We start from the raw sequence: 46414 nt of genomic DNA on the forward strand, positions 1-46414 counted from the left end.
TTAATTTACACCTCCGTAATTATTAAAATATTATAGACTTGGTAAAATTTTCTCCACATCACCGTGTGGTCTTGGGATTACGTGTACTGAAACAACTTGTCCAACTTTGTCAGCTGCTGCAGCACCTGCATCAACTGCAGCCTTAACTGCTCCAACATCACCACGAACCATTACAGTTACTAAACCAGAACCGATTTTTTCGTAGCCCATTAATGATACATTTGCTGATTTTACCATCGCATCTGCTGCTTCAATAGCGGCAACCAGACCTTTAGTTTCAATCATACCTAAAGCTTCGTTTGTCATAAGCTCTATCCTCCTTAATTTCAAGATTTTGTTTCTGAACTACCTATATTTTAATTCAAAGGCTATGATAATTACTTGTGCTGTTCTTATAAAATTATTGTAAGTTTCTTTGAATCAGTTTGAAAACCTTTTACTACCGCGGTTTTTTGTCTCTGTACACAAAAACATAGTGGAATATTTTGTCTAATCCCTGCACTTTAAAGTCGTATTTATTTATTGCTACAATTAAAAAGAACAGGTCCACCATCAGGTTTTCCTGTTCCATTTTTTTACCTTTTTATTTAATTTTTGTATCAGGATACTTCCCGATGTTTTTCAGAATATTTTTCATCTTTTGAATGGGCATTTCCTAATTGTTCATCTTCCTCTAGAGCAATACCGCGCCGCTCTTTCCGATACTCGGTCGGGGTCATTCCAGTACTCTTCTTAAATACCTTGCTGAAATAATTCGGTTCATGGTAAGAAAGATCCAGGGCAATATTGATAATCGGAACATCGGTATTGGCCAACATATCCTTGGCAATCTCAATTTTTCGTTCCGTCAGGTAGGTCACAAAATTGACGCCGGTTTCCTTTTTAAAGATCTTACTTAAATAGTAAGAACTCATATTGGCATACTCCCCAACCTGATCAAGGGAAATATCCTTATAACAGTTCCGGTCAATATAATTCAAAATATCTTCGATATTGTTTTTTCGGGTTTCTTTATTATCAAGCATCCGATCAAAGACCTTGTCAATGGTTTTCATGATTTCAATTTTTAAGTCATAACGATTTTTATAGCCGTTTACAAATTGCATGTTATTGCTTGAACAAAGCGGACTATTCAGTTCGTAACCGCACATGTCCTGAGTCACAATATTGAGTTCTTCCATAAAATGTTTGATTTCCGCCTGTACCGACATGATATCATAGGTATGGTAATCATAAATCATATCCAGATAACTGATCAGGGCGGTTCTGGCATCACTGTATTTTTTCTGAATAATGGCAAAAATGACTTCATTCATTTTTTCATCAAATCGTTCTTTAGCATTGTTTTTTAATGAAGCAATGCTCTGATTGATTGAATCCATCAATTGTTGGGGGCGTATCGGTTTTAACAGAAAATCATCGACCCGAGCTTTAATGGCCTGGTGAGCAAAATCAAACTCATTAAAAGCAGTAATTAAAATAACCTTCTTTTCATGATCTTCTTTTTTAATCATCTTTAAAACATCAATACCATTAATTTCCGGGATATTGATATCCAATAGAATAATATCCGGATTCAAACGCCGGATTTCTTCAATTGCCACCAATCCCGAAGATGCTTCACCAACAACTTCAATATTCTCACCATGTTGACTAAGAATGAGTTTAATCGCTTCAATCTCTAAATGCTCGTCTTCAACAATAAACAGTTTATACATGATTATAATCCCCTCCCAGCGAGAGACTTACGAGGTATCTTAATAGTGATCTCAGTGCCTTTTTCTAGCTCACTTTTTATTTCAACCCCATAATCAACGCCGTAATAATACATAAGCCGCTTGTTTGCATTATTAATTCCAATCCCGGTATTCTTTTCCCGGCCATCTGCTTCATAGGTCCCATCCAAAATTTTATGGATACGATCATCCGGAATTCCCTTACCATCATCAACAATTTTCAAGATAGCAATTTCTTTAAGAATGTCCGCTGTTATTCGAACTGCTCCGCCTTTGGCATTGGGTTCAATGGCATGGATAATGGCATTTTCCACAAAAGGCTGAATGGTCATAAAAGGACATAAGATGTCTTCAGCCATCTCATCCACTTCCACCGTATAATTGAGTCGATTTCCCAGTCGCATTTTTTGAATCGATAAATAGTTTTGTACATGTTCCATTTCTTCTTTCAGCGTCACCACATTGTTCTTTTCTTTTTTCAGGGTGTAGCGCATCATATCCGAAAATGCATAAATCATATCCTGGGTTTTATCAGCCCCTTCAAGAAGTGCCAGACGGCCAATGGTGTTTAACACATTAAACAGGAAATGCGGATTAATCTGAGCCTGCAAGGCTTTTAAATCTGCTTCTTTCAATGAAGCCTCAACCTCACTGCGCAGTTTAACCTCTTCCATCAATTCCAGGTTCTTATTATGTAATTCCTCCTGGATAATGTGAATCATTTGTTTTTCCACAAGATAATTGGCAATGGTATAGAGCAGATCCGCTGCTGCTCTGACCTGGGTTAATGTTGTTTTTAACGTTTTGTCATACAAATCCGTGATTTCAGGGTTTTTCGAAAAATCCGTCAGTTCATGGCTAGTACCATAAGGCAGGCGTTTCATTTCTTCTTCATCAATTTTCACCTGTCCAGCCATAATGGCGCCCAGATAATTTCCCTTTACCATAATGGGAACCGCAAGATCAACTAATCCCCCATGGCAAATGTAAATCGATGGTTTCCCAGATCGTGCCGACTCGATACCGCCATGAGCATCCGATTGATAGCAACAATCACGATTGTTGCTGTCTTTTCTGACACAATTACAGAATTCTGAAAAATTACTGTATTCAGTAATCGGATTGCCTTTGTAGTCAACCGTAACTGCGGCAAGTCCGGTGGCATCTGAAAAAGAATCCTGTATCCTTTGCAGTACCTCTACGTCAATAATGTCAGTAATCTTTAATAAGACTCTCATAAAACAACCCCTTTAGACAATAATCCCATAATTTTCATTTTACATCGATTTCCATTGAGTAATATTATAACACATACAGGAAATTTTTGGCATTTTTTTTACTGTTTTAGAATATTTTGCTTTGCATCAGTATTATATTGCTTCGCATTTTTGCATTTATTGGTAATTTGAACAAATCAGATATTTTCTTGACCTAAGGTATTTGAACAACTCTGTATTTTATCGGTTACAGGCAATAAATCCGTATTTTCGCATTCTCATCCAGTCAATCAGTACTTTTCAAACATTTTACCCTCTTATTAAGAAAGTTGAATGTTTTTTCTCAACTTTTTTTAAAAAAACACTTGCAAAATAAAGGTACCTCAATTATACTATAAAAGTGTCCTAAAAGCAGTATCATCTGGGGGTGTGGCGAAGTTGGGATCGCGTCTGACTGGCAGTCAGAAGGCCAGGGGTTCGAGTCCCCTCATCTCCACCAATAAGAATTGCACAAGAGAGCCGTTGAGGTTCTCTTTTTTTTATGTCCGGAGGCTGGAAGAGGTCGAAAAACCCCTAGTCTGGCGACTATTTGGCGACTATTTTAAAAATAATTAAAGCCCAATAACAAAAGTTACTGAGCTTTACGGGCTTTTGTGACTAGAATATGATCCACATTATCAGGCAGTTCAACAACGCCGTTTATTCCAATGTATCGGCTCATCGGTTTACATTCGGTTGGTAACGTGCAGCTTTTCCATAAGGGCATCCTGCAATACCCTGGAAACATTGACGTTTGCTTTATCCGCTTCAAGATTCAACCAATTGGGCAAGGTTACATTCCGTCTAACTGTTTTATTATCAAGTCGGCGGCGGTATTCTGTAAAGTCCACATCAACCAATGACACGATCCCTCTTCCATCAGTAGCAAAGGTACCCTGTAAAGGATCTATTTCATTGAATTTTGAAGGTGCTGGAACCTCTTCGCCATCGTCTTGAATCGTGATCCCCTTTAATCCAATGGCATCACGGGCCATATCAATGGCATCGGCCATATCGGATCCCTCAGTCAGAATTCCCAAATCTGGCACCTCTACCAGAACAATATCATCTGTTTGTGTGAAAATCACGGGATAGATGGCTTTCATTTGTTTATCCTCCTGGTTCTTTATTTTACAAGTGGAAGCAGGGCTTTTATAAGCCCCATTTCCTCAAGATTGCTTTTGCCAGACGTTCATTGATTTCATTGTGCCGTGGAATTTCCTCTAAATCTTTACCTCTCCGGTAAACATCATGCTTTCCTCCATGACGATCAAACTCAAAACCAATTTTTTCCAGCTTTTTTATCAAGTCTCTACGTTTCATAGTATCCTCCTGACACTTATATTGTACACACTAGATACACACTTGTCAATGGTATCAACTAGGTTGGCTTAATTTTTTCCATTAATTCCATTATTCCACAAAGATTTTCACTTGCCTTACTGTCAGTCAGAAGGCCAGTGGTTCGAGTCCCCTCATCTCCACCAATAAGAATTGCATAATAGAGCCGTTGATCTTCTCTTTTTTTATGGTTTGAACCTATTTTTACGTGAAATAATCTCTTTTCCCCAGCACGCCACCAGTTTTTCCAGCGAATAGCTGGCATTGGCAGGACTGGTGGATGGCAGTTTTGTGATCTCCTTGTTGGTTTTCTGATAACAATAGCGGTTATACAGTTCATCAGCTTTGCCGCCATTGGCATAAATGGTTACGATATCACTCTTATTTAATAGTGATCGAATATCGTTGGGCACCACATTTTTAATGGAGCTGTCGCTTGAACCATTGATATCACAGGAATAAATCACATCCCAGACCGCGAAATGATTTTCTAACAGCAGGAGCTTTTGTTCTTCAATGGTACCAGGGGTTGGTTTGCCCACTAGGGCACTGATGACTTTCCAGAATCTGTTTTGAGGATGCTGGTAGTAAAAACTGAGTTCTCTGGATTTTACCGACGGAAATGTCCCCAGGATCAGAATTTTTGATTTCTCATCGTATACTGGTTCAAATGTATGGATCATCGACGTTTTTTCTCCCTTCGTATCTCTTCTAACATCATAAAGATTTAATCTTAAAACACCCGTGAATTTGCCTCAGCAGATTCACGGGTGTTTTGATTTTTCAGCTTTTTAAATCCGGATTGCCTGGGCCTCTGTCCATTGGATAATGGTCTGATCAGGTGAATATTGATACAGATTGACCGTCTCAATAGCCGAACCAGCTTTAGGCGGTGTGATTACCACAAAGGTTCGGGTGGGATAGCCCTGGGCGTTGTCAATCCAGGTTCCGCTGTTGGCGTAAATGGTTTTTTGATTATCGCGATTGGTCATGGCGATGATATCCGCCACATGGGTATGACCAAAAACAACAATCCGTTTGGAAGCATCCACATCAAAAAACTGCGTTTGCGCCTGATAATCAGTAAAGGCCGGAACTGCCGCCCGGGTGATCGCTTCACTGACGGGGATTTTAACCGTTAAACCATTGATAGTCTGGCGTTCCTCCCAGCTATCCTGAATATTATGATAAAGCACACCGCTAATCGCTCCGGTTTCTTTATCTTGTTGCGGAATACAGTCATTAATGGAATAATTTTCGGTAAATCCATCAATATTGGTTTTTAAAACCTTGTCATCAAAGCTTTCCTTGACCGGTAATACCGATAAAATCGCTTTCCAGGTCTGATAATATAAATAGGCGTTAAATTGACTGGGGTCTTCTTTGTTGGGAATCATTTCCGGGAAGACATTATCCGACTGGGGATGACCCTCAATCACGCAGGTGGTGGCGATACGGGTAAAGAAATAACCCGGTGGTAAAATAGTGGTATCATCGTTTGTGATCGCCCGGTTCGAAATCGGATCGGGGGTGCAGAAAAAATTATACTTGTGGCCATGCTCGATGACAATTTCTGAACTGGGACCGGTGATATAGGTGCCCAGACCCTGCAGTTCTGCTCTGGCCTGACTGATGCCCGGAAAAATCCGGGCCACATCGGCCGCGGTTAACAATAAATCATGGTTCCCGGGAACATAGGTCACCTTGATTTCCCCAGCTTTGATGATCGCATTAAAGCCATCTATGATCGCCTGGTTGTTAGCCGCCACCTGATCAAAGAATTCGGCTTTGGAATCCGGCATCTGATAATCCATGGGTAAAAACCATTCGTCCAGTAAGTCGCCGCCGATGACCAGTTCTTTCACATTAGGTGAGTTTTTGACCTGGGCCAGGAAATCCACCAGCGCCTGTTTGTTTTTTTCCAGCTCGGCAAAGGATGAATCCACGCCCAGATGAAAATCGCTGGCAACAATAATTTGGCATCGTTCTTCGTTTAACTCCGGGTTGCCGGATAAATCAAAATCAATATTAGTGGCAAAATAGCCGATATAGTCACAACCCAGTGATGCTTTTGTCTTTGCACCCAAGGTGCTTTTTATGACCAGTTGATAGGCTTCCCCCTGGGCAAACCGGGTGATATCCTGATTATTGATGCGGATCGATTTTGGATCGTTAAGATCGATTTTTACCGCACATGCTTCTTCGACCGGATTCCCGGCGCCATCGATGCGATACAGCTTCACCGCATCCGCGATAGTAGCCGGATCCAGCTCATCACTGAATTTAAGCAAAATGGTTTGAATCTGATCATTTACCGGTGGGTTATCCATTTCATCAGACATTAACACATTGGACTCAATGGTCATCTCTTTTGAGCCATCCGAAATTGCCGTATAGGCCCCCAGAATCGAACTGGCAATCTTTAAACAGGCCAGACTAAAATATTTTGTGGTTTTCATTAATCATAACTCCTCTATCATTTATTTTGGCTTTGATTTTTGACGATCAGGTCAATCATATGATTCTTTTGAAAAATTGTCAGAACTAACCCAAGGGCTCCCCCGACTGCAACTTGTTATTTCGCCATTATTTTTGCTTTCGCTTCTGGGCCTCGGTCATAATATTCTTCAGCGTCAGCAGTAGCGGATTGCTCTCGGTATTACTGAGGGCATCCTTGGAATAGGTCAGCCCGGTCATCGAATTGGCTTCACAGATGTAATAAGTGTCATTTTCGCCAAACAGAAAATCGATACTGCCAAAGTAGATATCCAGCACCGCGGCAGCTTGTTCGGCAATTTCGATTACTTGAGCTGGTGGCGTAATAAACTGCAGATCACCACCCTGGGAAAGGTTGGATTTAAAGTTGTCGCCATTGTCCCGGATATAAGCGGTTGAGAATTTTCCGCCGCTTAGCATAATCCGCATATCCCGGCCTTTCGAGGCAGCGATACACTCCTGAATCAGGATATGGTCATCAAAATTCATGGCGGCGTAAATATCCAGAATGTTTTCCAGTTCTTTTTCGGTTTTGATCTGCACCACGCCTTTGCCCTTGCTGCCGTGCATCACCTTGACTACGCAGGGTAATCCCAGCTCGTCGGCAATGAAGGACGGCTTTGTTTTCGGGGTCATCAGCACCGTTTTAGGGAATAAAAAGCCCTGCTCAGCGGCTCCCAGCTTTTGAAAAGTCAACAGCTTATCGGCGGTGTTGTTCAGGCTTTCGGAACTATTGACACAAAGCACATCCAGGGACTCCAGCATTTTGACAACGGCCTTGCTATGATAGTTATTGCCGCCGAAAAAAGCTGACAGCGAAAAGTCCGGCACATCCACCGCTTCGCCACCGATAAAACAATGCTGACTGTCACCCGGTTCACATATCACCTGAACCTCACTGACGTCCACGGTTCTGATGTTGACGCCCATCTTTTCAATCAGCGCAATAATCGTCTGGATCGACGGCTCGGCCAATGTTTCGTGATTAACTAATAACCAGCCTAGCATGTTTTGTCACCTTCTCGCAATCTTTTTTTCCAGAGCGGTTCCGGTCGATCCTTGATCTGTTTCATTAAATCGGCAAACATTACTTTGATGTCAAAGGCCACTCCCGGCATCGCATTGGCTTCACATAAATAGAAGGTATCATTTTCGCCAAAGAGAAAATCGACACTGCCCATATTGATTTTAAGCAGCTGCGCCACCTTTTCGGCGGCCTCAATAACCGCTGCCGGTGGGGTATACTCGACGATATGGCCACCCTTGGCAAGATTTGATCGAAAGCTCTTTTCATTCTGACGAATAAATGATTTGACAAACTTACCGTTGGCCAGAATCATCCGCAGATCCCGACCGGAGGATGCTTTGATGCATTCCTGAATAATAATTTCATCGCCGATTTGGCTGGCGGTACTCATGCTGATCAGGTTGTCCAGTTCTTTTTCGTTGTTAACCAGCACCACGCCCTTGCCTTTGCTACCATGCATGACTTTCATCACCACGGGATAGTCAAACAGTTTGCTGACGAAGGATGCTTCCGTGTACTCGGTGACGAGCAGAGTTCTGGGAAAACAAACCGCTTCAATGGACTCGGCCACCAACTGAAAAGTCAGCAGCTTGTCATCGACATTTTTGATGGCATCGTATGAATTGATGCACAGCACCCCCAATGATTCCAGCATTCGCAACGCCGCCGAAGTATGGTAGTTTTTTTCCGTGAAGAAGGCTGCCACCACATAATCCGGCACCTCCATAATTTCGTCACCAACATAGAGTTTTCCGTCAAAGTCATGGTCGCAGACCACATGGATCTGTAGCGGATCAACCACTATCAGATCGACATGTAACTCTTCAACTACCTTCATAATTTTCACAATCGAAGGATCTTCCATTTTTCCGGGATTTCTTAATAACCAACCTTTCATTTTAACCTCCTGAATTTTATTTATCTGAGCTTTTAATTATCTGATGCACTTAAATATAAATTGGCGTATAAACCACCCAGCTTCATCAGTTCGGCATGACTGCCGACCTCTTTAATGTCGCCCTCGATCATAAAAATAATCTTATCGGCATTTTTGATGGTAAAGAGCCGATGGGCGATAATAAAGGTGGTTCGTCCCTTCATCATCGCTTCCATGGCCTGGGTGATCAAAATTTCGGTTCGGGTATCCACCGATGAGGTCGCCTCATCCAGTATTAATACCTTGGGGTCCGCAATAATCGTTCGGGCAATAGCCAGCAGCTGGCATTCCCCTTCGGATAGGGTGGTGAAATCGCCACCGATCCGGGTCTCATAGCCCAGGGGCAGTTTTTTGATAAATTCGTCGCACTGGGCTTTTTTGGCCGCCGCGATAACATCTTCGCGGGTTGCCCCGCTTTTGCCATAAGCAATATTTTCTTCGATGGTGCCATCAAAAAGCCAGGTATCCTGAAGTACCATGCCAAAAGCAGATCTCAAATTATGACGGGTCAGGTCTTTGACATTCAAGCCTTCTAAAAGAATGCTGCCGTGATTGATTTCATAAAAACGCATCAGCAGATTAACCAGGGTTGTCTTACCCGCGCCACTCGGTCCTACCACCGCGAGGATTTCTCCCGGTTCGGCTTTTAGCGACACATCATGGAATAAGGTCCGTTCCGGAATATAGCCGAACTCAACGTTATTAAATTCAATGCTGCCTTTGGCATTGGCAACATCCAGCACTTCGGTACCGACATCTGCCTGTTCCTCTTCCCGATCCAAAAATTCAAAGATTCGTTCGGCTGCTGCCGCACCGGACTGGATAAAGTTCAGGTTATTGGAAATCAGGGCCGTGGGGCTGGCAATATTATTGGCATAGATCAAAAAGGCCTGAATTCCCCCGATGGTCAGGGTCCCAGTAATGACAAAAATCCCCCCCACCACACAAATGCCAATATAGGCCAGGTTATTGATCAACTTCATCAGCGGTGCACTGAGTCCCGAATAAAACCGCGAACTTAAATATGATTTGAAGAACCGCTGATTGATACCATCAAATTTTTCGGCCGATTTTGCTTCGTGATTAAAAGACTTGATAATTAAATGGCCGTCATAGACTTCTTCAATCAGTCCATTTAAGGCCCCCAGTTCCTGTTGCTGTCTTCTGAACAGCACCTGGGTTTTTTTGGTAATCAGTTTCATTACAAAATAAGACAGCGGAATGGCGACAAAGAAGATCAGGCTCAATGAAACATTTAATACCAGCATCATCACAATGATTCCGATAATACTGGTGGCCTGAACCAGGATCTGGGTCAGATTGCTTTCCAGCGCTCCAGAAAGGGTAGTAGCATCATTGGTGACCCGGGAAAGCAGATCCCCCCGTTCACTCTGATCCAACACATTCAGCGTCAGTTTATTCAGTTTTTCCTGAATATCAGCCCGCAGTCGTTTAATCGCCAACTGTGACAGATAGGTGGTGCGCATGGTCGCATAATAGGCAAACCCGGCGCTTAAGATATAAAGCGCGGCCAGGATAATCAGTTGCTGCCCAATATAGGAAAAATCAATATCCGTATTTTTTGAAATACTGTCGGCAATGCTATCGGTCACATCCTTGGTAACCACCGGTGCAAAAATCGCAAAGATGGTACTGGCAATCAAAGCCACCGCCACAAAAAAGATAACATGTTTTTTGTCCTTTAAATAATGACTCAGTCGCTTACCGATGGCACCAAAGCTGTATTTTCTTTTTTTTGTTTTCACAGTGATTCCTCCTTCCCATCGCTATAGGATTGGGATTTCAGAATTTCCTGATAAACCAGACAATCTCGGATCAGGTCCTCATGTTTACCCTGACCGACAATGGCGCCATTGTCGAGCACCAGAATGCGGTCGGCATGTTTAATGGTGCTGATCCGCTGGGCAACGATCAACACCGTTTTATCCCCAAATTTTTCGCGAATGGCTTTTCGAACCAGGGAGTCGGTCTTAAAATCCAACGCCGAAAAGCAATCGTCAAAGATCGTGATTGGGGCTTTTTTGACTGCCGCCCGGGCGATCGAAAGACGCTGCCGCTGGCCCCCAGAAAGATCCTTACCGCCCTGAGAAATCGTGCTACTAAGTTGTCCTTCCCGTTCATTGACAAAGTCAAGTGCCTGGGCAATCGATAGGGCTTCGGTAACCTCCGCCTCAGTGGCCTGATCTTTGCCGACCCGGATATTTTCCAGCACGGTGCCACTGAATAACACTGATTCCTGAGGAACATAGGCGATGACACTTCTTAAATCATGCTGGGTACAATCCCGGATATCGATGCCGTCAATCACAATATTCCCATCGCTGACCTCATAAAGCCGCAAAATCAGATTGACCAGAGTTGTTTTTCCGGAGCCGGTGGCCCCGACAATGGCGGTGATTTTTCCTGGCTCGGCGACAAAATTCAAGCGCTCCAGAACATTAATTTCGGCGCCGGTATAACCAAAGCTGACATCTTTAAATTCAATTCGTCCGGTAATATTTTCCAGGACAGCGGGATTTTCCTTATCCTGTATTGAGAATTCGCAATCCAGCACCTCTTTAACCCTGGCGGCTGAAACCGCCGCCTGGGGATAAGCCATTAATAGGGCCGAAACCAGACCCAGAGCTGACATAAACATTAATACATATTGGATAAATACCATCAAACCGCCCAGACTGACGATTTGCTGTTGAACTTCATCAGCACCTAACCACAGAATAATCACCATCGTCAGGTTCATCATCAACTGCATCAACGGCGCAAAAAAAGCCACTGCATAGTTTGCTTTGACGGCGGCTTGCATGCCTTCCTGGTTGGCCTGACCAAATTTCTCAGTTTCATAATCCTGCCGGTTAAACGCCCGGATCGCTCGCACCCCGGTCAGTTTTTCTTTCATCAGCAGGTTTAGCCGATCCACTTTCTGCTGCATGATCTTAAATAAGGGCATGCTTCGGGCAGTGGTCAAGCCGATGATAATCGTCGTAATCAGAAAAGATCCCAACAACAACAACGTCAGGGTGACGTTTTCCCGAAATGCCATCACCAGTGCGCCAACTCCGGTGATCGGAACCAGCAGCAGCGACCGTAAGCCATTGATGACAACAATCTGCATCTGGGTGGCATCGGTGGTGGAGCGGGTCAGCAGGGTGGCTGCCCCAAAGCGATTGAAATCGGTCTGGGAAAATTCTTTCACCTTATCAAAGACATCCGCCCGAATCCGGCTGGTAAAGGAGGCGGTAACATAGGCTGAATAGTAGCTGGAAGCCACCATACAGACCGCCGCCACCAGTGAAACCGCCAGCATCATCGCACCGCTTTTCAAAATATAAGGGGTATCCCCCTGGGCCACCCCGTTTTCAATAATATCCCCCATCATTGTGGGCAGATAAAGCTGGGCCGCCGCCTGGCTGAGCACAAAGACAAATACCAGAATCATCTGGAGCCGGTAATCTTTTAGATACCGGATAAGTAAGCTAACCATCGGCTACTCCTTATCCACTAAGGCAAAGAAAAAGTTCTCTTTGACCAGTGTGTCAATTACCCGGACCGGTTTTAACTGATTTGCGGATATCCCCCGCATGATCATCAGATCACGGTAGAGGGCATAGGTTTCTTCCTGAACAAAGGAAATCTCCGAGGGGCTCAAGACGCCGCTTTTCACCTTGGATCCAATCGAAGGATTGGCCGTCCCCAACTTCTCTTCCATGATTTGGCGATACTCATCGTACCGTTCCTTCGCTAACGGTTTTTCTAACTCAATGAAAATAACATAGCGGCCCGGCGATACCGCCACATCGGCATAGACTGAGTAATCCACCAGTTCGCAGGCGGTGGCCCGGGCAAATTCCTTAACTGCCCAGGAAATGCACTCTTCGGTGGTCTTTTCGCCAGCAATGCTGACCATCTGATTAAGCCGATAGACAAATTTGATCTTGGGACAGTTTTTATACCAGCCCACCACCCGCACCACATCTTTGATCCGATAGCGGTAAAAGCCAGAGGTGTTGGTCAGGACTATTTCATAATCCTTGCCGGTTTCGAGCTGTTCCATGGTCAGGGTTTCCTCCCCTTCTTCCTGATCAGCCGGAATAAACTCATAAAAGGCCGAGTCCGGAATCAGCACAAATTCCTGGGCTTCCATTTCGTTACAGATCGCCATGATCGACTCAGATGCGGCGTAAACACTAAAATAAATGGGTATATCCCCCAAATAATGGCGCATTTTATCAGTATAGACAGAAAATCCCCCGCTTCCGATGGCGTGGACAAAAGCCAGCTCCGGCCAGATTCTGGGAATGATCGGGGTCTCAAATCCTTTTTCAAATTCCTTTCTTAATTCCGCTGCCCGTTTGGGGTTTGGTTTAATCTGGGTCAGCAACTGGGCTTTCACATCATCGGAAATTTTTATATCCGGATCGATGCTGCCTTTTTCGATATCATTGACGATCATTTCCCAGTTTGTTTCCATGTATTTCATCAAGTCGGAAATTCCGGTCATAAAGGCCGAAACAATATAGGACAGATTTCGCTCCATCAGCGCAAAGCGAAGGTGAGCATACTTGGTATCCATTATTTCGGTGGGAAAAACGATTTCCTTAGGTGAGGTGAACATCAGAAACAAAATGTCTTTGATGCTATAGACACCCCGTCCTGAAATAGACCCGGCAAATAAACCATTGGGTAACGTTTCAAATTTGACTTCCATCAAGTTCAGGCCGCGACCGCGTCGCCACTTTTTCCCCAGAGCCCGGGCAATAATGGCAAAACTGAACTGGGTGGCATATTCCCGATAAAGATCTACGGTTTGTTCCGAAACCGGGATCTTCTTGGGATTATCCACACTTCCGGAAGTCAGGGCATAATGAACAATGGGGTCTTTGGTAAGCAGATCCGACTCGCCAGCTACCATCCGTTCAATATAAGGAGCATAATCATCATAAATTGAAAATGGCACCATTTTTTTATAATCTTCAACGGTGTTAATCTTGTCAAAATGATAGCGTTTTCCATATTCGGTATCGGCATTTTTTGCTAGCATATCCAGCAACAGCTGCTTGTTTATTTCCGGAGCATTTTCTGTTAATCGATCAAAATTCTCTATTTTTTTGTAGCCTTTTTTAATATTTAGGGTATAGATCAACTTTGGTATAATTTTTATCATTTTTCGCCTTCCTTTGCCCAGTAAATGATGCTACTTTTTTCTGGGTATTCTTTGACTATAGTTTTTAATTTGGTTTGATTCACATTTTTCCCTGGCATGATCGATCGGGTGAACAGCGAGTCCCGGTAGCCATCCTGCATCAGCAGCAGCTCAGGTGCTGCCAATATATTGTCGTTGCGTAATTTTTGATAATCCCGGTTATCGGCCATCAGGCTTTTATCCAACGCTGCTCTGAATAATTCACCGTCAAGTGTTTCTGAGCAGGGTTCCAGCATAAATACCAATTTTCGCTGATTAGCATCTAATAAAATCTGAAAAAAGCGAATTTCCTGGTTTTGTTGGACGGACACCCTTTGAATGGATCCTTCAATCTCATAGATCATCAACTTCAAATTCTCGATGTCAAGGCGTTCGGATTCTTTACAGACAAAAACAACCCTGGGGATCTGCTTAATCATATCCGTGACATAAACAATATCCTTCATATTATAGCGATACAGCCCGGAATAAGAGGTGATAATCAGCTCGTAATAGCCACCTTTTTTCAATTCATGAGCCAGAACGGTTTCATTGTTTTCTGATCCGACCGGCAAAAATTCAAAAAAATAACCAAAGAGGGCGAGTAATCCAGCCGGATCCTGGGCTTTATCTGGTATATTGAACTTGCCTTCGCTGGCGCCGTAGCCCCATTCCAAAAACTTCACAGTCTCTGGCAAAACCTTTTTCACATCGGCGACTATTTTTGCCGCACTGGAAGACATCCAACAGGACACAACCGAAAACTCCGGCCAGATTTTCGCCACATCCAGGCATTTATTTTTCGCTAGAATTGTTTTTAATTCGTCAGCCCGATCCGGGTTTGGCTGTAATTTTGACTCCAGTTTTTCCCGCAGCGATGCTTCCAAACATATTTTTGAAGATATCTGACCCTTGCTGATATCTTCCAGCAAATCAGTTGCAGCTGCATTCATTTTTTTCAGCAAGATATTAAAGTGAGCAATATTACTGCAGACCACCCCAACCAGATTCTTTTCTTCCAAAGCATAACGGATCGTCAGATAATCGGTGGCCTCGTTACTCACTTCTTTAGCCATCATCATTTCTGGCGGCAGCACCATTTTTTTCAGCATCTCGATCGGCATATCTTTGGCCGCCTGACCGGAAGCTGAGCCAATCGGAATGCCCGCTTCAGTCTTTCCATATTCAGAGGGATTGGCAATGGCCAGCACCTTTTTCCCTGGGGCCATGACTTCTGGAGCCAGCATTAACAGCAGGATCGCCCGAATCTGAGAAACCAGTCCCTTGACCAGTTCGCCGTTTTTACTTTCCGGCAGTAGTTTGGGAACACCGGTGGAACCACTGGTAGCAATAAAACTGGCCGCCGAACCGTCAAAAAAGATGTCTACAGCCCCGTCTTTTAATCTGTCAATTTCCGCCGCCACCTGAGAATAGTCCGAAATTGGCACTCTTTTTCTGAACGCATCAACGGTTTTAATCTCAACGAATCCCATTTTTCTTCCAAATTCAGTATTTTCTGCAGATTTTAAAATATCCTGAAGCACACGCAATTGTGTGACCTCAGGACTATTTTCTATTAAATAGAAGCTTTTGACTAATTTTTCATTGGGCATTTCCTTTAATAACTCAGGAATGCTTTTGCCTTCACTCGCCTCAAAGATGTCACTGGAAATTTCTTCCGGGATTCTATCTATTGTCATTTTATCACCTTATTCGATGGTTAAAATATCTGAAAATCCCGTCATATCAAACACTTCCTGGATTTCCGGTTTGACATTTTTGATCACCAGACTGCCGCTGAGTGCTTTGGATTTCTTTTGAATCAGGAGTAAAACCCGCAATCCGGCACTGCTCACAAAATCCAGTTTATCAAAATCCAAAATCATATTAAATCCTTGTTTACTGTAATATGCTTCCATTTCTTTTTGAAATTCAGGAGAGGTATTGGTATCCATCCGACCCTCCAGTTCAACCACAAATATTTCGCCATCTTGTTTTACTTCAATTTTCATTTTTGTACCCTTTCTTTCTTTTGAAATTATAGACATGATAATTAATTTTTTGGATCGCCAATAATCCAGGGATGTACTGATTCCAGCACTGATGACAAAAATGGGCAATTATATCATCGCCATAACCATGCATAGCAACTTTTTGTCATTTTTTCAATGGATAAAAGATTTCTTACTTTGAATTTTAAATGATCATACCACAATAATTTACCATGTGCAATTGCAAAAGCATTCAAAATGTAAACTTGTATTTAGCCAACGTTAATACTTCGTTAAAAGCTATGCTGTATGTATTTTTAATAGGAAGAATAGTTATGACTCTGTCAGCCGCTTACAATTGCATCAATATTTTTGATGCTTATTTTTATTTTTATTTACAAGTCATTTTTTTCTTTTACATCTTCGTTACAATCTATTTACATTAAGAATATTTTATGTTAGAATTACTACACTTAGAACAAATCTGAGCACTAATGATCACAATAAAAACTATATAAACAAAAAGGGAAGGAATGTCATGAAAAAGAACTCTATTATTTCTATTATTATTATCCTACTTATCCTCCTTACCGCCATTTTGTTTGTTCGCGGCTGTAGCCAAGAAGGAAGCGAAATGAAAAATTATGCTGTGGCGGGCACCTACACCGAAACCGCAACCTATCAGAATGGGGAAATCCAGGTTTCCGGGGTCAATATTGAGAATGCTACCTTTACCGGTAACCTGACCATCGTTGACGCGGTTGTCGATGGGGATATTCGGCTGACCAACTCCGCTGTCCAAGGCGAATTACTGGTCAAAGGAGGAGGCACCATTTATCTTGATGGTGGCTCCTACCAGAACATTATCCTTGAGAAACAGGGTGTAAAAATTGTTTTACTGGGCGAAGCAACGGTTGAAACCCTCACTGCCAGAGCTGCGGCTAATATCGTGGTTGACAATCAAAGTAAGATTAAAACCCTGAATGTTGACAAAGCTGCTAGTCGAACCACCATCACGACCCAGGAAAATGGCACCATTGAAAACATTCAGTCCCGGGGCATCAGCGACATTGTCCTGAACACACCGGCAAAACTGATTGGCTTTGGTACCAATGCTGGCGGCTCAACCCTTGTTAGCAATGCCGCGGTTGATAAAATCGTTGCTGAATCAAAGGTTGTTCTCACCCTTAACGCCAATGTTGGCACCGTCTTGTTAACCGCTTCCGGCGAAGGAACCAGCATCATCCTTGGTAACAATGCCGTGATTGCGGCCCTGGCCACCGAAACTCGGGTCGAAATTACCGGTGAAGGCAGTGTCACCAGTGCCACCACCAATGATGTCTTGAATATTACCGGTACCATAACTCCAGATGTAGTCTATATTACCACTAAACCCGTTGTCAGTGATCCGAATGGCGGGTTAATGGTCTCAACCAATACCAGCCGTCCGGCTGATACTACCTCAGGGGGCAGCACCTCCTGGTATTCAGAATCCAGCAATTCTAGCACGATCATTAATTCAAAATACGATGTGCCACCACTTAACCCAGTGGATCCCGTCAATCCCCCATCACCGCCAACACCACCAAGCCCACCGATTAATATAGCGGTGGAAGCGATTCAAGTGACCCCAGTTGAAGCAGACGTGATTATGGGTAACACCTTAAAACTTAACACGGTTATTTTCCCGGCCAATGCCACCAATCAAACGATCATCTGGGAATCTTCCAATAATAATGTTGCCACCGTCACCAATGGAGTGGTGACACCAGTCGCCAATGGCGAAACCACCATCACAGCCCGAACTCAGGACGGCAATAAAACTGATACCTGCAAGATTACAGTTAAAACAAATATTGCCGCTGTAACGATGATCAATACCATTAACGCTGTCAACAACAGCATTGCCGAAACCATTGCTTATGACAGCAGCTATAACCTGCCGGTTGTGGTAATTGTCCAGGGTCACGGCAGCGAAATCTTACCCTGTTCCGTTACATGGATCCCCAATACGGTAGATACAAAGAAGGTGGGCGAAACTACCTATACCGGAACCCTGGTGATGCCGGCTGGTTATGTCAACCTGAATAATGTCCAGGCTACCATTGCCCTGACCGTTCTGGCCCAGCCGGTGATTACCGCCAGTTCCGAGCTGTCATCCCAGCGACTTTATTTAAATGAAGATCCTGCTCCCGTCTTTGTGGAGGCCAGTGTGACTGCGGATAAGACCTTATCCTATCAATGGTCTTCCCGGACCGGTGATGTAGAAACCCCGATGCCAGAGGTAACCGGACCAATTTATGACCCACCAATATCAACAACCCCGGGTACCGTCTATTATAACTGCGTGATTACATCAGCAAATGCTGAACCCGTTACCGTATTAGCCGGAATTGTTGTAACCAGCGCCGACCCGGCAGTTTTACCGGAATCCTCTGATCCTGTCGATGCTGCTGATGTGATTAGTCCAACCGAGCCCGACTCTGGGATCGCAATATCAGAAATGCCAACCATTAATGAACAACCTACCAGCATATCACAACTGAGTGGTGTGGCTTTGGCAACCAGTTTAGCTCAGGCCACCCGGACTGCCCAGGCTGCTCTTGGCACTCCTAAAACGGATACAACCACTGCTTCTTTCTCAGTGGATGCCAGTGTCAATGACGGTGGCGAACTCACCTACCAGTGGTTCGAAAACTCCGATGCTGTCAATGCCGATGGCAAACCAATTGACGGTGCCACCAGTAAAACCTTTGAGGCCGATGCTTCCGGTCCGGCCGGCACCACCTACTACTATGTCGAAATCACCAATACCAAAACAGGCTGCCTGCCAGTAACCGCCGTCAGTCTCCCAGTTTCACTCACCGTCGTCTAACCAATTAAGAAAAATAAAAAAAGAAGTGCTCATCCAAATAATGGTGATCACTTCTTTTTTTCAATTTTTTTGTAGGTTAAAGCTTATTCCATTTCGACGATCAGTTCGCCGGATTGGACGCTTTGTCCGTCTGATACGTAAATCCGTTTGACCTTGCCATCTTCGCTGGCGACCATTTCGGTTTCCATTTTCATCGCTTCAACAATAACCAGGGCCTGATTTTTTTTCACTTCTTCCCCTTCATTAACCAGTACTTTCAGAACCGTTCCGGGAATGCCTGATCCGATCTGTTTGGGATTTTTCGGGTCGGCCTTCAGCATCGTAACCTTTTGCTTGGCCGAGAGACTGCGTTTATCTTCAACATAGATTTCCCGTCGGAAACCATCAACTTCAAACCTTACCGGACACATACCCTCATCGTTAGGCAGGCCGATGCTGACCAGTTTGATGACAAAGCGTTTACCCTTGGACACCTCCACGTCAACGACTTCTCCAACCTTTAAGCCATAGAAGAAGGCATGACTTTCCATCCGCATGAAATCGCCGTATTCCTGGATAAATTCCATATACTCTTTCATAACCTTTGGATACAGGGCCACACTTAATACTTCCCGATCATCCAGTTCACAGCCAAATTCTTCCTGGAAGTCATTTTTGATTCTATCAAAATCTTCGTCCGGTAACAGAATCCCCGGACGCACAGTGATCGGTTCGATTCCCTTTAAAACAATTTTTTGAAGTTCGGGATCAAATCCGCCTTCCGGTTGTCCGATCATGCCCTTGTAAAAATCTACAACCGAATCCGGATAAGATAATTCTTTTCCTTTTGTTTTGATATTATCCACAGATAAATCATTTTGCACCATGAAGATAGCCAGATCACCAACCGTTTTTGATGATGGCGTTACCTTAACAATATCACCCAGCATCAGGTTTGCTTCCATGTATTTTTCTTTGACTTCTCTGAACTTATGACCTAAACCAAAGCTTTCCACCTGGGCCCGGAGGTTCGAATATTGCCCTCCTGGTATTTCCAGCTTGTAAATCTCAGTGGAACCGGATTTCATTTCAGATTCAAACTTACTGTAAACCTGTCGGGTGGTGCCCCAATAGTCTGATAAAATCTGTAGTTCATCTTCATTTAAACCGGTATCTCTAGGGGTATTCTTTAACGCGGCCACAATCGAATTAAGAGCCGGCTGAGAGGTTAGTCCACTGATGCCGTTCAGAGCGGCATCAGCAATGTCTGCTCCGGCCATTTGTCCAAACAATACCGTAGCCACCCCATTTCCGGTGGTGTCATGGGTATGGAGATGAATCGGCAGACTGACTTCCTGTTTTAAAGCTTCGATCAGTTTATAGGCGGCTCCCGGTTTTAATAAACCGGACATATCTTTGATCGCCAAAATGTGAGCCCCGGTTTTTTCAATCTCCCGGGCCATCCTCAGGTAGTAATCCAGATTATATTTGGTCCGGGATGTGTCTAAAATATCACCAGTATAACACATACTGACTTCAGCAATCTTATCAGTTTTTAATACCTCTTCAATCGAAATCTTCATCCCGTCCATCCAATTGAGGGAGTCAAAAATACGAAAAATATCGATGCCGCTTTTAGCCGCTTCCTGAACAAAGGCCCGGATTACATTATCCGGATAATTTTTATAACCGACGGCATTGGCACCCCGCAAAAGCATCTGGAATAAAATATTGGGCACCCGTCTGCGCAGCTCATCCAACCGCCGCCAGGGCGATTCTTTCAAGAAACGGTAGGCCACATCAAAGGTTGCGCCCCCCCACATTTCAAGGGCAAAGAGATCCGGCGCCAGGGCCGCTGTTTCTCTGGCAATCTTAATCATATCACGGCTTCGAACCCGAGTAGCCGAAAGCGATTGATGAGCATCCCGGAAGGTCGTATCAACCAGCAAGAGTTTTTCCTGCTCCTTAATCCATTTTACCAGTCCATCTGGCCCCCGTTCGTCCAATATCTGTTTACTGCCCCAAAATTCGGTATCTACTGAAATAGCCGGAATATAAGGTTCATCAAAATCCGGCTTATTTCCGAAGGTTTCATTGACAATGATATTCCCAAAATATTTCAGTAAACTCGATGCCTGACTTTTTTGATCTTCAATCTCAAACAGTTCCGGATGATCATCAATGAACTTGGTATCACAATTACCGCCAATAAAGGTGGGATGCTGAAGCACATTGATAAGAAAATCCTTGTTCGTCTGGACTCCTTCAATTTTCATTTCTTTCAGAGCACGCAGCGCTTTACGGCGGGCATCTTCAAAATTTCTTGAAAAAGAGGTGCTTTTAACCAACAGGCTGTCATAGTAAGGAGTAATTTCGGCACCAGTAAAACCATTGCCCCCATCCAGACGAATCCCAAAGCCACTACCAGTACGATAGACATCCAACCGGCCGGTATCCGGCATAAAATGATTGTTCGGATCTTCAGTGGTGATCCGACATTGGATCGCAGCTCCCCGAGTTTCAACCGACTCCTGACTGGGTATCCCAATTTCTTCCGAGTCCAAAGGTAGACCCTGGGCGATTAAAATCTGGGACTGCACCAGATCGATGCCGGTGACCAGTTCGGTGACCGTGTGTTCCACCTGAATTCGGGGATTCATTTCAATAAAATAATGGTCACCCTTTTTATCAACAAGGAACTCGATCGTTCCGGCATTACGGTAATTTACTTCTTTGGCCAGTTTAATGGCATCCATACAGATGGCCTGACGCTGTTCGTCATTAATACTTAAGGATGGCGTAAATTCAACAATTTTTTGGTGCCGCCGCTGAATCGAACAATCCCGCTCAAAAAGATGAACAACATTGCCATGGTTATCTCCTAGAATCTGTACTTCAATATGTTTGGGTTCTTCCAGATATTTTTCGACAAAAATGGTACCGTCGCCAAAGGCTTTGGTTGCCTCACTAGTGGCTGAATGAAACTCTTTTAAAAGATTTTTTTCTTCCCGGACGATTCGCATTCCTCGACCGCCACCACCGGCTGCTGCTTTTAAAATAATTGGATAACCGGCTTTCTGGGCAAACTCAAGGGCTTCGGAATCCGAAGTAATTGGTTTTTCAACTCCGGGAATGGTGGGAACATTAACACTTTTGGCGACAATCTTCGATTGAATCTTGTCCCCCATTTTTTCCATCATTTCGTGAGTTGGTCCAATAAAGACAATTCCTTCCTCTTCACAACGTTTTGCGAAAAGCGGGTTTTCAGCAAGAAATCCGTAACCGGGATGAATGGCGTCTACCTCTTTTTTCTTGGCCAGGGTAATGATTTTGTCCATATCAAGATAGGCCTCCACTGGACCATTAGTGCCAGTAATCAGATATGACTCATCTGCCTTGGTTCTAAAAAGGGACAGCTTATCTTCTTGGGCATAGATTGCCACGGTATGAATGCCCAGCTCCTGACAGGCCCGAATTATCCGGATGGCAATTTCGCCGCGATTTGCGATTAATACTTTATTAAACTTTTTCATCTTTCCTTCTTCCTTCATTTATGCATTTTTATGCACAAGTAATTCTCATTTTCAAAAAATTAATTGTAGCTATTATATAAAATTGTATCGAATTATTAAAGCTATTTTTTCAGGAATCGCAAATTATTTTTTGCTGCTACTGATTCGACTTTAATTCAGCCTGACTTCGCCTTAAAACGGATTTCTCATCACTTCAGCTTAATTTTTTCTTTATTTAACTTTTCAGTTGTAATCCGGCTGCGGTATTTCATCACCACTGCATTGTCGGTCTTTTTGGCCCCCCGGACAGTTTTCCTGGGAACGCGTTTGTGAGGGGCTGACTTGAGTGCTGTTTCATCTATTTCTCTTACTTTAGCTTTTTCGATCCGTTCATTTTCCAGACGTTGAAATCCGTAGCGTCTTTCAGTTTCTTCTTCCATTTTCTGATTGTCAGAATAAAGGGTCCCCGAAAGCCGTCTGACGATAAAATACCCGGGAATCACAATAACCAGAACAATAATAAGCATTCCGATATCCATCTCTATTTGCCTCTTTCGACCATTTCTTTTTTGTCAATCCAGTCTTTTTGATAGTCCTTACTGGAGACCAGAATCTCCTGCAAAAACCGTTCATACTCTTTGGCATAGTTCTTATTTTGCAGTTGGATCAGATTCTTTTCCAACATTTTTTCTTCCCGGCTTTGATCGAATATATTCCCGTTATTATTGAATTTATATTCAGCTACAGCCTGAATACAATCCATTCGCTGCTCGAAAAGAATCCGCATCTGAGCATCAATCTCATCTATTTTGTTCCTGATTTCATCTAATGATTTCAATCGCACCCTCCTTAAAGTAAAAAATCTGCCATACAGATGGCGGTGGCGGCTTCGACCACGGGAAAGGCTCTAACGACGATACAGGGATCGTGACGGCCCTGAATTTTTAGGGTGGCATCTTTTTTTTCGGCCAGGTTAATGGTCTGCTGTTCTTTGCCAATGGAAGGCGTCGGTTTAAAGGCCACCTGAAAAACAATGGGCATCCCGTTGGAAATGCCGCCGTTGAGACCGCCATTATAATTGGTGACTGTTTCAATCTGACCGTCATGCATTCTCAGAGCATCATTGGTTTGGGAGCCCCGCAGACTGACCAGATCAAATCCTGCACCAAAGGTCACCCCTTTTACCGCGGGTATCGAAAATAATAGCGCCGATAAACGACTTTCAATCGATTCAAAAAAGGGATTTCCGATCCCCGGTTCCAGACCGGTGATAAATCCTTCGATCAAACCACCTACCGAATCTTCATCTTCTACCGCAGCAATGATGGCCTGTTTCATGGCCTCTTCAAGCTTGGCATGATAAAGCGGAAAGGCGGGGTTTTCAAAACCTTTGTTCAAGGTTTCATAAACCTTCCAGTCATTAATTGGCTCATCTTTGACATTGCCAATCGAGACAATCCGACTACCGATTCCCAACTCTGGTCTAAGCGCTGCTAAGACCTCCTTGGCAATGGCGCCAGCAAAAACCAGCGGTGCCGTCAGCCGACCAGAAAAGTGGCCACCGCCGCGATAATCCTGAAAGCCACCATAACGAAAGTTGGCCGCATAGTCGGCATGACCCGGCCGCATCAGGTCTTTAGTTTTGGCATAATCACCGGAACGGGTATTTTCATTGCGAATCAACCCTGCCAATGGTGCGCCAGTGGTTTTGCCATTGAAAATACCACTGAGGATTTCAATCTGATCCCCTTCTTTTCGGGGCGTTGCCAGGGGGTTCCCCCGGGCGGCCCGGCGGTTCAGTTCATGCTGAACCCGGCCCAGGTCGATGTCAATACCAGCGGGGAGTCCATCAATAACAGCGCCAATGCCATGGCCATGGGATTCACCAAAAATCGAAATCTTAAACTTATTTCCCCAAGTCGAGCCCAATCCACTCACCTCCCACTGCTTTAAAGTCTTCCCAGAAATGAGGGTAGGATTTATTGACGGCTTCGGCACCGTCCAAAACAATCTTTCCCGAGGCACGAATGGTCGCGATCGCTAAAGCCATGGCAATCCGATGGTCATTATGACTTTGGACATGACCTCCGGTGAAGCCATCAACCCCGTGAATCACCAGTCCATCTGCTGTTTCTTCAATATTTCCGCCTAGTTTATTGAGTTCTAAAGCAGTAGCCATCAACCGATCCGACTCTTTAAACCGCAGTCGCTCACCATTGATAATGGTGGTGGTGCCCTTGCTCAGGCTGCCTAACACCGCCAGAATCGGAACCAGGTCCGGACATTGAGAGACGTCGATGACAATTCCCCGAGTTTCTGATTTTTTTACCATCAGGCCACCTGTTTCAGCACTGATATCGCCACCCATTTGTTTTATCAGATCAACCATAACCTTATCCCCCTGAAAAGAGGAAAGATCAAGATCCTTGCAGTCCATCTTTTTACCAATGGCGCCGGCCGCCAGCCAGAATGCCCCCTGGGAAAAATCACCTTCGACCCGGTACTTGCCGGGGGCGTAAGCCTGGTTTCCTTTGATCAGAAAACGCTGATCCTTTTCATTGACAATCGCGATCCCAAAATGTTTTAAAACATCCAGGGTAATGTCAATATAGGGTTTGGATTCCAGCTTTGAAGTCAGTTCGATCACAGAATCTCCAGCAAGCAGCGGTAGGGCAAAAAGCAGCCCGGTAATAAACTGGGAACTGACGCCCCCGTCAATCTTATAGGTGCCAGGAGTCAGAGATCCTTCCACCGCCAGAGGTAAATCTTGTTCTTTATTTAAATGTTCATATTGAATTGCTTTTTCAGCGAATATTTCATAATAGGGCTTCATCGGACGGGTGACCAGACGCCCTTTTCCGGTAATTACAGCCCGTTTCGGTTGGAGCAGCACAATTGGGATGATAAACCGGAGCGTCGATCCCGACTCATTGCACTGGATCGTCTCCGCCTTCAGCGCCAGCGGGTCGCAGCCCTTAATTGTTAGGGTAAAACGCCCGTTTTGCTCTTCCTGCTTTTCAATGCTGGCGCCCAATGCTGACATCGCGTCACAGGTGGCAATCATATCCTCGGACATTAGCACATTTGAAATCACGCTCTCGCCCTTCGCCAGTGCCGCCGAAATAATTGCCCGGTGACTGACACTTTTCGAAGGCGGTATTTCCAAACTGCCCGTTAATAACTTAGGTGTAATCTCTATCGTTCTCATTTTCTTCCTCTTAATTTTCTTTTTTCAATCTTTCGACTTCGCAAATGGACAAGATAACCCAGTACCGACAATTGTTACATCATGTTGTACGCATCGGGGCGAACATGGCGATAGCCTGTTCGATCCCGCAGCGAACAACAGATTAACAATTGATCGGTACGGTATTCAAGACTTCAGTTTTTTTGCAGCAATTATCTAAACAGTTCGATGGCCTGAGGTTTCTGGATTTTGACAATCTGCGCCTTGCCGATTTTTTCCAGGGCACAGATGTAGAGGGAGTCATTCTCGAATTTCTTGTCAGTGAACAATATTTCCTGAACCTTGTCCAGCGGCATTTTCGGCAACTCTGTCGGCAATCCGTAATTCTCCAGTATTTCGATAACATTGGCGTAAGTGTCCTTCTGGCTGATCCCCTCTGCTACGGTTTTTTTGGTGATCTGAGCCATGCCAATGGCAACCGCTTCACCGTGAGAATATTTTTTAAATTTAAAATAAGTCTCCACCACATGACCGATGGTGTGGCCAAAATTCAAAATACGGCGCAAGCCCTGTTCATGCTCATCGGTCTGAACCACATCCCGTTTAATCTGACAGCATTTGGCAATGATATCTTCCATATCTTCCACCAGATCCTCATAATAGGCATAGCCCATCAGTTTTACAAATAGCGGGGCACTGCTGATACAACCGTATTTGATGACCTCGGCCATGCCATCGATCATGTAATGATCTTCAAGGGTTTCCAGGAATAAGGGATCAATGATAACGGCCTTGGGTTGATGAAAAGCCCCGACCAGGTTTTTGCCGTAGTCCATATCAATCCCAACTTTTCCACCGACGCTGCTGTCAACCTGAGCCAGCAATGATGTCGGTACCTGGATCAGATCGATACCGCGGAGATAGGTCGCCGCACAAAAGCCGCCCAAATCCCCAACCACACCGCCACCCAGGGTCAAAATAGCGTCGCTGCGGGTGATGTTGCACTTAATCAGTTCATTATAAATATCGGCGGTTTGGGCCAGGCACTTGCTCGCTTCACCCGGGGGAATAACAATACTATAAACCTTGGGACCAGCCTGACGAACCTGCCGTTCCACCTCGCTTAAATACTCTTTAGCGACATTTTTATCGGTGATGATGACCACCTTATGATACTGGGAAAAGAGCGCTTTCATTTGGGACAACCGCCCTTTAATACCTTTTTCAATGATAATCGGGTACTGGTGTGTATTCTCTGTTTTGCAAATTAATTCCTTCATTTTCTCGGCTCCTTTAAAATCTTAACCTCTATTATATCATAATTTTTTCAATTTAAAACCATAAAGCACGTTCCCGACTTTTTAAATGCTTTCATGATAGTAACATCTGTCTTTCACACAAAGACAGATTTATTTATAAAAGAACCGCCTTAAATAAGACGGTCTTTACTGCTTATCGGTCTTCCTTGAAATAGTTTTTGCCCAACCAGGCCGGTTCTTTTTTGTTGCTGCTCTTGCGCATCGATGTAAAGATCAATACGAAAACTGTTGCCAGATAAGGCAGGGCGGTAAATAGGTAAATGGAAACCGGCAGGGTATATTGCTGAAGCCAGAAGCTGGCAATATCCAGGGCTCCAAAGAAGTAGGCTCCCAGTAAGGCTTTGCCGGGATTCCACATCGCAAAGATTACCAATGCCACCGTAATCCAGCCCCGACCGCTGACCACATTAACCGGATAGATACTGATGTATACCAGCGATAAAAAGGCGCCACCCAGCCCACAAAGGGCACCGCACAAGGCGATGTTGAAATATTTATACTTATCTACCGGAATTCCACTGGCATCAGCCGCCACCGGATTTTCACCGACCATCCGGGTATTTAGTCCCCACTTGGTTTTGTAGAGATAAATATAAATAGCAATTACCAGAAAATAGGAAAAATAAACATAGATGCTCTGGTTAAAAAAGATCTGACCGAGGTATGGAATATCCCCCAAAACTGGCAGTTTAATTGGCGCAAAAAATGTTGTAATCGCCTCCGGCACTTTCTTTCCGACAAAGTTCTTGCCAAAGAAGGCGGCGAAACCAACCCCGAAAATACTGAGGGTTAGCCCGGTAACAACCTGATTCGCCTTTAAACTAATAGTCAGAAACCCATAAATCAGGGCCCCGGCAGCCCCGGCAATGGCGGCGCAGAGAACGGCTGCATAGGGATTGCCAAAGGTAAAGCCGGCGATAAAGCCGATGACCGCGCCCATCTGCATCATCCCTTCCACCCCCAGATTCAGGTGCCCAACTTTTTCAGAAATAATTTCTCCCAGAGTCGCATAAAGCAAGCAGGTTCCGGCTTTAACCGCCGCTGCCAAGAAAAAAACAAATTCCATTTATGCAACCTCACTTTTCGTTTTATCGGAAACAAATCGATACTGCAGAACAAACTCACTGCCCAGAATAAAGAACAGGATAATCGCCTGGATCATTTCTGCCACCGAACCAGGAATCTGGAACGCGGTCTGAATATAAGAAGCTCCCTGTAATAGCACCGCAAAGGCAAAGGCATTGACCACCACAAACGGTACCTTTAGTCCCGAAAGCCAGGCCACGATAATGGCGGTAAAGCCCAAGCCGCCGGTAATTTCCGTTGACAGCGCCCCACTGACACCAGTGGTCTGCATCATCCCTACGATTCCACATAAGCCGCCACTGACAAGAGCGGCAATGATGATGGTTTTGGTAACATTTATCCCGATGTATCGGGCCGTATTTTCACTTTCACCCAACACAGCAATTTCAAAGCCGATTTTTGAGCGATTCATAAAATAGTACATGACCAGGACAATCACAACCGCCATCAGAATGCTGTAATTAAAGCCACTGAAACTGGGAAGCAAGGCATTCTCAGGAAGATTGGCAATTTTAGGCATGCCGTTGGCGGCTGGATCTTTCCAGAAATCATATTGCAAAGCCGTTACCAGCGTCAATGCGATGTAATTGAGCATCAGCGTAAACAGAGTTTCATTGGTCCCGAAACGGGCTTTGAAAAAAGCTGGAATCATCAGCCAGACAGCGCCAAATGCAAAGGAAACCGAGATCATCAGCAATAACATGATCGGCAGCGGTAAATCTGGCAATAGCCGAACCACCAGGGTGGTTCCCACTGCTCCCATCAGAAACTGACCCTCGGCACCAATATTCCAGAAACGCATTTTGAAGGCAACCATCACCCCCAAAGACAATACCAGTAACGGCACCATTTTTTCGATAGTGGCAGCAAATCGATACACCGAGCCAAAACAACCCTGGATAATCCCAAAATACAATTCAATCGGGTTAGCCCCGGCCACCAGCACAATGATTGAAGCCAATGCCAATGCTGCCACGACAGCTGAAAGTCGAACAACTATTTTTTCCCGTGTGCTGGGAATGTCTTTTTTTACAATATGGAGCATGCTTCTTCTCCTTCACTTCTTACCCCGGACATCATTAATCCAATGGCTTCTTTGGTAGTTTTTCTAGGATCTACAATCCCCGTTACCCGGCCTTCGCACAAAACCATAACGCGGTCACAAAGACTCATCAGAACATCCAGATCTTCACCCACATACATGATTGGTTTCATTTTTACTTTTTGCTCATTCAGCAATTCATAAATAATCTGGGAAGACCCCACATCCAGTCCTCTGGTGGCATAAGCGGTGACCAGCAGTTTTGGTTCCAGTTCAATTTCCCGGCCCAGCAAGACCTTTTGAATATTACCGCCGGAAAGCAAACTGACGGCATGATTTTCAATCGCCGGCGTAGAGACATTAAGCCGTTCCACCAATGCTTCCGCCTTATCACGGGAAACCTCCCGGGAAATGCCCATGCCTTTTTTGTTGCGATAATCTTTTAATAAGACATTGTCAATAATATCCATGGACGAAACTAAACCCATTCCCAATCGGTCCTCAGGAACAAAGCTCAGACTAATTCCCATCTGACTGATTTTCTCAGGATTCTTGCCAACAATGTTTTCGCCTTCAAAAATAATTTCTCCCGATTTGAGATGATACAGTCCGGCGATGCCTTCACATAATTCTTTCTGGCCGCTGCCGGCAATGCCGGCGACCCCAAGAATTTCCCCGGCATAAAGATCAAAACTGACCTGATCCAGAATATGAACCTTGTTCCGGTCAATGGCGGTGATTTTTTTTACTTCCAGGCATTTCTCTCCCCGCGCCACCGAAACATAGGGAACATTGAGTTCCATCACATCACCAACCATCATCCCGGCCAATTCCTGGGGTGTCGTTTCTGCTTTATTCACTGTCTGAATCGTGGTTCCTTTTCTCATTATCGTAATCCGATCACTGATTTCCATGACTTCTTCCAGTTTATGAGTAATAATAATCACTGAACAACCGGTTGCCACCATTTTTTTGACAATTTCAAAGAGATTCCTGATTTCCTGAGGAGTCAGTACCGCGGTGGGTTCGTCCAATATTAAAATATCAGCTCCACGATAGAGAACCTTGAAAATTTCCAGACTCTGCTTCTCGGCAACTGACATTTCGTAGACCTTTTTATTGGGATTAATATCCATTCCCAGTTGAGCGATCAATTTCCCCATCTCATCTAAAATCTTTTTCTTGTTTAAAAAAGGGGTTGTTTTACGACTGCCGGCAGCAACATTTTCCATGGCTGAAAAAACATCGACCAGTTTGTAGTGCTGCGGCAACATACCAATGCCCACATCCAGGGCAATCTTGGGAGAACTGATATTGACAAGTTTACCCTTCACTTCGATATGTCCTTCATCTGGCATATAAATACCATTTAAAACATTCATCAGTGAACTTTTGCCGGCTCCGTTTTCTCCTAATATAGCGTGCACTTCTCCCTTTTTTAATGAAAATTCCACATGATCCAGGGCTTTGACCTTACCAAAAACCTTTGTGATGTTCTCCATTTTAACGACATAATCATTGTTCATGTTTTCACCTTTACTAAAAATAGCGGACAGAGCCGTACGGCTCTGTCCGTTAAACTATTTGTACTATTTTAAACTACCAACAACATTATCAACAAACCAGTCCATACTTAACTGTGCTTCATCGGTTATGGTTGTTCCAACTGGTACTTTCACTGCGCCGCTTTGGTCTTTTAGTTCACCAGCGAAAATAGTAAGTTGACCCGATTTAATAGCTTTTTCGGCAGTATCGACTTGTGCTTGTGCAGATCCTGGCGCTAATGCTGTCAGCTCATCCAGTAGCACAATCCCGTCGTTCATACCACCCCAGTATTGCTGCGATTTCCAGGTTCCATCAATCACGGATTGCACCGAATCGGTGTAGTAACCACTGAAATCCCAAAGTGGCGCGGTCATATATACTTCTGGCATGGTTGTCGCCGCACTTAAATCGTAACCAATCGATAATTTTCCAGCTTCTTTAGCTGCTTCCATGGTTGCTGTTGAATCCTGATGCTGAGCCGTTACGTCACAACCTTGTTGGATCAGCGCTTCGGCAGCTGCTTTTTCAACGGTTGGATCATACCAGGTATTGGTCCAGGAAACATTAACAGTTGCTGCCGGGTTTACTGATTTTACACCCAATGCAAAAGCGTTGATTCCGCGGATAACTTCTGGAATCGGCATTGCCGCAACATAAGCTATTTTATTTGTTTTGGTTGTTAAACCAGCTACGATACCAGAAAGGTAGCGGGGTTCTTCAATTTTTCCAAAGTAAGTTCCCATATTGTCCGCCGTCATATAACCTGAACAATGTTCAAATTTTACATCCGGGAATTCTTCAGCAGCTTCAACCATTCCATCCATGAATCCATAACTGGTTCCGTAAATGATGGTACATCCCTGGTCAACCATATCTCTGATAGTAGAAATAACAGCGCTTTTTTCTTCAGGCACGTTTTCTTTCACGATGGTTTCGACTTTGCCACCCATGTTTTCAACCATTTTTGCCCGACCATTATCATGCGCCTGTGACCAGCCGCCATCATCTGCCGGTCCGACATAGATAAAACCAGCCTTGGTAACCTCATCTTCTTTAGCTGTCGATCCCGAACTGCATCCGGCTACGCTTACAACCACTAAAACCAGTGCAAGCATCAATACTCCCAATCTTTTTTTCATTCTCTTCCTCCTATTTCTAATCTGGTTTAGGACCGTTAAGATAACAGTCTTACCCACATTAATATTTTAACTAAAAAACAGCTAAATTGCAATCTAAAAAAAGTTGAATAAATCGGTCATCTGCACGATGTTTTTATTGCAATAACGCGATATATTCGTTATGATTATTATGTAACCGAGGTGAACCAGATTTTTCACCCTGTTAATATGGTAGTTTGTATTGAAAGGAGTGTCATTTTGAAAAAAGAAAAGAAAAACAAGAAACTGGATATCAAAGAAATTAAAGACTTGAAAAAAGAAACCAAAAAGAAAAGCGCTGCTGAAGAAAAAAAAGTAGGTACGGTTCCTAAAAAAGAAAAAATAATCATACCGAATCCTGTTCCGCCTGATTCAGCGGTTGATCATACTGCTCTTAAGAAACTGATGATTGATTCCGCTGTTCTTTATCAGAATATTCTTGTTTTGCCCCAAACTTTTACAGTTAATGAAGGTTCCTATTCCTTATATCCTTCTGAACTTAAAGCCCTTGATATGATTGGACAATTTTCTGGCATCAATCTGACCCAATTAGCGAACAAACTGGGAATTTCAAAAAGTGCCATTTCAAAGTGTACTTCAAAACTGCTCGAAAAACAACTGATCGGAAAAGAAAAATCCCCGGTCAACGTCCGGGAAGTGGTCTTCACCCTCACTCCCGACGGCCAATCTATTTATGATCAGCTGGAAAATGTCCATGCCAAACTGTTCGAACCTTTTAACAAGGCATTAGACGAATTCTCAACTCAGGAGATCAACGACCTCCACCGCATGTTCTTAACCATTCAATCCAGCCTTACTGAGATTATTGATCAGGTCTGAATTAACAGGAGCCACTAGTTGTCGCAACAGATAAAGTAGTACCGACAATTGTTACATCATGTTGTTTGCATCGGTGCGGGCACGGCGTAGTCTGTCCGATCCCCACCAAAGAACAAATTAACAATTGGTCGGCACGGTAATTGTGCGAAAACAAGTGGCTCTATTATTTGATCAATGTGATCCATTTATAATGCTTCCTGGGTTGCGATTTCTCCCTCGTTGCCGAAGGTTTCCCGGGAGTATATTTTTTTCTCATAGATTTTTGTCCCCGGACGTTCCAGGGCACCCATCAGAAATTGGTAGTAAGCCCCGGGAGTGACGATATTTCCAGTGGCCGGCTTTTCAAAACCGGTGTTCTCAAAAAGCGAGTCGGCAACCTTGACACAATTGGTATTAAGGGCAAAATAGGTCTTTAATGGGCCCTTTTTAAATTTGTAAAACCGCGCTCCGGTGCCCTTGTAGATAATATCTTCGACGCCGGTGTAATCATCTGGTTTCAGCAATCCCTGCTCAGCCAATTGGGTATCGCAGAACCATTCAACCATGTTTTCCTGAAAGCGGCTGTAATTATCCTTGATAATCGCCAGTTCGTCATCGGTAAAGGCAACCTTAAAAGAGATCAGCACCTTCCCATCATTAAGAACCGATTTTTTCAAATAGCGGTCCTTGTCACAGATAAAAAGCACCCCATCGCTCATGGCTCCACCTAAACGGTAGGAGTGGCCATCAAAATTTCCATAGGAAATGGCTTCATTTCCAAAGATCAGATCCACATGACCAAAAGCTTCCATAAATTTTTTAGATAAATGAACCAATATTTCCACATTCAGTGGATCAATTCCAGCTTTTTCCGGAATCATCACCTCCTGGGATAAAACATAGGCATTAGCATCTTCGGAAGCAATTTTATTATCATATTTTTTTAATAAGGTCATCGGAACAAAGGCTCCCAGCAAAGAAGGTAAGGCAATTCGCATTTTGCGCTGAAATTGTTTAGCTGTCTTGCTCATTTTTTCCTGTGTTTCCTGGTCGTTAAAAGCGTCAAAGATTAATGTCACCCCATACCAGACCAGGTAGATCCCCGCTACAATAGCGAAACTGGCAGTTTTAAAATAACTGTTGATAAACAGATAGATACCGAAAATAAAACTGAGCAAGCCACTAATAAAGTAGACGCCGTAATTGGGAACGCCATCGCGCCAATAAGTCACTGCCGAAATTAATCTGGCAAAGCTGTTAATCAATACATAGGCGGCAAAAATATAGGGAATCAGCTCGGCCACGGTAAATCTGAAATAAAACAGCAACAGCGCAAAAATCAAATTGACCGCTGCCCCAAATATTTTCATTTTTTTGCTGTCACCGTGAGCTTTGAAGAACACTGAAATAAGGTTAATTCCGGCAAAAACGACCAGGGCCGCCATTAACAAAACCACAATTTGTTCCACCGAGGTTCTGGGATGGGAGATCATATAAATACCAATACCTCCGACGCCAACTCCTGAAAGTGTCCCCAGGATTTTTTTTATATTTTTCTCGTTCATTTTATCACCCTTCCCAGTGACTGTATTTAGTCTTCTATCCTTGACCAGACGCAGATGACAAGACGTTTCTTTACTGATCCGATATTTTATCTGGTACCCACAGTTTTTTACTGTGGGTAAACCGCTGCATTCTCCTCATTAGCCGGGGTATCTTCCTGTATCCCGTAACTTTCCAGTTTCAGGCGCATTTGTTTTTCGTCTGCCGGACCTTTTTCGATTTCATAGCTAACGACGCATATCACCGGTGAACATTGGTTCAATTCATTGAGGAAAGCCATGAATGTTTGATCACTTCCAGAACAGACCACCGCAAATTCACAGGTCGTTAAATACTTACCATCCGGTCCTGCAATTACTTTCTCTTCATTTTTCAGAAAGTCCACATCGATTCTCGTTCCCAGCCGATCATCAATCTGGATATCGGCTGAGCCAAACTCCAGTGAAGTCAGGCCGACCTTTGCCGATGCTGCCATTTTTGCCATAGACTCATATAAGCTGACGGTATCCATATGTTCCGGTAGATTGTTCCGGGTTTCATCGAGCTGCTCGCCAATTGTTTTAAGCTGTTTTAAATAAGTTTCTTCAGTCATTTTATCCGGCAATTCCAGATTATAGCGTACTTTATCTGCTAAAATCGATTTGTTTTCACGATAAGCTTCATATTTGGGGATTATCAATAAGGCAATCAGTATCACAATCAAAGCTCCGGATAAAATTCCCTTTTCAATCCTAGCTTTTTTGTTATACTGGTGATTCTCCAGGGGTTTCGCAGCTTGTTCATTAAATCGCTCGACATTATTTCGGTTCACCGCTGGACCTCATTTACTTGAATATCAAATGTAAATTCGTAGACTTCTTCCCCATTCCCATTATTAGCAGCTGCATCCTCTTTGATACGCGTATTAACCATATTAATCACCTGGAAAACGTTCTGAACCGAGAGTTTTGCTTTGAATTCCATAATTTCTTCTTTCTTTTGTGTTTCTCCCGAAATAATCAGCCGACCATCCTGAAAATCATAATTCGCAAGTCGGATCCCAGCAGGCAAAACCTCGTGTAGTTCCACCATCGTTTGGAGAGGCAACTCTTTTCCCTTGCTGATGGATTCCAAAAGAAGTCGCCGGTGTTCCAATACCTCTTTTTGATGAGAAAGGTTGGCATGAATAACTTGATATTCCGACTTGGTCGCAATTACCGCTTCAAGCTTTTTGATCTCGTTCTGACAACGCAGATCCAAAAAAGTCAATACCCCATAAACGGCCAGCACTCCCAGAAATAGTCCGATAAAAATGATCCAACCTTTTCTTTTGGGGCCACCTTCCCGCTTCTTTTTCTCCGGAAACAGCGGCAGTAAATTCATTTCGCGCTTCATATAGACCCACCACTCCCACTAATTTGAGCACTTTTTATCAAGCCGCACACGCAGGGTGTAATTAAGCAAAGTTCTGCCTTGGACATTTGTCTGGGAAAAATCAGTTCCTCTTTCTCATCCAGCAGATAATAGGTTGGCCGGATTTCTTTATTCATCCGTTCCGTCAAATACGCCAGCACACCGGGATACAGGCTTTCTCCACCCATCAGGTAGATATTTCCATTTACACCGGCTTTTTCACACCCCAATGGGGACATGAAAATCTGCTCAGCAGCTTTAATAATCTGTTGTAAATATGTTTCTCTGTCCCAGTGGGCTTCCAGATCGATCCGATGATTTTCGTTAAGAGAATCTCCCTGATAATAAAAAAATCGGGTGCACGCTTTTCCCATATCGATGATCAGCGTTGGCTGATCTCCTTCCTGATCCATCAGGATGTCAAAAGTATATAACTGCGGAACAATCGCTTTTAAGTCACAACCGTTTTTCCTGAAAATTCTTGTGTACCAACCCAGCAGCGTTTTTTCAACCGCAACGCCCAGGACATCCAAATTTTTTTCATTCATGCCCAGATATTCAAGCCATTTAGTTCGCTTTTGGGCCACAAAATCGATCCGCCAATGTTCCAGATTTGCTGAAGTAAGCAGTTGCATCTGCCAGAAAATCGCATCTTCCACCTCAGCAATTGTCATTATTGGAAAGGTAAATGTTTCCACCATCATTTCCTTATGGTTAATTAGCAGGATCACCTCATCCCTACGGCGACACCCGCTTAAAAGCGGCCGCAAAAACCCCCTGGTCTCAGGCTGCTTTCCAGAATCAGCTTCAAACCAGATTTGCTCCGGTGTTTTTTCGATGCGGATATCCTTAATGTGGACCATTCCGTCATGAGCTATTACCCCGACGACTATTTTAGTTAACGCTTCTCCGAGATCAACAATCCAGAGCTTTTTTCTCGTTTTCAAAGGATCAAACTCCTCCTAACATCTTCCAGTTAAATTTCACAATCTTACCCGATGGCGGTTCTGCTGTTTCAGGCATCAATTCTATTTCACCGCTAAACTTTTTCTGATAAGCACGAAGTTCACATGCTACTTCCACATATCGCAGCTTTTCAGATGTTTTAAAAACATGAATCTCATAAAATCCGCCGTTTTCATCTGATACCTTACCATTGGTACCTGAATAATTGACGTCTTTCTCCAGTTCAGCCTGAAGGATAGCCATCGCATTTTTACCAGTCAGAATGCATAACTCATAATCCTGATTTAAGGTGTTAGCCTGAAGTTCTGCCATTCCCTGAGTTAAAACATAACCCGCCCCTGCTGCCAGAAGTGCAATGACCACCAGAACCAGAGGCAGAACAAACCCATTTTTATTATGTCTCGGTTTTCTCATAAAAATTCCACCACTCTTCCGTGAGAAATCGTTGTTTCCCGGTAATAGATCTTTCCTTCCACTGCCAGACTATATTTCAGGAGGATTTCATGATTGGGTCCCAGAGTCATTGAAAAAGACTGAATATTATCCGCAAATTGACTGTTGCCACCGGAACCAATGGGTGTTAAACCATTTTTGCTAACCTTATACCGTCTTAAAAAACCATTACTGTATTGATAAAAGTTATAATAAAGATCCGGACTTTCCATATCCTGAAGATAGACGCGATTATTTTTAAAATAGATTTTATCGGATCTTAAAATCTGCTTTTGAAAATATAAATTGAGATATCGTTCCGAATAAAACAATTTCTGATTTGTCTCGGTCTTTTTGCTGATCATGTTTACATAGATCAACCCCGATAGCAGCAAGCCAAGTACCAACGAAATAACCATCAGCGAAATCAGAACTTCAATCAGCGAAAACCCGCCATTTTTTCGTACCCCTCGATCACTCATCCGAGCTCCAGAATATCTTAATATGAAACAGCTTATCCATACTATTCCCGCCCTTATGTAAAATCTTAAGCTCGTACAAACTGGTTTGACTATCCTGTCTTACTTCTGTCAGCGCATAGTCCGGGTATTTACTTTTTAAAATCCGATCCACGCTTTCCGGAAGACTCTTAACGGATTCTTCCTTTAAACTGAGGTTAATATCATCGGCAATGCTATTGATCTCCAGCGACTGTTCAAAAATAGTATTGGATACCATTTCTGTTTTAACCGCCATTCCGTAGAGTCCAAGAATCATTACCAGCCCTGATCCACAGACAGCAATGGCAATAATAGCTTCCATGATGGTATACCCGCTTTGTGACTTTACAATCTGCCTGTGTTTCGATCTGACGTTATGATTCATCTAAATAAATCCTCCCATTACCTACCTGAACGACAAGTTTTCTAACCACACCGTTGAAACCGGTAAGATAGACCGTTCCTCCCTGGGATACCGTTCCGCACTCATAAAACCTTAATGCGGTAGCACCCGTATAATCCCCAGTAAAGGTCAGGGTTTCCACCGGCATATAATCGCGATGATTTACCCCGTCTTTTGTCCAGATAACCTGCATTCCCGTATCTCCAAAACGTACCTGTCGCTGGTAGCCATCCATGATCGCTTCATTCTGATACTGAAGCAATGCGTACAAGATTTTCTCACATTCAGCTTCATAGGCCGCATTGCTAAAGGGATCTCTATTGGTAAAACCGGTGCTGAGCAAGGTGACGGTCAGCAGCGATAAAATCGAAAGCGATACCAGTAATTCCAATAAGGTGTATCCATCTTTTCGTTGTAGACACTGATTATTTAGTATCTTCATCATTTTTATAACTGTATTCGTTTTCACATCAAACTGTTAGTCGCTTGGATCGTCTTCTAAGCTGATCTTTTTTGTCCCGGAATTATAGGTAAATATTTTTCCCTCGCTAACCGCCGTCAATTCCGTATTTTTTAAATAACCGGCCACATTCAATTGAGTAATCAGTTCATCAAAGGTGTCCACCGCTGAATCCATTTCTCCTTTTTCTGCTTCATACAGTTCAGCAGCACTTTCAACGATACGGATATTGGCCAAATCTGTTTTTTTCTGGGAATTTGCCAAAACACCAGTAAACCGCGGAATAGCTAAAGCGGCCAGGGCGCCTAATATAGCAATCACCACAATTACTTCCATCATCGTAAATCCATGAACATTATTGAGCCTAATAATTTTTTGTTCACCCGTCAGTTTGCTTTTACTTCCCATTACTTATCTCCGATCTCTTTTTTAACTTGATATTACCACTCTTGAAATATAAAAAAAAGAGTAAATATTTAGCTTATTTACTCTCTGTTTTAGTCAAAAGCGCTATCAAATCAAGATAAATTCCATCCTTCGTTTAAAATCCCGATACCACTGTAAATCTGTTCATCGGTTAATGAACCATATCCAAGCAAAACCATACTATTGTAATTCTCCGGCACGCCATGGATAAAGTAGGGCGAAACCGGATAAACCCGAACACCCCGAGCCAGGGCCCGGTTATACATATCTTCCTCGGTCAGGCCATTGTCAAGCTGCACCAGCAGATGATGACCGGCATTTTCACCAGTAATTTTGACCTGGCTCCCCCATTGTTTTAAGGCATTCATTAATACAATTCGTTTGCCTTTATAAATTTTTCTCATTTTATTGACGTGTTTCTCAAAATCCCCACTGGCAATAAAGGCGCCGATCATTTTTTGTTCCAGACTGGAAACCGGTGAACTGATAGTATCTGCCATTTCCAGATAGGCCTCCAGTAATTCCTCCGGCAGAACCATATAACTGATCCGGAAAGAGGGCGCAATAGATTTTGAAAAGGTGCCGATATAAATCACCTTACCATTGTTATCAATACTCTGAAGCGAAGGCAGTGGCTTTTCATTGTAGCGGAACTCGCTATCATAATCATCTTCAATAATATAGGTCCCCGCTTCCTGATTGGCAAAATTCAGTAACCGAATCCGTCGATCAATGGGCATGCTCATTCCCAATGGGAATTGGTGAGAAGGTGTCACATAAACCGCCACATCTGTATAAGCTTTCATCGGTTCAATTTGAATCCCTTTTTCGTCGATATCAATGGAAATAACTGGATTCCCCATTTTTTCAAAAATATTATAGGCTTTAAGATAAACCGGATTCTCCAACACCACCGGTTTGTTGTGCCCCCAGAGCAGACCTAAAATTTGCAACAGATGATCTGTTCCTGATCCGATGATGATTTGCTCAGTTCTACAACGTACCCCCCGGGATCGATAGAGCAAATCCACCAGGGCCTTCCTCAGCTCCAGTTCACCCTGGATATCGGGTTTGTTTAATAAATTACTATCGTATTCATTAAAAGTTGATTTGAATATTTTTCGAAAGGCTTCATAAGGAAAAATACGCTGATCAATGGCATTGGGTGAAAAATCAATTTTAATGGTTTCGGGCTTTGCTGTTCTGATGTTTTCTTCCTGTACCCGATCCTTTTGTTTCAATAAATAGGTATCAATCTGGCAAACAAAATAACCTCTTTTGGCAATGGCTTCAAGATAGCCTTCCGCCACCAACTGGCCATAGGCTGCATCCACCGTGTTCACACTCACCGCCAGATGACTGGCCAGACTTCGCTTGGAAGGCAGTTTCTCCCCATATTTCAAGTTGCCGTCGGTTATTTCTTTCTTAATAAATTCATACATTTCCACATAAAGAAAAGCACCCTTGTTTTTAAATGGTATGGTAATCATCGTATCTCCTTGTCTGAACCCATAGTTTTTTGATTAACTGACGCTTTTTATAGGTTCAATTTTAACATATAATAAGATAATTTAAAACAAGGAGACTCAAATGCAAAATAAACAAAAGCGGGTAGCCGCTATTCATGATATATCCTGCGTCGGCCGATGTTCCCTGACCGTGGCCCTGCCCATTATCTCAGCCGCCGGGTTTGACACCAGCGTCTTGCCAACCGCCATTCTGTCAACCCATACCGGCGGTTTTGAAAATTTCACCTACCGAGATTTAACCGATGATATCCGTCCCATTTCCGATCACTGGCAATCCCTTAATCTGGAATTTGACGCTCTGTATAGCGGTTTTTTAGGCTCATTCGAGCAGATTGATCTGGTTGCCAATCTCTTTGATACCTTCCACTCAGAAAATACTCTGATTCTGGTGGATCCGGTAATGGCCGATCACGGCGAGCTTTATTCCATTTATACCCCGGCTATGGCCAAAGGGATGACCAAGCTTTGTGCTAAAGCCGATATCATTGTCCCCAACCTCACCGAAGCTGCCTTCCTGCTGGATGAACCCTATGTAGGGGAGGATTATGATCAAAACTATGTGGAAGCATTGTTAGTTAGACTGACCCAGCTGGGTTCTAAAAAAGTGGTGGTTACCGGCATTTCATTTGACCCCTCACAACTGGGGGCCGCCACCTACGACAGCGAAACCAAAACCTTTGATTATGCCTTCAATGGCCGGGTGTCTGATTATTTCCATGGCACCGGTGATATTTTTGGAAGCACCCTGCTGGCCGGACTGCTAAACGACTTTAATTTAAAAGAATCCACGCAGATCGCTGTGGATTACACCAGAGAATGTATTCAAAAAACAATGGAACTGGGTCAGGAGAAACGCTATGGGGTCTGTTTTGAACGGGCCATTCCCTATCTGATAAAACGGTTGGGATTGTAACAATACTAGCCAATTGACAAATTAATCCGATCTGACTTTTGTCATTATGTTATCGTTCGGGCGGGTACTACCCGCCCCTAGGAAATGATGTAACGCCTTCTTGTTTTAGCCCGCAACGCGGTATTCATCAGGGCGAGGGTCTGACTCCCCCTGGTCATCGGTGATCGCCCAAACTTTTATTCATCCCCCGGCTCTTCGCGCTTCTCTTCTATCTTTTCATTAACCAGCGCATAAGGATAGCCCCGGCCCAGCAGGCTCTTCTTGATCCGGAACATCAGCTCTTTCCCCTCTGCCCCTTTTCTGCGATGGGCGCGCAGATATTTTTCATAATCCCGGTTCAACTTTTCGCTGAGTTTCTGGTCTTCAAACGCCAAATCATCAGCAGTTAATTCCAGCGGTTCTTCTTCCAAAATCATGGTTTTAATCACGTCCAGAACCATTTCAGTGGGATACCCCATTCGCCCCAGCTTGTCATATAGCTTTTTTTTCTTCTGTGCTGAGGTTTGTCCTTTTGATACCCGCAGATTCTTTTTTGCCACCATCTGACAGCATTGATATTCGTCTTCCTTAGAAAACAGATCTTCCAGCGAAAGCAGCAGCTCATCACTGATCCCCCGTTTTTTTAAATCCTGACTCATTCGTCGGGAGCCATAGTAATTCAGATGGCGATTATTCTCCACATAGTTTTTTAAATAAACCACATCATCAATATAGCGGTATTCACCCATTTTTTGCATCACATCAGAGATTATTTCATCATCGACATTCTTTTTCTTCAGGTATTCAACCATTTCACTGCTGGTGCGCGACTTAAATGACAGATACTTTACTGCCATATCCATCGCTTTTTCCCGGGTAATCTCCGCCATCTCTCTTTCCTCCTTAAAAAAATCACCAGCCTAAGCCGGTGATTCAAACTATCAATATAGATAACCTAGTACCGACAATTGTTACATCATGTTGTATGCATCGGGGCGAACACGGCGAAGCCTGTCCGATCCCGCAGCGAACAACAGATTAACAATTGGTCGGTACGGCAGTTTGTCGATAACCTCAATCATAAGCCTAAGCCGGTGATTTCGTTTTTTTATTTCGTACGTGCTTTTAAGGCCGACAGCATCGCCGCAAAGTCCTTCGTTTCAGACAGTGGCACCATCACTTCGACACATTTTAACTCGCTGATATTTTTATTGCTATTGATATTCCGGTAAGTCTCAATGACACCCTGAGCTTGATCCAACGATATTGCGGTCCCGATTTTTTCACCATCCATCAAAACAGCTGCGCCATTTACATAAAGCTCAATACCTTTGCTATTTAATACTTTAACACAGGTATCTAAATCCATGGGATTCTCAACCCGCGCAGGAATCAGTTCAAACCCATCACCCAAATGGATATTATCGTAATTGTAACACTCGATCAGATCATTTTCAATCCGCTCAACTGCCGATTTAAAGACACTGGAAGTCTGCACGTAGCCAAGACTTTCGCCATGATAAAAAACTTCGTATCCCTGAGTTTGAGCACCGACGACCCCGGTTGAAGTTACGATAAATAAAATCATGAACGCGACAATGCTACTGCGCTGTCTTTTTCGCTTTCGTTGGATTCGTCTTTTTTCTCTTTCAATTTTTACAGCCTCGTTCATAGTTACCTCTTGTTATTATTCGTTACGTTTTCGTTACATAATGATACCATATCTACATAAGTTGCGCAAGATTTTTTGTAAAAAAAAGACACCGTTTTTTACGGTGTCTCAGACTGTCAAAAAAGCTAACCCAGTACCGACAATTGTTACATCATGTTGTACGCATCGGAGCGGACACGGCAGAGCCTGTCCGATTCCGCGGCGAACAACAGATTAACAATTGGTCGGTACGGTAGTTTATCGATAACCTCAGATACCGTTTTTACGGTGTCTCAGGCTTAGATATAGTCGCCGGAACTGATACTGAAGTAATTGCTGATCTGCTGGGCCTCATCATTGACCCGAACTTCAAAATGAACATGATTGGCGGTAGACGATCCTGTGGATCCCATTCCACCGATACGCTGACCTTGAGTTACAGTTTGACCTTCAGATACATCCACCGAACTAAAGTGACCGTAGAGGGTTGAATAGCCGTTGCCGTGATCAATGATCACGCACTTGCCATAGCCGCCATACCAGCTGGACAGGGTGACCGTACCAGATGCTGCCGCATAAATCGACGTTCCTTCACTGTTTAAGATATCAACAGCTGCTGAACGATAATGGTTGCTGTAATATCCGCCATCATAGTCGCGAAGAATTTCTCCTACTCGGCCGCTGGCTGGAAGAATGAACTGTGCCTGAGGGGTTTCCGCTACCGGTTCTGCTACTGGGGTTTCCACTGCTGGGACTTCAACCGCCGGAGCCTCAGCCACCGGTGCCGCTGGTGTTTCCGTCGCCGGAGGTTCAACTACCGGTGTTTCCACAGCCGGAACTTCGGCTGCAGGTGTTTCAGCCACCGGGGCATCGACCGCAGGTGCTGCTACTGCGGGAGTTTCGGTCACCTGGACATCCTCGACAACGATTTCGGGTGTTTCAGCCACCGGCTCATCTGCCACCAACGCTTCATCCACGACTGCCACGGGTTCTGTTTCAGCACTTACCGGAGCTTCGGCTGTTTGAGTTTCTGTCGCACTGGCCGCACTCATCGTCGGTTCGACCACAGATTCTTCTTCAACCGAAACCTCGACCGAAGCCGTTTGAACCACATCTGCTGCTAACAACAATGACTCCTGCGGAGCTGCCTCAACAGATGGCTCTGGCTGGATACGGTCAACTCTGGCGACCTGAATGTTCGTATCAGCACTCTTTTCCTGGGTTCTGATTGCGGTAATAACCTGGGCAACTTCTTCGGTCGTTAAGACATCCGTTGATCGGGCCTCACGTATTTCATAGTCGCTGCCTTCTCTGTTTCTTCTGCCGCTTTTGCCGTCATTTGCATCACCTACCGCCGCTTCCAACACCCCCAGACTATCAACATAACCAATGCTGGTTCCTTTGTAAATAACCTCATAGGCCCTGGTTTGGGCATCGACTACCCCTGCCCCTGCCAATACTAAAAAAGTACAAACTACCACTGCGGATCCCCGCATTTTAAATAGCTGTCGCTTGTCTTTGTTCAAAATTTCGCTGTGATTGACATGTTCAATCTCTACGAATTCATCATGTTCAACTTGTTGGGTCGACCAATTAAATCGGTATTTTTTTAATCTCGCTCGGACTTTTTCAAAAAAATTCTGAGTTTTTTCCATGCCTCTCCTCCTCGTTACATTTTATTTACAATTATGATACCATATGGTCTTATGTTTTACAAGTCATTTGTATGTTTAATCGTTTTTTTATCAACATATGGTATTTATTTCATAAATCAGGAAGAAAAGTATAGATATTAAAAACTGCTTCAACTATTCGCCGTCGTTCCAACCTAAAACTTTAATAAGCCGTAATTCCGAATAACCATAGGCACTAGCCGGGTAGTTGATTCGATCTGTCGTATTAGAATTGATGAGGTAATCTGCCATGTTTCCATTGCCGTCTTTAATCACATCCGTAATAATAACCGAATGAAGCCAATCTCCATTATGCCCATATTGCAAAACATCGCCAACTGAACCGGAATAGACATTATCAGCTACCATCGCAGCCAATCCATACCCATCATTTTCACTGGCGTAGGTATAAAACTCCTCCACCCCTGTCCAGGCAGGGCTCCGGCCCCAATCCGAACCATCCGCATCTTCCACTTCTTCGCCATACCATTTCCATTGGGTATTATTATCGCCATCACTATCCATGGGTATTCCGCCGGCAAAAAGACACTGAGAGATGTAGTTATTACAATTACCACCATAGCCATCGTAAATGCCATAGTCATCATTTCGAACGACATCGATGGGATCTGTCCAGGTCATCGCATAATCCACCGCAGCCTCACCATCGTAGTCGTTATCGGTTTCAGCTTCCCCATTTTCCCATTCACCTGAATTAAACGCATCCTTTTCCCAGGATAATTCTTCAATAACTGACAGTGCATCACTCAGGAGTTCATCTGCTACATCCTGAGGACCGTCATAACTATTTTGAACAGCTTCTTCCAGCATCAGAAAGCTGTCTTCTTCTTTATAATGCTCAGATATCACGTAGCCGTCTGCTGTTTCATTTAGATAAAAAGTATGGGCAATCCCGGAACTGGACGAATCCACTTCGGGCATAAACGCAAAATTGACGGTGTGGTCTTCCAATAAAACCACTGCAATCTCATCTGCTTCCATATCAATACTGGTCACCGTCAATCCGCATTGATAATCGGTCATCTGCAGATCGTTACTCTGGCTTTGCCGCAATTGGATCAGATAATCCATGGCACTTTGATTGATCCAGGCGTTTTCACTGGATGGATCCGCAAACAACCCGGTGAGATCGACTGTTTCTAAATTGGCCATGGCCTGAAAATAAGATTTGAAATATTCATTGATCGGTTTCAGCATGGCATCATCTAGTGCTTCATCACTATCCCGGATTTTAATGCTACTGCCGGTTTTTTGATAATTACTCTCCGGTTTAGCGTCAAAAATGCTCCCGGTGCTGGTGGCGATAGCATATGAATTTGCCATTACGCCGACATAGACAACACCCATCGCCATCAGGGTCATCAGCACCAGGCCAACCGTCGTTCTTCTTCGTTTTCGCCTAATGGCAATCTTTCTTTTTTTCATTTTTCGCACCTCTTCAACATTTGTAACAATTATATATTCACAATGTGTATCTTTTGTGAACAAATTATGAAGATTCAAAAAATTCTCTTATGAACAATGTACCACCAAAGCTAATAATAATTCAAAAAATAAAAAAAACAGCCTTCGCTGTCATCTTTATAAGTGGTGGTACCCAGAGGCGGAATCGAACCACCGACACGGGGATTTTCAGTCCCCTACAAATTAATAAAACGATACTCAAATATATTAATTTTGCGCTATTTCAAACGACTGTTTAATACTAAACTTTGCTTAACTAAGCGATTCACACCAAATCAAAGATTTGGGTTCTCTGCTTATGCTCAACCGACTGAGCTTTAAGCTTGTCCAAAAAATAAAAAAACAGCTCTCGCTGCTATCTTTTAAGTGGTGGTGCCCAGAGGCGGAATCGAACCACCGACACGGGGATTTTCAGTCCCCTGCTCTACCGACTGAGCTATCTGGGCAAAAAAATATGGTGGGCCTTCAGGGGCTCGAACCCCGGACCTACCGGTTATGAGCCGGTTGCTCTAACCAACTGAGCTAAAGGCCCCCAAG

General features: G+C 43.8%; 41 protein-coding genes and 3 tRNA genes. 4 read left to right on the plus strand and 40 right to left on the minus strand.

Annotated elements, in window-relative coordinates; genetic code table 11:
* Positions 1-30 precede the first annotated feature (30 nt).
* The 3 genes from pduA to ACEW8F_RS10515 all read right to left on the minus strand — a co-directional run bounded on the left by pduA (position 31) and on the right by ACEW8F_RS10515 (position 2974).
* Positions 31-306 (minus strand): propanediol utilization microcompartment protein PduA, encoded by a 276-nt coding sequence (gene pduA, locus ACEW8F_RS10505; protein ID WP_014356948.1) that lies wholly within the window; start codon positions 304-306, stop codon positions 31-33.
* A 293-nt stretch (positions 307-599) separates the two neighbouring features.
* Entirely contained in the window at positions 600-1718 is a 1119-nt protein-coding gene (locus ACEW8F_RS10510; RefSeq protein ID WP_373483422.1) for a response regulator, read from the minus strand.
* Positions 1719-1720: 2 nt separating this feature from the next.
* Entirely contained in the window at positions 1721-2974 is a 1254-nt protein-coding gene (locus ACEW8F_RS10515; RefSeq protein WP_373483423.1) for a PocR ligand-binding domain-containing protein, read from the minus strand.
* Positions 2975-3376: 402 nt separating this feature from the next.
* On the opposite strand from ACEW8F_RS10515, the gene ACEW8F_RS10520 reads away from it, so the two are divergent.
* Positions 3377-3452, plus strand: a tRNA-Ala gene (locus ACEW8F_RS10520).
* A 226-nt stretch (positions 3453-3678) separates the two neighbouring features.
* Here ACEW8F_RS10520 and ACEW8F_RS10525 read toward each other — a convergent pair.
* From ACEW8F_RS10525 to ACEW8F_RS10575, 11 genes are all read right to left on the minus strand, one after another.
* Entirely contained in the window at positions 3679-4098 is a 420-nt protein-coding gene (locus tag ACEW8F_RS10525; protein ID WP_373483424.1) for a type II toxin-antitoxin system HicB family antitoxin, read from the minus strand.
* 46 nt (positions 4099-4144) lie between these two features.
* Positions 4145-4315 carry a type II toxin-antitoxin system HicA family toxin gene (locus tag ACEW8F_RS10530; RefSeq protein WP_186893716.1) on the minus strand — a complete coding sequence of 57 codons (171 nt, stop codon included), beginning with the start codon at positions 4313-4315 and terminating at the stop codon, positions 4145-4147.
* A 203-nt stretch (positions 4316-4518) separates the two neighbouring features.
* Positions 4519-5016, minus strand: coding sequence for a DNA-deoxyinosine glycosylase (locus ACEW8F_RS10535; RefSeq protein WP_373483425.1), 498 nt, complete (start codon positions 5014-5016; stop codon positions 4519-4521).
* A gap of 108 nt (positions 5017-5124) precedes the next feature.
* Positions 5125-6792, minus strand: coding sequence for a metallophosphoesterase (locus tag ACEW8F_RS10540; RefSeq protein WP_373483426.1), 1668 nt, complete (start codon positions 6790-6792; stop codon positions 5125-5127).
* 127 nt (positions 6793-6919) lie between these two features.
* A complete protein-coding gene (locus ACEW8F_RS10545; RefSeq protein WP_373483427.1) occupies positions 6920-7837 on the minus strand; it encodes a RimK family alpha-L-glutamate ligase in 918 nt (305 codons plus the stop codon).
* Positions 7831-8754, minus strand: coding sequence for a RimK family alpha-L-glutamate ligase (locus ACEW8F_RS10550; protein WP_373483428.1), 924 nt, complete (start codon positions 8752-8754; stop codon positions 7831-7833). Before ACEW8F_RS10550 ends, ACEW8F_RS10545 begins: the two co-directional genes overlap by 7 nt.
* Positions 8755-8786: 32 nt before the next feature.
* On the minus strand, positions 8787-10559 hold the full coding sequence (locus ACEW8F_RS10555; RefSeq protein ID WP_373483429.1) for an ABC transporter ATP-binding protein: 1773 nt from the start codon (positions 10557-10559) through the stop codon (positions 8787-8789).
* Complete coding sequence (locus ACEW8F_RS10560; RefSeq protein WP_373483430.1) at positions 10556-12295, minus strand: ABC transporter ATP-binding protein; 1740 nt, start codon at positions 12293-12295, stop codon at positions 10556-10558. Before ACEW8F_RS10560 ends, ACEW8F_RS10555 begins: the two co-directional genes overlap by 4 nt.
* Positions 12296-12298: 3 nt before the next feature.
* Positions 12299-13975: a GH3 auxin-responsive promoter family protein gene (locus ACEW8F_RS10565; protein WP_373483431.1), complete on the minus strand. Its 1677-nt coding sequence runs from the start codon at positions 13973-13975 to the stop codon at positions 12299-12301.
* Positions 13972-15693, minus strand: coding sequence for a GH3 auxin-responsive promoter family protein (locus ACEW8F_RS10570; RefSeq protein WP_373483432.1), 1722 nt, complete (start codon positions 15691-15693; stop codon positions 13972-13974). The genes ACEW8F_RS10565 and ACEW8F_RS10570 overlap by 4 nt, the downstream gene beginning before the upstream one ends.
* A 9-nt stretch (positions 15694-15702) precedes the next feature.
* Complete coding sequence (locus tag ACEW8F_RS10575; protein ID WP_373483433.1) at positions 15703-16005, minus strand: STAS domain-containing protein; 303 nt, start codon at positions 16003-16005, stop codon at positions 15703-15705.
* Positions 16006-16618: 613 nt separating this feature from the next.
* Here ACEW8F_RS10575 and ACEW8F_RS10580 point away from each other — a divergent pair.
* A complete protein-coding gene (locus ACEW8F_RS10580; RefSeq protein ID WP_373483434.1) occupies positions 16619-18859 on the plus strand; it encodes an Ig domain-containing protein in 2241 nt (746 codons plus the stop codon).
* 83 nt (positions 18860-18942) lie between these two features.
* Here ACEW8F_RS10580 and ACEW8F_RS10585 read toward each other — a convergent pair whose 3' ends face one another.
* From ACEW8F_RS10585 to ACEW8F_RS10630, 10 genes are all read right to left on the minus strand, one after another.
* Positions 18943-22371, minus strand: a complete 3429-nt coding sequence (locus ACEW8F_RS10585; RefSeq protein WP_373483435.1) for a pyruvate carboxylase — start codon at positions 22369-22371, stop codon at positions 18943-18945.
* 188 nt (positions 22372-22559) lie between these two features.
* Positions 22560-22889, minus strand: a complete 330-nt coding sequence (locus ACEW8F_RS10590; protein WP_373483436.1) for a hypothetical protein — start codon at positions 22887-22889, stop codon at positions 22560-22562.
* Between the two features lie 2 nt (positions 22890-22891).
* The gene (locus ACEW8F_RS10595; RefSeq protein WP_373483437.1) at positions 22892-23188 is read right to left on the minus strand and encodes a chorismate mutase; all 297 of its coding nucleotides are present in this window, start codon (positions 23186-23188) and stop codon (positions 22892-22894) included.
* A gap of 11 nt (positions 23189-23199) precedes the next feature.
* Positions 23200-24279 (minus strand): chorismate synthase, encoded by a 1080-nt coding sequence (aroC, locus tag ACEW8F_RS10600; RefSeq protein ID WP_373483438.1) that lies wholly within the window; start codon positions 24277-24279, stop codon positions 23200-23202.
* Entirely contained in the window at positions 24257-25558 is a 1302-nt protein-coding gene (gene aroA / locus ACEW8F_RS10605; RefSeq protein WP_373483439.1) for a 3-phosphoshikimate 1-carboxyvinyltransferase, read from the minus strand. Before aroA ends, aroC begins: the two co-directional genes overlap by 23 nt.
* Before the next feature lie 191 nt (positions 25559-25749).
* Positions 25750-26817, minus strand: a complete 1068-nt coding sequence (aroB, locus tag ACEW8F_RS10610; protein ID WP_373483440.1) for a 3-dehydroquinate synthase — start codon at positions 26815-26817, stop codon at positions 25750-25752.
* Between the two features lie 172 nt (positions 26818-26989).
* Positions 26990-27922 carry an ABC transporter permease gene (locus ACEW8F_RS10615; protein WP_373483441.1) on the minus strand — a complete coding sequence of 311 codons (933 nt, stop codon included), beginning with the start codon at positions 27920-27922 and terminating at the stop codon, positions 26990-26992.
* Positions 27923-28987 carry an ABC transporter permease gene (locus ACEW8F_RS10620; RefSeq protein WP_373483442.1) on the minus strand — a complete coding sequence of 355 codons (1065 nt, stop codon included), beginning with the start codon at positions 28985-28987 and terminating at the stop codon, positions 27923-27925.
* Positions 28972-30510 (minus strand): ABC transporter ATP-binding protein, encoded by a 1539-nt coding sequence (locus ACEW8F_RS10625; RefSeq protein ID WP_373483443.1) that lies wholly within the window; start codon positions 30508-30510, stop codon positions 28972-28974. The genes ACEW8F_RS10620 and ACEW8F_RS10625 overlap by 16 nt, the downstream gene beginning before the upstream one ends.
* Positions 30511-30573: 63 nt before the next feature.
* A complete protein-coding gene (locus ACEW8F_RS10630; RefSeq protein ID WP_373483444.1) occupies positions 30574-31668 on the minus strand; it encodes a BMP family ABC transporter substrate-binding protein in 1095 nt (364 codons plus the stop codon).
* Between the two features lie 237 nt (positions 31669-31905).
* On the opposite strand from ACEW8F_RS10630, the gene ACEW8F_RS10635 reads away from it, so the two are divergent.
* Positions 31906-32526 carry a MarR family transcriptional regulator gene (locus tag ACEW8F_RS10635; protein ID WP_373483445.1) on the plus strand — a complete coding sequence of 207 codons (621 nt, stop codon included), beginning with the start codon at positions 31906-31908 and terminating at the stop codon, positions 32524-32526.
* 185 nt (positions 32527-32711) lie between these two features.
* Here the strand turns inward: ACEW8F_RS10635 and ACEW8F_RS10640 are convergent, their stop codons facing one another.
* The 10 genes from ACEW8F_RS10640 to ACEW8F_RS10685 all read right to left on the minus strand — a co-directional run bounded on the left by ACEW8F_RS10640 (position 32712) and on the right by ACEW8F_RS10685 (position 40137).
* The gene (locus tag ACEW8F_RS10640) at positions 32712-34070 is read right to left on the minus strand and encodes an HdeD family acid-resistance protein (protein WP_373483446.1); all 1359 of its coding nucleotides are present in this window, start codon (positions 34068-34070) and stop codon (positions 32712-32714) included.
* Positions 34071-34177: 107 nt separating this feature from the next.
* On the minus strand, positions 34178-34879 hold the full coding sequence (locus tag ACEW8F_RS10645; protein WP_373483447.1) for a hypothetical protein: 702 nt from the start codon (positions 34877-34879) through the stop codon (positions 34178-34180).
* The gene (locus tag ACEW8F_RS10650; RefSeq protein ID WP_373483448.1) at positions 34876-35442 is read right to left on the minus strand and encodes a PilN domain-containing protein; all 567 of its coding nucleotides are present in this window, start codon (positions 35440-35442) and stop codon (positions 34876-34878) included. The genes ACEW8F_RS10645 and ACEW8F_RS10650 overlap by 4 nt, the downstream gene beginning before the upstream one ends.
* A complete protein-coding gene (locus tag ACEW8F_RS10655) occupies positions 35439-36407 on the minus strand; it encodes a hypothetical protein (RefSeq protein ID WP_373483449.1) in 969 nt (322 codons plus the stop codon). Before ACEW8F_RS10655 ends, ACEW8F_RS10650 begins: the two co-directional genes overlap by 4 nt.
* Positions 36408-36411: 4 nt before the next feature.
* Positions 36412-36840, minus strand: a complete 429-nt coding sequence (locus ACEW8F_RS10660; protein WP_373483450.1) for a hypothetical protein — start codon at positions 36838-36840, stop codon at positions 36412-36414.
* Positions 36837-37340 carry a prepilin-type N-terminal cleavage/methylation domain-containing protein gene (locus ACEW8F_RS10665; protein WP_373483451.1) on the minus strand — a complete coding sequence of 168 codons (504 nt, stop codon included), beginning with the start codon at positions 37338-37340 and terminating at the stop codon, positions 36837-36839. Before ACEW8F_RS10665 ends, ACEW8F_RS10660 begins: the two co-directional genes overlap by 4 nt.
* Positions 37333-37743, minus strand: coding sequence for a hypothetical protein (locus ACEW8F_RS10670; protein WP_373483452.1), 411 nt, complete (start codon positions 37741-37743; stop codon positions 37333-37335). Before ACEW8F_RS10670 ends, ACEW8F_RS10665 begins: the two co-directional genes overlap by 8 nt.
* A complete protein-coding gene (locus ACEW8F_RS10675; RefSeq protein ID WP_373483453.1) occupies positions 37733-38206 on the minus strand; it encodes a prepilin-type N-terminal cleavage/methylation domain-containing protein in 474 nt (157 codons plus the stop codon). The genes ACEW8F_RS10670 and ACEW8F_RS10675 overlap by 11 nt, the downstream gene beginning before the upstream one ends.
* Before the next feature lie 33 nt (positions 38207-38239).
* Positions 38240-38629: a prepilin-type N-terminal cleavage/methylation domain-containing protein gene (locus tag ACEW8F_RS10680; RefSeq protein WP_373483454.1), complete on the minus strand. Its 390-nt coding sequence runs from the start codon at positions 38627-38629 to the stop codon at positions 38240-38242.
* A gap of 110 nt (positions 38630-38739) precedes the next feature.
* Entirely contained in the window at positions 38740-40137 is a 1398-nt protein-coding gene (locus ACEW8F_RS10685) for a PLP-dependent aminotransferase family protein (RefSeq protein ID WP_373483455.1), read from the minus strand.
* A 100-nt stretch (positions 40138-40237) separates the two neighbouring features.
* Here ACEW8F_RS10685 and ACEW8F_RS10690 point away from each other — a divergent pair, with 100 nt between their 5' ends.
* Entirely contained in the window at positions 40238-41089 is an 852-nt protein-coding gene (locus ACEW8F_RS10690; protein WP_373483456.1) for a pyridoxamine kinase, read from the plus strand.
* 176 nt (positions 41090-41265) lie between these two features.
* Here the strand turns inward: ACEW8F_RS10690 and ACEW8F_RS10695 are convergent, their stop codons facing one another.
* The 6 genes from ACEW8F_RS10695 to ACEW8F_RS10720 all read right to left on the minus strand — a co-directional run bounded on the left by ACEW8F_RS10695 (position 41266) and on the right by ACEW8F_RS10720 (position 46409).
* Positions 41266-41958 (minus strand): hypothetical protein, encoded by a 693-nt coding sequence (locus ACEW8F_RS10695; protein ID WP_373483457.1) that lies wholly within the window; start codon positions 41956-41958, stop codon positions 41266-41268.
* A gap of 218 nt (positions 41959-42176) precedes the next feature.
* Complete coding sequence (locus ACEW8F_RS10700; RefSeq protein WP_373483458.1) at positions 42177-42740, minus strand: hypothetical protein; 564 nt, start codon at positions 42738-42740, stop codon at positions 42177-42179.
* A gap of 278 nt (positions 42741-43018) precedes the next feature.
* Positions 43019-44374, minus strand: a complete 1356-nt coding sequence (locus ACEW8F_RS10705; RefSeq protein ID WP_373483459.1) for a peptidoglycan DD-metalloendopeptidase family protein — start codon at positions 44372-44374, stop codon at positions 43019-43021.
* Between the two features lie 153 nt (positions 44375-44527).
* The gene (locus ACEW8F_RS10710; protein WP_373483460.1) at positions 44528-45838 is read right to left on the minus strand and encodes an amidase domain-containing protein; all 1311 of its coding nucleotides are present in this window, start codon (positions 45836-45838) and stop codon (positions 44528-44530) included.
* Between the two features lie 409 nt (positions 45839-46247).
* Positions 46248-46323 (minus strand) — tRNA-Phe (locus ACEW8F_RS10715).
* 9 nt (positions 46324-46332) lie between these two features.
* Positions 46333-46409 (minus strand) — tRNA-Ile (locus ACEW8F_RS10720).
* Between the last annotated feature and the right edge of the window lie 5 nt (positions 46410-46414).

Source organism: Acetobacterium sp., assembly GCF_041752335.1.
Classification (GTDB): Bacteria; Bacillota; Clostridia; order Eubacteriales; family Eubacteriaceae; genus Acetobacterium.

Coding starts and splice junctions, on each gene's coding strand:
- pduA (WP_014356948.1), bottom strand. CDS start 306: ATGACAAACGAAGCTTTAGGTATGATTGAAACTAAAGGTCTGGTTGCC.
- ACEW8F_RS10510 (WP_373483422.1), bottom strand. CDS start 1,718: ATGTATAAACTGTTTATTGTTGAAGACGAGCATTTAGAGATTGAAGCG.
- ACEW8F_RS10515 (WP_373483423.1), bottom strand. CDS start 2,974: ATGAGAGTCTTATTAAAGATTACTGACATTATTGACGTAGAGGTACTG.
- ACEW8F_RS10525 (WP_373483424.1), bottom strand. CDS start 4,098: ATGAAAGCCATCTATCCCGTGATTTTCACACAAACAGATGATATTGTT.
- ACEW8F_RS10530 (WP_186893716.1), bottom strand. CDS start 4,315: ATGAAACGTAGAGACTTGATAAAAAAGCTGGAAAAAATTGGTTTTGAG.
- ACEW8F_RS10535 (WP_373483425.1), bottom strand. CDS start 5,016: ATGATCCATACATTTGAACCAGTATACGATGAGAAATCAAAAATTCTG.
- ACEW8F_RS10540 (WP_373483426.1), bottom strand. CDS start 6,792: ATGAAAACCACAAAATATTTTAGTCTGGCCTGTTTAAAGATTGCCAGT.
- ACEW8F_RS10545 (WP_373483427.1), bottom strand. CDS start 7,837: ATGCTAGGCTGGTTATTAGTTAATCACGAAACATTGGCCGAGCCGTCG.
- ACEW8F_RS10550 (WP_373483428.1), bottom strand. CDS start 8,754: ATGAAAGGTTGGTTATTAAGAAATCCCGGAAAAATGGAAGATCCTTCG.
- ACEW8F_RS10560 (WP_373483430.1), bottom strand. CDS start 12,295: ATGGTTAGCTTACTTATCCGGTATCTAAAAGATTACCGGCTCCAGATG.
- ACEW8F_RS10565 (WP_373483431.1), bottom strand. CDS start 13,975: ATGATAAAAATTATACCAAAGTTGATCTATACCCTAAATATTAAAAAA.
- ACEW8F_RS10570 (WP_373483432.1), bottom strand. CDS start 15,693: ATGACAATAGATAGAATCCCGGAAGAAATTTCCAGTGACATCTTTGAG.
- ACEW8F_RS10575 (WP_373483433.1), bottom strand. CDS start 16,005: ATGAAAATTGAAGTAAAACAAGATGGCGAAATATTTGTGGTTGAACTG.
- ACEW8F_RS10580 (WP_373483434.1), top strand. CDS start 16,619: ATGAAAAATTATGCTGTGGCGGGCACCTACACCGAAACCGCAACCTAT.
- ACEW8F_RS10585 (WP_373483435.1), bottom strand. CDS start 22,371: ATGAAAAAGTTTAATAAAGTATTAATCGCAAATCGCGGCGAAATTGCC.
- ACEW8F_RS10590 (WP_373483436.1), bottom strand. CDS start 22,889: ATGGATATCGGAATGCTTATTATTGTTCTGGTTATTGTGATTCCCGGG.
- aroA (WP_373483439.1), bottom strand. CDS start 25,558: ATGAGAACGATAGAGATTACACCTAAGTTATTAACGGGCAGTTTGGAA.
- aroB (WP_373483440.1), bottom strand. CDS start 26,817: ATGAAGGAATTAATTTGCAAAACAGAGAATACACACCAGTACCCGATT.
- ACEW8F_RS10615 (WP_373483441.1), bottom strand. CDS start 27,922: ATGGAATTTGTTTTTTTCTTGGCAGCGGCGGTTAAAGCCGGAACCTGC.
- ACEW8F_RS10620 (WP_373483442.1), bottom strand. CDS start 28,987: ATGCTCCATATTGTAAAAAAAGACATTCCCAGCACACGGGAAAAAATA.
- ACEW8F_RS10625 (WP_373483443.1), bottom strand. CDS start 30,510: ATGAACAATGATTATGTCGTTAAAATGGAGAACATCACAAAGGTTTTT.
- ACEW8F_RS10630 (WP_373483444.1), bottom strand. CDS start 31,668: ATGAAAAAAAGATTGGGAGTATTGATGCTTGCACTGGTTTTAGTGGTT.
- ACEW8F_RS10640 (WP_373483446.1), bottom strand. CDS start 34,070: ATGAACGAGAAAAATATAAAAAAAATCCTGGGGACACTTTCAGGAGTT.
- ACEW8F_RS10650 (WP_373483448.1), bottom strand. CDS start 35,442: ATGAAGCGCGAAATGAATTTACTGCCGCTGTTTCCGGAGAAAAAGAAG.
- ACEW8F_RS10660 (WP_373483450.1), bottom strand. CDS start 36,840: ATGAGAAAACCGAGACATAATAAAAATGGGTTTGTTCTGCCTCTGGTT.
- ACEW8F_RS10665 (WP_373483451.1), bottom strand. CDS start 37,340: ATGAGTGATCGAGGGGTACGAAAAAATGGCGGGTTTTCGCTGATTGAA.
- ACEW8F_RS10670 (WP_373483452.1), bottom strand. CDS start 37,743: ATGAATCATAACGTCAGATCGAAACACAGGCAGATTGTAAAGTCACAA.
- ACEW8F_RS10675 (WP_373483453.1), bottom strand. CDS start 38,206: ATGATGAAGATACTAAATAATCAGTGTCTACAACGAAAAGATGGATAC.
- ACEW8F_RS10680 (WP_373483454.1), bottom strand. CDS start 38,629: ATGGGAAGTAAAAGCAAACTGACGGGTGAACAAAAAATTATTAGGCTC.
- ACEW8F_RS10685 (WP_373483455.1), bottom strand. CDS start 40,137: ATGATTACCATACCATTTAAAAACAAGGGTGCTTTTCTTTATGTGGAA.
- ACEW8F_RS10690 (WP_373483456.1), top strand. CDS start 40,238: ATGCAAAATAAACAAAAGCGGGTAGCCGCTATTCATGATATATCCTGC.
- ACEW8F_RS10695 (WP_373483457.1), bottom strand. CDS start 41,958: ATGGCGGAGATTACCCGGGAAAAAGCGATGGATATGGCAGTAAAGTAT.
- ACEW8F_RS10700 (WP_373483458.1), bottom strand. CDS start 42,740: ATGAACGAGGCTGTAAAAATTGAAAGAGAAAAAAGACGAATCCAACGA.
- ACEW8F_RS10705 (WP_373483459.1), bottom strand. CDS start 44,374: ATGGAAAAAACTCAGAATTTTTTTGAAAAAGTCCGAGCGAGATTAAAA.
- ACEW8F_RS10710 (WP_373483460.1), bottom strand. CDS start 45,838: ATGAAAAAAAGAAAGATTGCCATTAGGCGAAAACGAAGAAGAACGACG.